Source organism: Veillonella infantium (assembly GCF_002959895.1).
Classification (GTDB): Bacteria; Bacillota; Negativicutes; order Veillonellales; family Veillonellaceae; genus Veillonella; species Veillonella infantium.
Genome location: NZ_PPDD01000006.1, coordinates 1 through 57,671, shown reverse-complemented (window position 1 = coordinate 57,671; position 57,671 = coordinate 1). Strand labels below are relative to the sequence as shown.

Genomic DNA, 57,671 nt, shown 5'->3' with positions numbered 1-57,671 from the left:
TCATCTAAAAGCAGTATTTGAGGTTTTTGCGTTAACGCTTTCGCAATAAAAACGCGTTGCTTCTCGCCACCTGAGAGGTGATGAATTTCTTCGTCAGCTAAATGTGTAATGCCTACTTCGTTCATATAGTGCTCTGCAATTTTTACATCTTCTGCGCTATAGGTGCCAAAGTGTTGCTTATATGGATAACGTCCCATGAGGACGATGTCTTTTACGAGAAAATCATCAATCATAGAGTCCCTAGACTGTGTTAAAACTGCTACTAATTGAGCAAACTCACGACCTTTATAAGACTCTAATGGCTTTTGATTTAATGTGATTTTATCTTTTGATGGTAGTAGTCGATAAAGATGGCTCAGTAATGTAGACTTACCACATCCATTTGGCCCAATGATGGCTGTAATTTTATTATTAGGAAATGTTACAGAAATATTCTTTAACACTTCTTTCTTCTCGTAGGAGAAGGACAGCTGATTAATTTGATACATAGTATCTCCTATAGATATGATATACACTAACCATTGTGTTTGTAACGATTCATAATAATCCAAATGAAGAGTGGCGCCCCTAGTAAGGATGTAAGAACACCGATTGGGATTTCTTCCGGACTATATAGGGCTCTTGATAATACATCTGACCATATCATGACGATACTACCGATTAGAGCACTAAAAAGTAATGTGTTTCTATGCTTAGGGCCACCTACAATTCTAGCTAGGTGTGGAATTATGAGTCCTATAAAACCAACTACACCCACTTTTGATACTAATGTGGCAATGACAATAGAGGATATAATAACGATGCTTAGCTGTAACTGTTTAACTGATAAGCCCATTTGTGCTGCTTCATGATTACCCAGTAGTAGCACATCAAGATCTTGATTAAACATATAGATGTATAGCATAAACAAGGTTACAATGATAGCCGTTAATGGTAAATCACCCCATTGAATGCCTGCGAAGCTACCTAGGAGCCAGAACATAGCACTTCGAACTTGTGCCTCATGCTTGGCTCCGTAGATGATCATCATAGTTAAAGCCGAGAATATCCCCGTCATGCCCATACCGATTAGGATGAGCTTTACCGGGCTGTTGCTTTTACCAACACAGAGCAATACCAAGATAATAGAGAGCGTTGCACCTAGGGCTGCAAAAACAGGTGTATTATAGGCCCCTAGTAGTGGAATACCGCCCATGATAATAGCAAAGACGGCACCTGTACTAGCGCCCGATGAAACACCTAATACATAGGGATCTGCTAGAGCATTTCTAGTTACCGTTTGCATTAACAAACCCACAAGCGACAGGCCAATGCCTGTCAGTACCGAGTAAATAAGTCGTGGTAAGCGTATATCTGTAATGATTGTATCTGTCATAGAGGCTTTGGCGTTGGGATCAATCATCGACATAAGAGCTGAAATAATTTGATCTAAAGGGATAAAATTGGCCCCAAATTGCAAGGCTGTTACCAATGAAATACATAATATTACACATAGTATTAATGCTTTTATAGAAGTTTGCATAAAATCTCCTTATTCTGTTTTAAAGGTAATATAACCTTATCTAAGTATAGAGAACTTTCTATATATATACAATATACATACGTGTATAGGTATTGATTATAATAAGTATAATTCTATAGAAAATCTTTATAGAATTAAACTCAAAGTGAAATTTAAAATAGGGTTTCAGCATTAATAAAAATTTAGAATTAAGAATAAATATTCGTTATTTAATTTTGGGTAATCTATTAATAAAATAATAGGGAAAAGGTTAATTTTATTTATTTTTATTACCGTATTCCTATTTTGTTATATGAAAAAACTGCAAGAATAGATATAATACAAGTATATACGTGAGTAAATTTAGGAGGTGTTAGCTTGTTACAAGATTTACTATCTGAGGATAATGTATCTTTTCATTATCCCGCAGAAACGTGGGAAGAGGTAATTCGTCATGGTGGTCAACTTATGGTTGATGCAGGTTTTACTACCCCATCTTATACAGAGGCTATGGTAGAGGTTGTACGTGAAATGGGTCCATATATTGTATTGGCACCAGGTCTTGCTATGCCACATGCTCGCCCAGAAAATGGGGCAAAACGTGTAGGTACTGCTTTAGTAACCTTAGAAAAACCATTAAACTTTGGTAGCCCTGATAACGATCCGGTTTCTGTTGCATTATTCTTATGTGCTCCTAACAAGGATGAACATATTCAATTGTTGACTGATATTGCTACATTATTTGAAGATGACGAATTTTTAGATGCGGCAGCTGATTTTGAATGTATTGAAGATGTACAAGAATTCTTGGCAGAGCATTTAGAAGATCAAGAATACGTTTAGGAGGAGGCAAGTATGATTTCTGTATTAACTGTATGCGGCAATGGTATTGGTTCTAGCTTGATGCTAAAAATGAAAATTGAAGAGATTTGTGCTGAAAATGGTATTGATGCACAAGTTGAATCTATTGATTTTAATGCCGCACAAGGCCGCAAAGCAGACCTTATTGTAACCGTAAAAGAGTTAGCTGAACAATTTGAAGATAAGAATGTTGCTGTTGTTCGTAGCTACATCAATAAAAAGAAAATCAAAGAAGATATTCTTGAAGCATTGAAACAAGCTGCTCAATAAAATGTAACAACTATATATAGGAGGTAGTGCCATGGAAATGGTATTAGAGTTCTTACGTGACGTGCTGTCTCAACCAGCACTTTTAATTGGTATTATGTCATGTGTAGGCTTAGTTGCTTTGAAGCGTCCGTTTCATAAGGTAATGACAGGTACGTTGAAACCGATTCTTGGCTATTTAATGCTCGCAGCAGGCGCTGGCGTTATCGTTAGCAATCTTGATCCACTAGGCAAGATGATTGAACATGGCTTCCATATTACTGGCGTTGTACCAAACAATGAAGCTATCGTGGCTGTTGCACAAAAAGTTCTTGGCGTTGAAACGATGTCTATTCTCGTAGTAGGCTTATTAATGAACTTATGTATTGCTCGTTTCACCAAGTTTAAATATGTGTTCTTAACAGGTCATCATAGCTTGTTTATGGCATGTCTCATGTCTGCCGTACTTGGTACTGCAGGTTTGTCCGGTATGGAGCTCATCCTTATAGGTGGTTTCTTAATGGGCGCATGGTCTGCAATTTCTCCAGCCATTGGTCAAAGCTATACTTCTAAAGTTACTGATGGTGATGAAATTGCACTTGGCCACTTTGGTAGCTTAGGTTATTACCTATCAGCATGGGTAGCAAAGTATGTAGGTAAGGCAGAAGATAGCACGGAAGATATTGAAATTCCTGAAAAATGGGGTTTCTTACGTGACTCTACATTATCTACTGCATTGACTATGATTGTATTCTATTTGATTGCTGCTTTAGCTGCCGGTTCTGAATTTGTAGCAACATTATCTGGGTCCATGAGCCCATATTTATTCGCAGTTATGAGTGCTATGAACTTTGCTGTAGGTGTAGCTATCGTATATTCTGGTGTTCGTATGATCTTAGGTGACTTGATTCCAGCATTCCAAGGTATTGCTACAAAAATTATTCCTAATGCCATCCCAGCAGTAGACTGTGCCGTATTCTTTACATATGCGCCAACTGCGGTAGTATTAGGTTTCATAAGTTCCTTTATCGGTGGTATCATCGGTATGCTCATCCTTGGTGCTGTAGGTGGTGTATTGATTATTCCTGGTCTAGTACCTCATTTCTTCTGCGGTGCAACAGCTGGCATTTATGGTAATGCTACAGGCGGCCGCCGTGGTGCAGCAGTAGGTGCTTTCCTTAATGGTTTGGCTATTACTTTCTTACCAGCATTGGCATTGCCAGTTCTTGGTCAATTAGGTTTCCAAAATACAACATTTGGTGATGCGGACTTTGCAGTAATGGGTCTTGTATTAGGTCATGCATTCGAATGGATCGGAATGGCTGGTATCTATGGTATCGTAGCCATTGCAGCTCTTGTACTTATTATTCCAAACTTTATTAAAACAAAAGGTAAAGTTATTAATTATGTAGAAGAGGAGTAATGAAAACAACTGAGCAACATAGTAATGTTGTAATACGATATATATTCCTCACCGTAGGGGCCGTAAGTTTTGCTCTCGGTACAGCAGGTATCGTATTACCAATGTTGCCAACAGTACCTTTTTATATGCTTACCTTGTTTTGTTTAGCTCGAGGTTCTGAACGTTTTCATAGAATATTTTTAGAATCTAGTTTATATCAAAAGACTGTTGGTGCTTATGAACGCGATAAAGCGTTGACGTTGCGGACAAAGTTGTCCATTCTCTTATCGGTTAGTACAATAATGGCAATTGGTGCCTATTTTAGTCAAGATATGTCCATTGCACTTATCGTTATGGCCTTTGTATGGATTGGTCATGTTATAGCATTAGTCTTTATTGTAAAAACAAAAAAATAAAGAATTATCTCTGATAATTCTAAATATAGCCTTGTAAGTTAGACTGCATTCGTTTAACTTGCAAGGCTTATTTTATTGTAAAATCAAAAACTTATATTTTTAAAGAAAAAATGAATTATTACTAATTTGAATTTGACAGTGAATATCAATAAATATACTATGATAAATGTGTATATAATAATTTTTATAGTATTTGTGTATATGGTGATCGTATGAATTCACATAATCATGCAGTTTCATATGCAGGAACTTCTATGTCGAGACATACAGTGTTTGACGGTATTGATTTGATGTTCCTTGATGTGAAGCAAGAAACGATTCAATTTTATGCTAAATCACATACAAAGACGTTTGCCATAAATCATTGTGAAGAGGGGCGCATAGAGTGCAAGTTTACATCTGGTGAATATTTATATATGGGGCCAGGGGATATGTCCTTAGGATGGCATACTCATGCTGATTATCAACATGAGAACTACTTCCCTACAAAACTCTTTAAGGGGATTGTATTACTTGTAGATGTTGAAAAGGCTCAACCCGTATTAGATGGACTTGTTACTGAAGCGCGCATCGATTTGACTCAATTAGCAAATCGATTTTGTGAGCATTCTGACTTTGGTATGATGATGGAAGAAACGGAATCTGTTCGTCAGATTTTTTCTAGTTTATATAAAGTGCCTAATCAAATTAAGGGGCACTATTTTAAATTAAAAGTCATTGAAATCTTCTTACTGTTATCTGTTATTTCGACAGCTAATCATGAAAAGAGAAGCTCTTATCGTAAACAACAAGTAGATATTGTAAAAGCTGTTAATAAATATATATCTACACAGTTTATGAAACGGATTACTATAGACTCTTTATCTGAGCAATTTGATATTCCTACATCAACATTAAAGCGTTGTTTTAAAGGGGTATATGGTACGACAATCCATCAATATTTAAAGGAATGTCGTATTAATGCAGCTAAGCACTTGCTTCAAGAGTCAGATCAATCTATTTTAGAAATTGCTAATGCCGTAGGCTACGAGAATGGTAGTAAATTTACTAGTGCATTCAAAGAGGCCACAGGTGTAACGCCTAGTGCTTATCGTAAAGTATAAATACCTTCAAACTAAACCAAGACATGGATTATAGTATTAGTAATATTTAAAATATAAGTGTTTAAGGTTTAGAACTAGTAGGTTATAAAAACTTAATATTGTCCGAAATGTATATTTTTGGTCTTTTCGGAGTAGATATGCAAGATACACTTTGCTAACATTAAAATGTAAATGATTTTCAATGTCATTATATGTTGGTAAAGTGTATCTTTTTATTTTGTGTGGGAGATACAAAACATATGGTTAGTTAGAAATTGAGGAGGGCACAATGAACCGGTGGGGACATGCAAAACGCAGTATTATTCTGTCCAGTGCAGTTGCCTTGTGGCTTAGTGCACCGCTTGTAGTATGGGCGGAGAATGCGACTGTTACGACAGATGTAGTTCATGTTAAAGGAACATGGGCTGAAGAAGAAGCAAAATTGAACTCACAGCAAGTGCAAATCATTACCAAGAAAGAGATTGAAAAGAAACAGGCGAAGTCCGTCGAAGATATTATATTTACTCAAACAGGTGTATCTAGAACCGTTGATGCTATGGGCCGTGTTGGTGTATCTATCCGCGGTGCCGAAGTGCGTCACACACTGATTCTCGTAGATGGTCAACCCGTTCTCGGCGATTTTGATAAGTACTCTGGTGCAGCAGACGAAGTACAACGGCTAGGTACAGAAAACGTTGAACGTATAGAGGTTATTCAAGGTGCGGCCAGTGCTAAATACGGCTCTGATGCTATAGGTGGTGTAGTTAATATCATCACTAAAAAGGCACAAAAGAAACCAACCTTGCAATTAAATACAGAAGGTATGCGCCGTAAGAGCGATGGCGATACGTTCCCATTCCAGAACTTCTTCATTCGTGCCGACTCCGGTCAAATGGGGAAATTGAAGGTCGGTTTATCTGGTAGTAAACGTGATCTCATGCCTGTCTTAGCATCCGTTAGCCGCCGTGCATCCGGTATGGCTTATGACTATGCAAAACATAATTTTAAGCCCAATGTACTTCGTTACTACGGTGATGCGGCCGATATCGGTCTTGTAGCAACTTACGAGGCAAATGATAAAAATAAATTTGAAATGCGTCTCAACCGCTATACAGAAGATCTTGTACGCGATGTTAAACACTCTGACTCCGACTTAGAGCCACAACAACATTTCAAACGTACTGCGGACCGTAATACAGCAAACTTACAATGGTCCTCTCGAGCTGGTAAAAGCGACTGGACGGTTGAAACTAACTACTCCCGCATCAAAGAAAATGACGTAGCCCTCATTAGTTATACTGGTCGTTCTGCTTATGAAGGCTCCAATGAGTTGCGCTATATCGATAATATCGATCATCGTCAATTAGACATTCGAGCTAATGCGAATACACAACTCAATAAAAATCACTTGCTTAGCTACGGCGTCAGCTATGCTCGTGAAGAAGGTTCTGGTAGCCGATTGAAGAGCTCTCCTAATACAAGCACAATGTACATCGATCCATGGGATTACGATAAAAGCTTGCTAGTGGATAAACTCGATCGTCTTGTAAGACGTAAAGGTGATAATAGTATTAAAGTTTACTCTCATATCCACGACTACAAATTCATCAATTCCGGTGGTGGTATGCCCCAATGGGATATGGATTACGAATACTATGGTGCCGCTACAGATGCACAAAAGCCAGGCATTACATATGATGATTATGTAAACTATGGTTTGTCTGAAAGCCGATTAAGTGATTGGTCTAGTACATCCCCAAATAATCAACCTGTAACGGATGAGTTTAAAGCTCGCTATAAAGCCTTAGAGGATCGTTTAAAAGCAGAAAATCCCGTATTATCTGCCACACGTGCCAATATCGTAGGTGACTATTTTAAATATGGCGAGTCCAATGACCCAGAAATGCGTAAAAAGGCGCCTAAATTAAATGGCAAAGCCTTCTTGGAAGAGTACCGTAATCGGGATCAACGATTGACCACTGGTAGCGGTACAATCCGCAAGTTAAACGCGTATATTTCTGATACTTGGCAAGTGAATAAGAATTTAACATTGTCTCCAATTTTACGTTTTGACAATAGTAGCTTGTTTGGTTCTAATCTCTCTGCTTCCTTAGGTATGACCTATAACGTAAAGGGCAATACACATCGTAGGTTTAAAGCCAATGTAGGCACGGGTTATACTGAACCTGGCATGGGCGAATTATGGTACAACTGGGAAATGTACGCTTCCAATCCTGTAGGGATTGGGGTGGCAAAACTCGGTTGGTACTGGGCTGGTAATCCTAATTTAAAACCAGAAAAATCTGTCAACTTTGATATGAGTTTAGAAGGGGAAAATAAAAATACCTATGCCCGCGTAGGTGTATTCCACAACCGCATCAAGAACTATATGTCCGTGTACTTCACAGGGGACTTCATGGACTTTGCGCCATACCTCAAAGGCGATGCGAAGTACCAACGGGCACCAGACATGATTTACAGCTTTAAAAATATTGGTAAAGCAGAGATTACCGGTGTTCAAGCGGAAGTACAGCAAAAGTTCGGCAAATATTGGTCTGGTAAGTTAGGTTATACATACTTACATGCCATCAATAAGAGCGATCCTTCAATGCCTCGTCAATTGCTTGATAAACCAATGCACAAGATTGACATCGGCATTACTTATGATAATCCTAAATCCGGTTGGAATGGTTCTATTTGGGGTGATTACTATATCAACATGCTTGATAGTAATACCCTTAACAATGGCGGTAACTACTGGCCAGATATCTTGTCCGGTGATGCAGGCGTTTATAATAAGCAAACTTATGAAAAGAAAACATTTGGCATTTGGAACGTAATGGTTCAAAAACGATTCAATAAAAATGCCATGATGTACTTTGGTATTAACAATATCTTTAACCATCGCGATGATGACCGTGCTACACAAGAACGGGTATACCGCGTGGGTGTTAACCTTAAATTCGGTGGTGGCGATGGTACAAAAACTACGGCTATCGGTAAGACCAAAGATGGTGGAAAGGCTGGCGTAGCAGGTGCAAATGCAAATGCAAATGCAAATGGTGATGTTGGTAGTGCTGAATCTGGCGTACAAAATGTAGCTGATGTAGTTCGCTTAACTGACTTTATTCATTCTGATTTTGATACCACTAAAGAGCGTGGTGTTACATTAGTCGGCGATTATAGAGCACGCTGGATGGCACATGATGGATCTAATAGACCTCAATCTCCATTTAGAGCTAACTCCGCTATCGGTTCTGCAAAAGCGAATATGTACGATGCTAATCGTCATAGCTTTGAACAACGATTGCGTCTTGGCTTTGATGCACGCCTTAATGAGTTTACAAATCTTAAGGTTATCGGCAGTGCGACTGGCATGAGTGGTGTCGATACAAGCTGGACTCAATCTGATTCTAAAGGCTTTAACCATCAACGACTCGATACGGTGGATCTCACAAGACGGGTTAAAAAATGGGATGTATCAGTGGGCCGCTTAACAGAGCCAATGGGGGCTAGTGGTTACTGGTTTGGTCAATCCTATGATGGTGTTCGTGCCGTTTGGAACGGTCATGACTCTCAAGTTCGTATCGGTGTTGGTACTTTCAAACATAGTACAGGTATCACTGATTCTGCCTACACTCATGCAGTACATGAAGTTATCTACAGACCACCAACAGCGGCTGAATTGATTGGTATTAACCGAGATGAGTTCCCATACGATATAAGTAGTGCTACAAAAACAGGTTCTGATGGTGAGAAAAAATCTGATGAAGATGCAGCTGCACCAGATAGCCCTAATGGTATTTATGATTCTACTTACAAAGGTAAGACCGATAGTCTTTACTTCTATCAACAGCTAAAAGGATTACAAGATGAATATGATGCGTATAAAGCTACATTGAATCTAAGTTGGAGTAATCCAAATCGAGATCAAGAAATTGAAAAGGCTAATGCTAAGCTTGCAGAAACACAACAAAAACAAGCTCAAATTATGAGCCGCTTACAAGATATTCTTACAAAGGCATATCCTACAGATATGGCGGAGAAAAAATTCTCCCTCGATATTCCATCTGGTGGTTATGCAATGTACGAAATCACTAATAAGAATACAGGGGAAAAACTATATAAGACTAGTGACATTATGTATAATGTGAACTCTTCTTTATACCCTGAATACTTAAAAGAAAAAGCTAAAGGTCTTATCGTATCTACTGATAATAAAGATGCTTTAGTAAATCCTAAAGCCTATGTTGAAAAACATGGTGACGACATCAATCAATCGGTAGCAGAAATTGCTAACTATAATGCTACAGATAACTGGAGTAACTATAACAATAGTGAGCTTGATGTAGTTTGGGTTAAACAGCCAGATGGGACGTTCAAACAATCTTATGATTACTATGGACAACCATCTAGTGATTATGAGTTCACTGGTTATGTAGGTGCTAAAACGTATAAATACGATAGTGGTAGTTATGTATTTAGCGATTTTGATGCTAAAGATGCCATTTATAAAAAGAACTTTACCATGTCCTCCAATGATTGGGGTGAAGGTAGCTCTTATTATGGTTGGGGCATGCCAAATGCAATGTTTAACTATATGTATAATCTTGAAAAAGTTGTACATGATGCAGAGTCTGAAAACAAATTGCCTCGTGAAGCGATTGGTAAGATCATTGGCAACTTGATTCGCACAGAAGGGGTAGTTCTTGAAAAAGATACTGTGCCAGCTATCGATAAAGCCGCCTTTGTTCAATATAAGAAACAAATTGGCTCTCGTCTTGGTTTACAAGCCTGGTATTTACGCTCCTTTGGTGGTAAAACGCATACATACCTCAATGCAAATGGCAACGGTAATGATGAATACAGTTTCTCCAATGTAGCTCATGTATTCGGTATCGGCGCTAAATATCAACTGGGTGCTAATGCATCTGTTACTGTTGACTACGGACAAAACCGTTCTAACCTTGGCCGTTACTTAAATGGTAATACTGTTTATGAACATGAACGAGGTACAGCAGACTTTGCCCTTAAAGGTCATCAAATGGGTGGTACACCACACTTCTGGATGGCTCGTCTAGATATTGGCCGTGCTGACCTAGATATTCCAAAATCTTGGAATGCCTTCATCGATTACAAACATTTCGAACATGGCTCCTTCTTTGGTGGCAATGGTACTGGCGCAGTGCCGGATCGTTATCTCGATGGTATTCGCAGCTTTACATTTGGTGCCGGCTATGTACCTCGCAAGGACTTGCTCCTTGAGGCATTCTATACATTCGATGCGAAGGGTACTAATAAACGAGATACTTTGTATGGTAGTGAAAGCTTTAAGTTAGGCGATTATACAAGAATTCAAGGGACTTACAGGTTCTAATGTTCAGTCTGTAAACAGGCAGAAAGGTTACTAATATGGAAAACTTAAATTATGTCATTCACTTGTTTCATAGTGGTGGGTATGTAATGTATCCATTATTGTTTTTGTCTCTTATGATTATCGCTATCGCTGTAGAACGAGCTTTCTACTATCGCAAATATGCTGGTAAAACATTCGTTGTTACTCATGCAGTCAATGAACTAGCAAAGTTACAAAATTGGGCAGAAATTGATAAAGTAATCAAAGAAAACCCATCTATTGCTAGCCGCATTGCAGAAGCAGGTTTACATAATGCTTCTAGCGAAGAAGCGATGAAAACAGCCTTTACGGACCAAATGGGGGTAGATGTAGTAGGTTTCCGTAAATATATGGACTACCTCAGTGCAACAGTAACAATCTCTCCATTGTTAGGGTTGCTTGGTACTGTAACAGGTATGATTGGTTCTTTCAGCATCCTCGACTCTGGTGCTGGTGCATCTGCCATTACTGGTGGTGTCGGTGAAGCCCTCATCGCCACAGCATCTGGTTTGTGCGTAGCTATCATGGCATTTATTGTGTATACAATCTTTAGTCATCGTTTAGATTCTATTATTAACCAAATTGAAAATATGTGTGTAAGCCTTGTGACTGCTAAACGAGAAGGGTGGAAATAATTATGAATTTACAAAGCTTTCGTATGAAAAGTAAGCCGGAATTCATGATTATCCCAATGATTGATATCATCTTCTTCTTGTTGGTATTCTTCATGATGAACAGCTTACAAACAGTGGCTCAAAAAGCCTTGTCTGTACAATTACCACAGGCGACTAGCGCTTCGGCACCAGCTCAATTGCCTATAGTACTCACATTAGATGCAGAAGGTCATATTACGATTGATAACAATCCTATGAGCATTGATGATGCTGAGGCAATGGTTAAACAACGTATTCAAGAAAATCCGAATGCCAGTGTTATCTTGCAAGCCGATAAACGGGCTGCCCATGGTCAAGTAGTAGCGATTATGGATATGTTAAAACAATCTGGCGTTAAACGCTTGGCGATTGCAGCTGAACAGAAAGGATAATTATGGGACTAGGCATATCATGGAAAAAAGCAGCCATTATATCCGCCGTAGTTCATCTCATTGCTCTCTTTATTGCGGTCATCTTTTTTGTGGTCGTTCCAGCTATTCAAGATATGGATACCTATGAAGTGGATCTTACACAAAGTGTACTCGATGATGGCGGCAGTGGTCATGCCGGCGGTGGTGGCGGTAATAGGTCAGACCTATTCCCTAAACCACTATCGGCTGATGAAGTGGCGGCAAGAACAAAGGCTGTTGTAGCGAATATAGATCCATCTACTGCAACAGATATTCCTGATGCAGTAGATGTATCCCAAAAAGGCGGCGAACATAAAGGTAATACCTCTGGTGATAATTCCGCAGGTGGTTCCGGCCCCGGACATGGTGGCGGCTCTGGCGGTGGTAACGGTACAGGTGTTGGCCCTGGTGATGGGGATGGTCAAGGTCAAGGTAATGGCAATGGCAATGGAAACGGCAATGGTAACAACCATGGTACAGTGAAAGCTGCATTTGATGCGGAAGGGTTCCGTGCAAGAGTGCAAGACAATGCACAAATGCCTTCCATGGCTTTAAAAAGAAAATTACAAGGCGATGTGACTGTACAAGTAACACTTGATACAAATGGTAGTCTTATTGGACAAAGTATCGTATCTTCTACAAATGAAATATTCAATGATGCGGCAATGTCTGCCGTAGTGGCCGCAACACCATATCGAAATCCAACAGGCGAAGATATCGATGTCAAAGTACCAGTTGAGTTTAGAGGTCACGAATCCTCTGATGATGAGGACGAATAAAAGTATCTATGTAATAGATCTATTTTAGTAATATACTCATCCAAGAATTAAAGGAGCTAATTATGAAATCCATTATTTTATATTCTTCCCTCACGGGAAATACAAAAAGCGTAGCGGAAGCAATGGCTTCTGTAATGCCTGAAGGTACACCTTGCGTTCCTGTAAAAGAAGCGCCTGAAAATTTAGCTGATTATGACACAGTATTCGTAGGTTTCTGGGTAGACCGTGGTACAGCAAATAAAGAGGCTGCAAAATTGATTGAAACCTTAACAAATCCTAACATCGTATTCTTTGGGACATTAGGTATGTATGCAGATTCTGATCATGCTCGTGAAAGTATTGAAAAAGCATCTGAATTACTACATAATAAAGAGTCTCTTGTAGATGGTTTTGTATGCCAAGGCAAAATCGACCCTAAAGTAATCGAAATGATGTATAAAATGTTCCCACCTGGATCTGCCCACGGACAAAGCCCTGAACGGGATGCGTTACATAAGGCGGCTGAAACGCATCCAGATGAACAAGACTTTGCAAATGCAAAAGAATTCACTAAATCTGTACTTGCAAAGTTGCAAGCCTAAACTGAAAGGGGATTGGAGTATGAGTTTAGCAAGTTTCTTTGAATCCATTCCGGAGAAACAACGCAATCTACAACTAGGTTTAGAATGCGATAATCCGATGAGTGATGCATTCCCTCATAAACGGGTTGTTCATGCAGGGCTAAATGGTATCTTAGTTTCTCCAAAGGAAACACAAGCCGTTTGGGATACTGTAATGAATGGCACACCTAAAAAGGGTGAAATGCAATGCGTCTATATTCACATTCCGTTTTGTAAGACAAAATGCACATATTGTGGCTTCTTCCAAAATGGTACGAGTCAAAGCGTAGAGGACCAATATATTGATGGACTCATTAGTGAATTAAAGATGGCTAGTGAACGTCCAAGATTGAAAAATGGATTAATCCACGCCGTATTTATCGGCGGAGGTACGCCAACATCGTTGTCTCCAACAAACTCTGAACGATTGTTAAAAGCAATTAAAGAATATTTGCCACTAGCTAACGATTACGAGCTTACATTAGAAGGCCGTATTCACGATTTGATTCCTGAAAATCTCGATGTGTGGATGGCAAATGGTGTTAACCGCATGTCTATCGGCGTACAATCTTTCAATACAGAAGTACGTCAAATGGTAGGTCGTTTAGATACGAAAGAAACCGTGTTAGAACGTTTAGCTGCGCTGAAAGCGTATGGACAATGTTCTGTGGTTATCGACTTAATCTATGGCTTACCTGGTCAAACTATGGAAATTTGGGAACAAGACTTAGCCGATTTAGTAAGTTCTGGCGTAGATGGTGCTGACCTTTATCAATTGAACGTATTTGATGGCAGTGATCTTAATAAAGACATTGCAAAGGGCAAAGTGCCAGCGGCAGCGACAACTTCTATGCAAGGGGATATGTTCGAACTCGGTCGTAAGTACCTTGATGAGCGTTCCTATCGTCGATTGAGTGCAGCCCACTGGAGTGCTAACAACCGTGAACGTAGCCTTTATAATATCTTGGCTAAAGCGGGCGTGCCTATGTTCCCATTTGGTAGCGGTGCCGGTGGTAACGTTGATGGGTACGGCATGATGTTACATCGTGCATTAAAGCCATACGAAGATATGGTTAGTCGCGGTGAAAAACCATTCATGGCTCTTATGAAACAAAGTGAGTTACAACCCGTCGTAAATCAAGTGGTAAGCCAACTTGAACAAGGGTTCCTCAATATTATGAGTTTAGTAACACTAGATCCAAGACTAGAAGAATTAAACTGGCTCTATAAATTATGGGAAGAACGTGGTCTTGTAGCTTACAATGGGTTACTTTATAAATTGACTGCAGCTGGTGAATTCTGGACTGTAAATCTTACACAAAGTACCTTGGAGGCTGTGGAGTATATCATGACTGGTAAAAACTCCTTCGCTATGGAAGCGGTGGCCGCCCAAGATACGAAAACAACGTCTAAAGATAATCCTAACCAAGAGGTACGTGGTATTGGTCAAGGTAAAGCTAATATTTCCGTACCAACAGATGAAGATTCCGAAGCACAACGCAAGGAAGCCCTTATAGCTAAGGCAAAAGCAGAAATTGCGAAAAGTGGTGCATCTGGTGAGTCAGCAGAGCGAATGGTACAGGCTATGTACAATTTGAGTGCTGATGAAATTGAATATATGATGGAACGTATGATGTCTTAACCTGTTATATTACACCTTATATCTAACAACCTTTCTCACATACAACATATACTAAATAAGACAAACTACGTGACATACAGTACACTTTGTACTACAAAGTAGCCCCAGACCATGGTCTGGGGTTTACTTTTTATAAGGTGAAAGGTATTCTGTAACTATAAGAAGTAATATTGTTGTATGAATAGTTATGTTTTCGGAGTCAGGAGATTAGTATGAGTACATTTCCTCAAAAACATATAGATATTGTTGGCATAGGTGCCAGTACATTAGATCGATTTATCGTCGTCGATCATTATCCTACAGGCCGTGAGGTACAACAAGTCGTATCGTCTACTACAGATGGTGGTGGGCCAGTGGCTACAGCACTAGCGGTGGCAGGAAAATATGGTGCCCGTACCGCTATGATTGATAGCATTGGTGATGACATGGTAGGTCGTCATATATTAGATGACTTTGAAAAATACAATGTTAATACAGAGGCAATTCAAGTTGAACGCGGTGCTAAGAGCGGTGTGGCAACAATCCTCGTAAAACAGAGTACTGGTGAGCGTGCTGTATTTTTTGAATGGTCTACTGCAACTGAGCCTGAGTTTTTAGATACCCATAAGCAGCTCATAGGATCTGCCTATATTCTGCATATCAATGGTCGACATCGCCAACTCATGCGCTCTGCTATTGCCGTTGCAAAAGAGGTAGGCACTATTATTTCTTTAGATGGTGGTGCTCAGCGTTACGATGAAGACATGAAGCCTATTACAGAAGCCAGTCATATCGTTATCGTAGCTCGTGATTATGCAGAAAAATATACGGGCACAACTAATCTAGAAGATGCTTGTCGTATCATTCATGAACGAGGTGCATGTATTGCAGGTGTTACAGATGGTGCTAATGGCAGTTATTTTGTATGGCCTGATGGAACATTTTATCGATGTGAACCATTTACTCAAGCTACCGTAGTAGATACAACGGGGGCTGGGGATAGCTTCCATGGGGCTTTTTTAGCTAATTTAGTGCATACAATTAATCATATGAAGGGGCAAGACACAACTTCGACGACTAAGCATGACCGTGCATCTATACATGCTGTAGAGTTGCTAAAAGCTTGTGCGCATTCCGATTTAGAGAAGGCTGCTATTTTTGCATCTGCAGTAGCTTCTTTAAATACACAAGGCATAGGCGGGCGCAGTCCACTACCAACGTTAAAGTCAGTGCAGGAACTAATAGGATAGGACTATAGTTATGTGGAAAAATACTTCAAAAAATCAAGTTCAGCAATATATGCAACAAAATCCTTATCGCCTATTAGCCCTTAGCTTTTTGGCTACCATGACTATAGGGACGATATTACTCATGTTGCCCATATCAAATGCTCAAGGCCATAGTACAACGCTTGTAGATGCAGCTTTTACCGCAGTATCTTGTGTTTCTGTAACTGGATTGTCAACAGTAGATACCTATCATCATTGGTCCTTGTTTGGCAAAATCGTCATGGTAATCCTTATCCAATTAGGTGGTTTGGGGATTGTTTCCTTTACCACTATTATTGCTCTAGTATTAGGGCGACGGGTAGGTCTGAAAAATCGCGTGCTTTTGTCAGAGGATGTAGGGCAAGATGGTATGAAAGGGCTTCTACACATTACGAAGAAGCTAACCATTTATACCTTCTGTGTCGAAATAATTGGGGGTATTATCTATACTATTCAGCTATATCCCTATATTGGTGATGCTGCTTTATATACGGGGATTATGCAATCTATTTCCAGCTTTTGTAATGCAGGATTTATATTCTTTGATAATGATTTACCTTATGCTATGGTGGGTGATGTATTATTTAATATGAATACAATGGCCCTTATTGTAATAGGTGGTTTTGGTTATCTCCCGACTTTTGATATTTGGTCGCATCGCAAGCTACGACGATTTGTAGATTTAAAACTACATACAAAAATAATGTTAGTTGGTACAACGGCGCTCATCCTTTTAGGAACTATTATTTTCTTGGGGGTTGAGTGGGCGAATCCCAAAACGTTTGGCCCTTTACCTATATGGAACAAGGTCATGGCATCCCTGTTTCAATCGATTACACCTCGTACAGCGGGTATTGCAACTGTAGATTATAATGATTTACATCCAATTACACTGTTTATTACCATCATTTTTATGTTTATTGGGGCAGGTCCTAACTCTACAGGGGGCGGTGTTAAGATTAGTACTATTGCCGTCGCTTTTCTAGCAGCGCGTACATTATTTAATAACCGTCCTGATACAGAGGTTTTTGAACGTCGTATTTCGTTGATTACTGTACTTAAGGCAAATGGGATAATCTTTTTATCTATCCTTTTTGTTTTATTTGCTACTTGTTATTTGGCTTGGGATGAGCCATATGACTTTATTCGACTGCTTTTTGAGGTAACTTCTGCCTTTGGGACCGTAGGTCTTACAACGGGTATTACACCTGATTTATCTGAAAGTAGTAAATGGGTGTTGATGCTTGTTATGTTTGCGGGGCGTGTAGGGGTTATGACTGTTATTGGTACATGGGCGCTAAGAACGGCACCGACTAAACCAATTAGCTATGCAGAAGAGCGTGTATTGTTATAAAAATAGATTAGATTGAATATAAAAGGGAGCATATATGAAACATAAAACGATAGCAGTAATAGGTCTTGGTCAATTTGGTGGCACTGTTGCCAAGATGTTAGCTTCCATGAAGCATGAGGTATTAGGTGTAGATATTGATCCAGAAGTTGTACAGAAAATTTCGCCATTTATAACACATGCTATAGTTGCAGATACAACCGATGAAGAGGCAATCAAAGAATTGGCCCTAAGCCAGTTTGATATGGTTATTGTGGCTATAGGTGGAAATCTTCAAGCTAATTTAATGACAGCTATGCTTCTTAAAGAATTAAATGCACCTAAAATTGTGGCCAAGGCTGAAAATAATATACAAGGCAAAATGCTTCATAAAATAGGTGTAGATCAAGTGATTTACCCTGAATACGATATGGCATTACGCCTTGTACAGTTTTTAACTAGAGACCATGTGATGGATTATTTACAACTATCTAAAAACATTAGTCTCATAGAAATTAAGGTGCCAACATTCTTGGTAGGGTCTAACTTAAAGGATTCTAATTTGCGTGAGAAATATAATCTTAATGCAGTAGGCATAAGACGTGGTGAAGATTTAGAAGTTCCACCAAACCCAACTACCATTCTCGGTGAAGATGATAAATTATTAGTAATTGGGAATAATTCTGATTTAGATGCATTAACGGTGTAGTAAGTATACGAAAGAGATATAATTATATCGAAAAAATGTGATACAATAAAAATAGAATTCAGTATAGGCCATACGTATTCGTATGGCCTTTTTAGATAGAAATGAAGGTTAGTATGACAGAAGAACAATACATAACGGCGCTGACCAATAACCCCCATGGAATTCGGAATATTCCAAACCCTACAGAAGCAATGCAACTTACCTGCGTAGCTCAAAATGGCATGTTGTTGCAATACATTAAAGAACCTACCGAAAAGGTTATTGAAACGGCGCTTTCACAATCACCACGAGCCATACAATTCGTGGAACATCCTACAGAAGAACTATTACAGGCCTTGGTGGAAAAAGATTGGGCTGTTTTAGAATATATCGACAACCCATCTGATGCAGTTGTTCAATGTGCACTCGATCAATCTGGGTGGGCTATTCGCTATATTGCAAATCCATCTGAAGCACTGCAGTTAGAAGCTGTAAAGTCTAACTACGATGCTTTGCAATATATTAAGGAGCCTAGTGAAGCCGTACAATTGCAAGCGGTTAAAGAGAATTACTTGGCATTACGTTATATTGATGAGCCTAGCGTAGCCGTATTAGAAGCAGCAGTTAAACAAGACTCTCAAGCGATGCGACAAATTACAAAGCTTACAAAGGATTTGGCATTGCACCTATTTGGTGTAAGTGCTGCCACACTAGGGTATATACCAAATAATTTAGGTGTCACTGTGGACGAAATTAAATCGATCATCATTAGTGCCATCTCTAGTGATACAGCTGATGAAGACTATATTCGTGAATTGATTAACAACCAAGCTATCGGTGGTCGCCAATCTAAATGGCATATCGACTTATTGTCACTTATAGACGCTTATGGAACTAGGGCTGTTAAGAAAATTGCAGTCAGTGAATATTTGAAGTATTAGAAATGGAGACACAATGAACTTTATAGATACAATGACAAGTGTAGAATTAGTGCTTGCCGCTAATCAAGTGCCTTTGCTCGTTGGTGAAACGGGCATTGGTAAAACATCTCTTGCGGCACGCGTAGCTACTGTGCATGACTGGGAATTGGTAACCATTGATGGAAATCTTTTAAAAGAAGGTGAAATTGGTGGTTTACCAACTGTAGAATCTGTAACACATACAGATGGTCGTGGTAACACACATTCTGTAAAGACTACAGTGTATGCTGTACATCATACGTTGGAACATGTGGCTCAAGCTGTGGATAAAGGTCGTCAAGTATTACTATTTATCGATGAAATTAACCGTGCTGAACATGCAGTACAACAGGAGTTAATGAATCTTATCTTGAATCGTGAAATCAATGGCTTCTCTTTAAGTGATCAAGTGCGTATCATCGCCGCTATGAACCCTGAGGATTCTTTTGACTACCAAACTATCGACATGGACCCGGCACAACAAAACCGTTTTGTATGGCTCTATATGAATGCTGATTATATGCAATGGATTGATTGGGCTATAAGTGCTGGTATTGAGGAAAAAGTTATCGAATTCATTTCTTCCTATCCAGAGTATTTAAATCAACGACATGAAGATGATATTGATGCTACACCACGCTCCTTTGAACGCGTATCTGGCCTGTATACGATTTATAAAAACCAAGAAGATTCAGCCTATAGTCGCGATGTATTTATGAATGTTATCCGCGGTAACGTAGGTAAACTCATTGCTGAGGCGTTTGTAAACTTTATCGAGTCAGACCAAGAACCACTTATTACATTTGATGATGTATTGGCGGCGGTTCAAAAGCCAGGGGCCATTATGTCTATGGCTGAACAGGTTAAAAGTGAAAGTCCAACACGCTTATACGTAGCGGCTAAAAATATGTTGCATCGTTTAAACCGCAATAGCAATGCCGAAGAAGTTCATCACTTCATTGAATTCCTTACATTGTATCCTGGTGATCTACGCGTAGCAGTTATGAAAGATTTACGAAACACTTATGAACGGGTATACGCCTATGCGATTGAAGATGACTTGTTCATCGATACCTTCTTTGAAGCACAAAAATAGTTCTGCTCCATAGTTAATTAAATGAAGCTGTCTATATGGACAAAGAAATTTAGCGAATGATTGGGGATACAATAACCAATATATAAAACATGATATACATAAAATCTGATGTTAAACGAAAAAGGAGGTGGAATGATGCAACGAAATTTAGATAAAGATGATATTCGCGACGCCTCTGATTTACTCACTCATATAGACGGGTGGGAGAAAACAGGTTCCTATGATGAGAAGGCCATCGAGGCTCTCGATCGTTGGCATGCAAAACGGGAACGTATTCATCGTGAATCAGAGGCCTTGTACACGCAAATCTATGCTGCCTACGAAGCCTATGTAGATAGTTATGAAGCACAACATCATAGCATGGAACCAGAACGCATAGCGGCGGACTTGATGAATCACAATATGTCAGACAGTCATATAGGGACCATAGGACGTGCCTTAGATGAGATACAAATTGAAGGCACCGATTTTGCGATAATGCAACAAGCCGTGATGACACCTGCCTTTGAGCAACGATTATGGAATATTTTGCATGATGTAAATAGCTTACTCCTTGAAGAGGACCAATTCTTTGGTTATTTCTATTTACAAATGGCTCATCGTATTCGTTTTGATATGACCAGTGCCTTCGGTATTAACTTAAAACAAGGTGGCTATGTATTATATGTAAATCCTTTTATCTTACTACGCCAGCCACCAGATGTTATGAAAGATGGCATTAAGCGTGAAATTCTTCATATTATTTCTGCACATTTGATGCGCGTAAAAACATTGAGTCAAAGCTTTAATAAAACGGCCGTACATATGGCGATGGATATGGTTGTAAATGACTACTTAGAACATGTTGATCGTGATGCGGTTACTGTAGCCAATGTTAATGAACGTTTTGGATTGATGCTCAAACGATTCCGTACCATTGAGTATTACGCCAAGGCCATCGATAAGGCGATGAAGGAAAAGCCTGAACTCTTTGTACCTGTAGATAATTCTGATACAGCTGTAGCTATGGAGTTTGACCCTCAAACTAGCCATGATATTTGGGATGAATCTGATTCCATTGATACAGATACGATGGACCAAATTACGGAGCGCTATATCAACGAAGCCTCAAAAGGTGATATGGAAGGGTATGTGAAGAGTCTCATCGATACCTTCCAAAAGACACGTCGTGCTCTTCCGTGGTATTTCTACCTTAAAAAGCTCATGGGCAAGGTAGCAAGTGGGTACAAAAAAACGACGATGCGGCGCAATCGTCGTCAACCTGAGCGCTTGGAGTTGTCTGGTACCTTGCGTCAACATAAGGCTAATGTATGGGTTGCTCTCGATATGAGTGGTAGTATTACCGATGCAGAGTTTACGAACGCCTTAGAACAAGTACTGCAAATTGTACATGCCTATAACCATCGCATTACCGTTGTAGAATGTGATAATGAGGTGCGCCGTACGTATACGATGGAATCAGTAAAAGATGTAAAGCCTCGCCTTGATGTGCGCGGTGCCACAGCTTTCGGGCCTGTGTTTTCTTTAGCTAATCAAAATCGTGTAGATTTACTAGTATACTTTACGGATGGTAAAGGCGAGGAGCGCCTCCGGGAAGCTCCAAAAGGCTATAAAGTACTTTGGGTATTGACCGGTGAAAACCCTCAATTATCCTTGCATAATCCATACGGTATGGTTCGCGAGCTAGGTTATGTAGGTGTAGATGAAACACAAGATATAGATGAATTTGTACGTATGTCTAGTCGTAGTGGCTTTTCTATGGCTAACCAAGAGGTTTAGGCTGCTTTATAAAGGTGCGCAGTGATATATTTTGGTTTAACCTAGAGAAGCGTTTATAAAAGAATATAAAAATGACGCAATTCCTTAGAATTGCGTCATTTCTACGTAGATGTTATTTTTTATTTTAGCTATTGAGCTCGATAGAGGAACCTGGATCGATAATGAGGGCTGTTTGATTGTATTTGCCTTCAACTAAGCTTGTAAATACACCTGGTTCACGGTCGATAACAGGCCATGTTTTGTAGTGAATTGGAATGGAGATACGCGCTTTTACATAAGAAGCAGCAAGAGCTGCATCTTCAACGCCCATCGTGAAGTTATCGCCGATAGGAAGTAAAGCGTAGTCAATATCGCCAAAGCGATTCAACAATTTCATATCGCTAAAGAGTGCTGTATCACCTGCGAAGTATACAATATCTCCATAGAAATCTACGATACAACCTGCTGCATGGCCACCAGGCACACCAGCACCATGGAAGGCAGGTACTATGCGAACAGAACCGAATTCAAAGTCAAATTTACCGCCTAAATGCATTGCATGAGTACGACATCCTGCAGCGGCTGCTTTGCCAGCTACCTCAGCTGTAGAGATGACGAGAGCATCGTTTGCTTTAGCGATGAAATCTGTATCGCCATAATGGTCATCGTGACCGTGGCTAACAAAGATATATTGGCATTTGATATCTTCTTTTTTTGCGATATCCCATGTATTACCCGTTAAGAATGGGTCGAAAATCATGGATACATCACCGCGAGTGAGCATAAAGCAAGCGTGGCCGAAATAAGTTAATTTTGTTTTCATAGGAACACTTCCTTCCTTATACATATAAATCTTAATTCTATTGTATAATATAACTAATGAAAATAAAACTATTGATGATAATTTATGCATAATTAGTAAGGATATAGTATGGATTTAACACATTTTGACCAAGATGGTAATGCTTGGATGGTAGACGTATCCGATAAGGATGTCACATCCCGCACAGCTATCGCAGAAGGATTCATAGCAATCAATGATGCAATTTATGAGCGCATTGCTGCAGGTACTATAAAAAAGGGCGATGTCCTTAGTGTAGCTCAATTAGCAGCTATTATGGGGGCTAAGCAAACGAGTAATCTCATTCCCCTATGCCATCCGCTGGCATTGACTAAGGTTGAGGTTCACTGCACTTTAGTAGATGGTGAAAGCCCTGCTTGCACTGATGAAAATCATAACAAGGCCGTCAAGGTACGTGCCATCGTTAAGACTACGGGAAAAACGGGCGTTGAAATGGAGGCCCTTACAGCTGTACAAGTGGGATTGCTCACCGTATACGATATGTGTAAGGCCATTGATAAAGGCATGATTATGGGCCCTACATACCTCGTAGAAAAAGAAGGCGGGAAAAGTGGACATTTTGTGCGTTCCTTTGTAGAATAATATAGATATAAAGAATAGGGGAACGAAAATGGAAATAGTACTTTATGAGCCAGAAATCCCTGGCAATACAGGAAATATAGCGCGTTTATGCGCAGCTAATCACATGACCCTACATCTTATCAAACCACTTGGTTTTTCTATCGACGATAAGCACGTGAAACGAGCTGGTCTCGATTATTGGCATTTGGTAGATGTGCAGGTACATGAAAATATTCAAGAGTTGTATGCGAAATATCCTGATCGCAGATATTTCTACGCTACTACAAAAGCAAAGCATACCCACTCCGAGGTAAAGTATGAAATCGGAGATATGCTCGTATTTGGCCCTGAATCAAGAGGCTTGCCTGAAAGCTTATTAGAAGGTGTTGAAGAAACATGCATTCGCATACCAATGGTAGATGAGGCGCGTTCTTTAAACTTATCTAATGCGGTAGCCATTATTGCCTATGAAGCTATGCGCCAACTTGATTATCCAGATCTTAAAGCCGAAGGCAACTGGATTCAACCTAAATAAATATACTTTCACCATTGAGATATATACAATAAATATATGTTAGAAATCCTACCCAATCTACATGAGAGGTAGTATTTTGACAGGTGTTGTTAGAGGAGGATATTATGAACTACGATAAAGCTCATGATTTAGCTCACGCTATGCGTGAATCCGAAGAGTACAAAGAGTTAATGGCAGCTCAAGAAGCTTTGAAAGCTGACGCAGTAGCAGCGGCGTTGGTACGCACATTTATGGCACAACAAATGCAATGGGAATACGCGAAGTTGTCTGGTGCACCAGAAGCTGATGAATTGCAAAAGAAACAAGAGGAAATGATGCCTCAAATTCAAGAAAATGCTGCAGCGGCTGCTTATTTACAAGCACAAATGCGTTGGAGCCAAATCTCTAATGATATTTATAAAATCATTAGCGAACCAATCACTGAGGGGATGAAAGTGTTAGATCATGGCGAACAACAACAACCAAAACATTAAGGCCTTAAAAGAAGCCTTATTAGAGAAATTACCTAGTACACGTGTACGAGAACAGGAACTGCTTTGTCATCATACGACATTTAAAATTGGTGGTCCTGCTGACTTATTTATTGAACCTACAACGATGGATGAGTTGAGCTTTACGCTACGCACCATTCATGAACTCAAAGTGCCTGTAACTGTTATCGGTTGCGGCTCCAATATTTTGGTGAAGGATGGTGGTATTCGCGGTGCTGTCGTATCGGTTCGACATATGACACAAATCATGGATTGCAATGATAATGTATTATGCATTGGTTCTGGTTATATGTTAAAAGATGCTTCTGAATTTGCTTGGGAAAACGGACTATCTGGCCTTGAATTTGCCATTGGTATTCCAGGTACACTTGGTGGTGCTGTATTTATGAATGCAGGTGCTTATGACGGGGAAATGAGCCATGTGGTCACTTCAGTACTAGCTGTAGACTTCGAGGGCAATATTAAGGAGTACGATGCATCTCACTTAGATTTTGGATATCGTCATAGCGTATTCCACGATAACCATGAGGTTATTGGAGAGGTTATTATGACGTTACAACCTGGTGATAAGGATGCTATTAAGGCTCGCATGGATGAGCTCACAGAAAAGCGCGAATCTAAACAACCTTTAGAGTATGCTAGCGCAGGTTCAACCTTTAAGCGCCCACCAGGGTATTTTGCAGGTACTTTGATTGAACAAACAGGTCTTAAAGGATTATCTGTTGGTGATGCACAAGTATCTCATAAGCATGCTGGCTTTGTTATCAACACTGGTAATGCTAAAGCTAAAGATGTACTTGATCTTATCAAAGAGGTACAAAAACGCGTATATGATCAACATGGTGTACATCTGGAGCCAGAAGTACGTATGATTGGTGAAGACTAATACAAACTAAATATTAATACAAGATTTCTTATGTGACGTTCCTCTTATCTTATTTGAGGCAAGGTATCATAAGAAATCTTTTTTAATACCATATGCTTATGTAGCTAATTTAGCCTTAAGATGACTCAAAAGTATAATCAAATGTAGAAATTGCCATGATTAGAAATTCTGTACTTCTTTGACTTTTTTCTATAGACTACGTTATAATTAAGTGTTGCCAATTTTGGGAATATACCTATATAGCGACTTTCACAAGCGTTATATGATATAGAATATACTAAAGGAATTAAAGGGAGGATCTTATGATTCGCGAAAATCTTCGTAATGTAGCGATTATCGCCCACGTTGACCATGGTAAAACTACTTTGGTGGACGCGTTATTAAAACAAAGCCATGTGTTCCGTGAAAATGAAAAAGTAGCAGAACGCGTAATGGACTCCAACGACTTGGAACGTGAACGCGGTATTACTATTTTGTCTAAAAACACTGCTGTTATGCATGATGGCATTAAAATCAACATCGTTGATACTCCAGGCCATGCTGACTTCGGCGGCGAAGTAGAACGTGTACTTAACATGGTTGACGGCGTATTGCTTCTCGTAGATGCTTATGAAGGTCCAATGCCTCAAACTAAATACGTTTTACGTAAAGCTTTAGAACAAAAATTGAAACCAATCGTAGTTATCAACAAAATCGACCGTCCTGACCAACGCGTTAAAGAGGTTGAAGATGAAGTTCTTGAATTGTTCATGGAACTTGAAGCTGATGATGACCAACTAGATTTCCCTGTAGTATACGCATCTGCTCGTGCTGGTGTGGCTAAAACTAACTGGGATGACGAAGCTGTAAATATGGAACCATTGTTTGAAACATTGATCGAAGAAATTCCTGCACCACAAGGTGATTTGGAAGGTCCTCTTCAATTCATGGTTACTACACTTGATTACGATAACTTCATCGGTAAAATCGCAGTAGGCCGTATCGTTCGCGGTAAAATGAAACCTAACCAACAAGTGGCTATCATGACTGGTGAAAGCACTCGTAAAGCGAAAATCGGTCGTGTATATACATACAATGGTTTGAACCGTGTTGAAACTGACGAAGCTGAAATGGGTGATATCATTGCGTTCGCTGGTATCGACGATATCAATATCGGCGAAACTGTAGCAGATGCTGAAAATCCTGAAGCATTACCATCCATCTCCATCGACGAACCAACATTGTCCATGGTATTCTCCGTAAACAACTCTCCATTCGCAGGTCGCGAAGGTGAATTCGTTACATCCCGTCACTTACGTGATCGTTTGTTCCGCGAAGTAGAAACTAACGTTTCTATGAAGGTAGAAGAAACTGATTCTGCAGATGCTTTCAAAGTATCTGGCCGTGGCGAATTGCATTTGGCTGTATTGATCGAAACTATGCGTCGTGAAGGCTATGAATTACAAGTAGGTAAACCTCGCGTAATTTTCAAAACTATTAACGACAAATTGTGCGAACCATTAGAAGCATTGACTATCGATGTACCTCAAGAATTCATGGGTACTGTAATGGAAAATCTTGGTCAACGTAAAGCTGAATTGACTAACATGGTTGAGTTAGCTGGTTACCTTCGCATGGAATTCGTAATTCCTGCACGTGGTTTGATCGGTTTCCGTGCACAATTCTTAACAGCTACAAAAGGTAATGGTATCATGAACCATGTATTCCATGGTTATGCACCATACAAAGGCGAAATTCCTTCCCGTACACGCGGTGCCTTGGTAGCATTCGAAAATGGCGAAACTACTCCATATGGTTTGAACTCTGTTCAAGACCGTGGTACATTGTTCGTTGGTCCTAACCAAGACGTGTACGCAGGCCAAGTTATCGGTGAAAACACTCGTGAACTTGATATGGATGTTAACCCATGTAAGAAAAAACACGTTACTAACATGCGTTCTAGCTCCTCTGATGAAGCAGTTCGCTTGACTCCACCTCGTATCTTCTCCTTGGAACAAGCTCTTGAGTGGATCAACGATGACGAACTTGTTGAAGTAACACCTGAAAGTATTCGTATGCGTAAAACAATCCTTGATCGTAACGCACGTGCGAAAGCTGCTAAAAACAAAAAATAATATCCTTAGTGATATAAAACGACGCTCCTATGGGGGCGTCGTTTTTATTATATATAACAAAGAAGATATTCCTATTTATTATATTCATATGAAAAATTGGTGATAATTTTATCATTTATGATTAATAGGAATATAGAACCTTGTATATATGGAGTTTGCATAATATCTTGCTGATACGGGTATCGGTATATACGGAATATCCATATCGATGTATAATAATAGCAAGTTTGTTGAAATCAATTATTGATTATGGAGGTTCTTATGAATAAGAAAATTTTAGCATCTTTATTTGCTGTAGGTTTAGCTGCAGGTAGTGTATGCTCTTCTGTTGATGCACATGGTGTGTTTTTCGCTAACCGTACAGATGAAAAAGTACTTGTATTAGGTGAGGGTCCTGTAGATAATGCTTATAGTGCAGATATGGTAAAAAATATTACTGGATATGATGTACAAGGCAAACAAATTCCTGTACAAGTTGTGAAGCATGAAAAAAATGTAGCTATTATTCCACCAACAGACCTTGGTGTAACTGTAACTAATTTTGATTATGGCTACTGGACTAAGACTAAAGATGGTAAAACAATTCATAAACCAATCACCGAAGTTCCTGGTGCGGTTAAAAGTACACATGCTATCAAATATGATGTTCATTACTGGAATGCACAAGCAAAACCATTTGTAGATAAGAATGCATTTATTCAAATTGTACCTTCTGTTAATCCATTGACATTAAGAAAAGGTGATACATATGAAATCCAAGTGTTTAAAGATGGTAAACCATATGCGAATGCACCTCTTATCAAAGATTTAGTAAATGATTTAACTGGTGAAGCTAAAGCAGATGAAAATGGTAAAGCTACTGTAGCTGTTACAGCAGATGGCTTAAATGTAGTAGGTGTTGAAGTTGCATTCCCTACACAAAATAAAGGGGAACAAAATAAATACTTTAGTGCATTGTCCTTCCTTATTTCTCCTGAAGAATAATAATTAGTAATTTTAGTACTTACCGAGTGTGTGAGTTAATAGAAGACCTCCTTAGTTGGACTAAGGGGGTCTTTTTGTGCTTTTTAGGTGTTATAAATTTTATGTGATTTAGTGAGAACATTATAAGCATGATATAAGAAGGAGAGAATTATGAAGATTAGACGTCATGTATCAGCCGTGATGACTGCACTAGTATTAACAGGTATATCTTATTCTGCAATGGCTACAGAAATTAATGTTTCTAGCGATAAAGCAGAGGAGTTACTGGGTTTAACAATGGGCTCACCAGTACAAACGCAACCTGAGGTTAAACACATAGAGGATACATTAACAGTTAATGTACATGGTAAAAGTTTAACAGAGGCTGGTAAAAGTAAGAATGTTACAGGTATTTATAATGGATTTGGTTCACAACTAACGGTAGATAAAGACCTTATTGTACGATTAAAGAATGATGCACCAGCATCGAAGCGAGAATTAGGTCATTATTATATGAGTGCTGTTTATGCTGGTTACGGTGGGAAGGTGCCACGTCTAAGTAAAGATAACCCTGATCGAGACTATGGTGATACTAATATTCATGTAAAAGGTAATGTGGATATCGATGCTATCGGCTCTGGTTTACAAGTCAATCAACGAGGTCATATCCTTGTTGATGGAGGCGGTAAGATTATCACTCATCCTGTAGAAACATCTGATACCTATTCTGTAGTAGCAGAAGAAGGGGATGTATATGTTAATGCAGGCGCTGATGGCAAACATCCAGGCACTCATGACTTAGTTGCTGTTGGTAATGTGGGCCTTATCAACAAGGATTATGGCCGAGATCCAAATCACAATGTAGAACCAACTAATATAGCACTAGCTTTCACAACACCTAACTCTAGCCTTACCGGTGCTGTTTTGAATGAATATGCTGAAAGCAATAAAAACCCTCATAATTCTGGTGCAGATATTTATCTACAAAATGGTGCTACTTGGAATAATGAGTGGATTGGTATGGAGCGCCCTACACCTAAAAAAGAACGTCCATCAGGGGATAATGCAGCGTACCTATACAAGGGCAGTAAGATTCGCAATCTTGTAGGTGGTGTTAACCCAACTGCAGCAGGTAACATTCATCCTATCGATGCGCGGCCTATAACAATTCAGAACTATAGCGGTTATGTGAATGCTATTTATAAATCTGGTGTGCCGGCTAGTGATACAGGAAAAGGGCAAATCATCGTTGAACATGCGGCGGATAATAGCCATATTACAATGCAAGGCGACCATTCCGGTAATACCATCGACGATGCAAGCTACAAAAAGGATATTCAAGCATTAGCTGAGAAATTACAATACACAGGCAATGATAAGAAGCTTAGCACAAGAGTTCAAATCAATGAAGGCGTTACTACACCTGGTGCTGTTGCAGATCTAGGGGCAGATCATTTTGATTCTCAAGGCCATCTCATTGTAGATGATACAACAAAAGTTATTCGTGCTAGCGAATCATCACTCGTAAGTGGCACAAAATCTGCCCTTACTTCAACAGTTATGGCCTGGAAAAATAATACGAATGATTTACAACGTCGTTTAGGTGATCTTCGTCTAGCTAATACAGATAAAGGAATATGGGCTAAATATATAGGCGGTAAATCTAAGATTACAGATGGTGCTGATGCACATATGACGTACAATGGCGTACAAATCGGATATGATCATAAAGCCTCCAATGGCTGGATTTTCGGCGGTGCCCTAGATTACAGTACATCTAGTAACTCTTATGCCAACGGCAGTGGCGACGGTAAGCTTGGCGGTATAGCCTTATATGGTACAAAACAACATGACGATGGTCGGTATATTGATATCATCGCTCGTGGTAATAGATTATCCAACGACTATAGCCTTAACTCAATTAGTGGCCAACGTTTGAATGGTAACTACCATACATTTGGTACATCTTTGAGTGCTGAATATGGCAAACGCATTAAAAAACAAAATGGTTTCTATATCGACCCTAGTGTAGAATTTATTCTAGGTCGTTTAAATGGTGTATCCTATGATGCAACTATTGCAGGCGGCGGATCTATGCATGTTAAATCTGATGCTGTGAACTCTGCTGTAGGTAGAATCGGCATTGGTATTGGTAAAGAAACAGAAAAATCCAATATCTTTGCTAAATTAGCACTAGCTCATGAATTCTCTGGTAAGGTAAATACTACATATTCTGCACCAGGTAACCCAACAGTTCAAACCACAGTTGACTTGAAGGATACTTGGCTTGATGCGGAAATCGGCGGTTCTTGGAGTGTTCGTCCTAGCACATATCTATATGGCACACTCACTAAAAACTTTGGTGCTACTATAGATAATACATGGCGTATCGATGCTGGCGTTAGACATAACTTTTAATTAGGCATATCAAAACTCTGTAGTAGCTTTAAATCGAGCTGCTACAGAGTTTTTTGTAAAAGTGTTTATTTGAATTATTCTATAGCGGCAAATAGGCAAATATTAACTGGCTTGCTGTGATGGACAGACTTTAACAATTTTGTATTTCTGTGATAGTATATAAAGGCTAGTTAATATGTAACTTCTTAAGTAAGAGTTTGGAGGATATAATATGAAAGTTCTAATCGTAAATGGTAGTAGCCATGTAAATGGCACAACAATGCAAGCTATACAAGAGGTGCAAAAGGTATTTAGTGAAGCCAATGTAGATACAGAGGTCATTCAGCTAGGCAATAAACCTATCCGTGATTGTATTCAATGCGGCTATTGTTCTGAACATGGTGAATGTGTATTCAAGGATGATGATGTAAATGCCTTCATAGAAAAAGCGAAAGATGCAGATGGTTTTATCTTTGCAACACCTGTATACTACGCACATCCGAGTGGACGTATTTTATCCTTCTTAGATCGCGTATTCTATAGTGCAGAAAGCGTAAAGCCAAATCCATTTGCCTTTAAACCCGGTGCATCTATTGCCGTAGCTCGTCGCGGCGGTACAACTGCATCCTTTGATGTACTCAATAAATACTTTGGTATTTCTCAAATGCCAATTGCAGGCTCTACGTATTGGAATATTAGCCATGGTCTAGTAGCCGACGATGCTAAGCAAGATGAAGAAGGTATGCAAACCATGCGCAACTTGGCGAGAAATATGGTTTGGATGATGCGTAGCTTTGCTGTAGCTAAGGAGCAAGGTGTGCCATATCCAGATACAGATAAAGAGAAAAAAGTATCTACGAACTTTGTACGTTAATACCTTAGCCCTTGGTGAGGTACTATAGGAGTTATGATGGTTAAAATTTTATTCATTTGTCATGGTAATATTTGTCGTTCAACGATGGCTGAGTTTTATATGAGGCATATCGTTGCGAAAGCTGGACTTAGCGATTCTATTTACGTTGAGTCTGCCGCCACATCTCGTGAGGAGATAGGTAACGATACTCATTATGGGACTAAGCAAAAGCTAGATGAAATGGGTATTCCTTACACTCGTCGCAAGGCTCGTCAAGTGACCGTTGATGACTATCATAATTTTGATTACCTCATTATCATGGATGAGAATAATGGACGTAATTTAAAACGTATCATTGGCGATGATGTAGACTCTAAGGTGTACAAGGCTATGTCCTTTGTTAGTGAAAGCCGTGATGTAAAGGATCCTTGGTATACGGGAAACTTTGACGAAACCTATGATGATGTCAGTCGTAGCTGTGATGCTCTATTAGCGTTGATTAAAGAAAAAATATAAATATAAAGACCTTACTATTAGATGATGTAGCAATAGTGATTGAGTTTAACTATAGTTATTCCAATCTTGAATTGATTTAATAGTAAGGTCTTTTCTATATACAGACTATCTTGCTTTATACTTTATACTATCGAACCATAACGTAATATGGTATAATTTTTAGGTATTCATGCGCCTATAGCTCAGGGGATAGAGCGCCGGTCTCCGGAACCGGGTGCGCAGGTTCGAATCCTGCTAGGCGCACCAAATAAAAGGCTTCTCGAAATTTCGAGAAGCCTTTTTATGTGTCTTTATTCTTTAGGTTGATGTATAGTTCAGAAAATTATATGTTAGCATCTATATTTATTACAATGAATACCTCTTGATTGGAATTCATTCATCAGTAAGTCTATTGATTTATCAATGACTTCTTCATTAGTTATATATACCATCTTTTTGTAATAGACAGTACCATCAAATTCTATCCAACGGCTTGTTTTACCATTTAGTTTACAAATTTGTATTCTGCCGGCCCAACTGCCCATACTACGGAATTGTTTTCCTTTAGAAAAACGTACCTCACGAATATCGCTTAATTTAAATGTTCTTCTTACTAAGCCAATGCCTATAGAGACTTGATCATCCTTAAAGTAAAGAAGTTTATAACGCTCTTCAGGAGGCATAGATCTAATGATAGATAAGTTATAAGTAGCAAAAACTACAGCGATAGCAATCAATAGAAATATAAGGATTATCATATATTTTCCCATACAATTAAGTCCTCCTTATCTCTATTATAATAAATATAAGTAATGTATGAAATCATTTTATATCACTTCATGAATGAAATTTCATATTGGTTATATCTTACATATGTATAATATTCTCAAAATTGCATGGTTATTTGTAATCGAAATGGAGAGAGTTCTATGTTTTCTACGCTTATATTTTTTATAATTATATTCTTAATTTTCTTTTTTGTTAAGCAATACAATTTACTACAAAAATTGACTGTAGAGATTAAAGAGGCACGTGCCAATATTATCGTTGCTTACGAGAAAAAAGTAGCTATTGTTAATCAGTTTACAGGTCTTGTAAATGAGTATGATGATTATGAAAAATTAATTCAATTAAAAGTGTCTGATAACTTTGTAGATATGGCTCGTGAAACAGCAAAAGCAGTTCAAAATATTACAGCTTTAGCTAATCAATTTCCAGAGTTAAAAGCCAATACTCAATATAGTAAATTCTTAGAAGCGATTAGTGAAAATGAAACGTTCATTTCTAATAAACGTGAGACTTATAACTTCCAAGTAAAAGAGTATAATAGTGAGATTGCCCAAATTCCAATGGTATTTGTGGCATCCTTATTGGGATTTAAACAGGCCCCATTCTTTGATCCAAATAATGAAGAGGCTTTAGCTGAATTTAGTGGTGCTGATCCAGAAGCAATTAAAGATCTTGCTATAAAGGGCACAGACAAGTTGAAGGATACAACAGATAAAATTAGAGAATCCTTTGAAAAACGCGAGCAAGAAGCACAAGCGAAGAGAGAAGCACGTCTTAAACAAGAGCGTGAATCTTCTTCTAATAATGAGAGTGTAAAGACTGAAGAGAAAACTGAAACAGAAGCTCCTAAAATTGAAGAGGCGTCTGCTTCAGTAGAGAAACAAGAAGAGAAGTAATCATATATTCAATTGATGTATATGAGCAGATAGTATATAAATCTATTTGTAAAATGAGAGATAAAAGACTCCACTCGTTGAGTGGAGTTTTTTGTTTTTGTACGCCGAATAGGCATGACTAAACCCCCAGTTAAACTGGGGGTCGGTAAAAATTCTTAGAGAAAAGGAAAGAACCTCCTAGTGATAAAATGGAGTTGGTCTGGCAACCACAACATTTAAATATAGGAGGTTCAATGTCAATGAATGACGTAAAAAGCTTATCACATAGTAAATGGAGATGTAAATATCATATTGTTTTTGCTCCGAAGTATAGAAGACAAATAATTTATGGTCGGATAAAAGCTGATGTAGGTAAAATTTTAAGAGATTTATGTAAGAGAAAAAATGTAGAGATTATAGAGGCGGAATGCTGTCCGGATCATATTCATATGTTAGTAACGATACCACCACATTTAAGCGTATCGAGTTTTATGGGATATTTAAAAAGTAAAAGTAGCCTCATGATATTCGATAAACACGCAAATTTAAAATATAAGTATGGAAATAGACATTTCTGGTGTAGAGGATATTATGTGGATACGGTAGGACGATATGAAGGAGCGATAAAAGAGTATATTCGCAATCAACTACAAGAGGATATAGCGCAAGATACATTAAACTTTAAAGAATATACCGACCCGTTTACAGGTGAGCCAGTAAAATAGGCAAAATAAAAGCCCCCGAGTAGGGGGCAGCCAGTGGTAATAGAGTGGTTGTCAGATCATTCAATGCCCTCTTTAGAGGGCCACCACTAGAGAAAGACCCTTATAGGGTCAGAGCAAACCACCCGTTCTACGGGTGGTTATGATTGAAAATACCATCTAATATAGCATTTATGTAAAAATATATATTTAATAATATCAAGATAACGTGTAAATGTGATTTGAGTAACACATTTTATTTTGAGAATGATGTACAATAAAAATGTCCTTGTGAAAATCTGAACATCTTAGCTGGAACACTAGGCATATAGGACGTGATGAATAATATATAGATTATCTAATTAAGATTAATAAAGTACTAAATTGTATCATTGCATAGTTTTGATGTAGTGATATAGAGGAGATAGAATGACAAATAGAATACAAGAACTCACCGTCGATGAAACTTGGCGTAATGAGCAAGATGCGTGGAATAATCGATCTAATTACTTTGTAGAAATGCACAATCGGGACGATCGTAAGGCGCAGGTTACAAAGTTTTTATCCTTCTTGAAGGATGAAAATCTTTTGCCCCCTAAAGGCGGTTGTACCCTTGATATTGGTTGTGGTGTATGTGACTATGCGTTAGGATTGGCTCGTGAAGGCCATAAGGCAACCGGTATAGATCTATCTGATGGTATGATTCGTGGTGCTAAACAATTAGCAGAGGCAGAAGGTTTAGATCTTAGCTTATATATTGCACCGTGGTCTGATGAAACTCGCCGTGAACTAAAATGGGATAAAACCTTTGATTTAACATATAGTATTTTTTGCCCTATCATGTTTGATGTAGAAAACATTCGCGCCATGCATGAATCAAGTAAGGACAAATGCTTGTGGATCGCTTTTAGTGAACGCAGTGATGAAACAGTAGATATGTTATCTGAACATTTCTTTGGTCGCGATTCATTCCCTTGGGATGGTAAGATGAAAGCATGTTTAGATGTTATTCATGAAATAGGGCATAATGTAAAAGTAACCTATAAGACAGTGCCTGAAACAGAGGTTATGAGCCTTGATAAAGCGGTTAATTACTTTGCTATGCGACTTCATAATAATACATGGGGCGATATAGAAGATATGAAGGTAGAAATTAGAAATCTCATTGAACCATTAGCCATTAATGGAGAAATTCATAATAAAACAGTTGATAAAGTGGCTTGGGTATCATGGTCTGTGAAATAGGAGAACAGTATGACAGTTGATGAAAAACGTAAGTTAGAACTAAAAACTATGTACCAAATCATTGGCATCTATTGTCATAATAAGCACCATACTCCTAAGGGTCAGCTATGTGAGGATTGCGAGCAGGTTTGGGAATATGCAGAGCATCGCATTGATGCATGTCCGCATATGGATAGTAAAACATTCTGTAGTGTATGTAAAACCCATTGCTATGCACCTAATTATCGTGAAAAAATCCGTGAAATTATGCGTTATGGTGGACCAAGGATGTTATTTGTATCACCAATCCAAGTTATTAGACATATGTATCTTGAATGGAAAGACAAAAAAAGAGGCTAGCATTTGCTAGCCTCTTTCTTAATGGATTTATCACGTTTTCATGTAATAATCTTATGCGATTGCTTTGTCCAATACAGCTTTGATTAATGCTTTTGTTTGGTCATAGCTTTCACCAGGTTGAGCCTCATATTGTTTGTCGAGGTCGAACCATAAGTTTGGATAGTACTCATAAGGGTGAGTTTTGAAGAGCTCATGAGCGTCTTGATCTTCAACCCAGTTGATATGAATGTCTGCATATGCAGGGTTTTCTGCAACAAGTTCATCGATAGCACGGAATGCATTTGCACAATAAGGGCAACCGTTTAAGTGGAAACCTAAGATTTCTTTCATGGTTTTACAGTCCTTTCCAGACAAAATTAATATATATTTCTATAATTTGAGATTTATTACATACTCATGTACCACAACATGTGGTACACTACTGAGTATAACACATCTATATAAGATATTCAATTTTTTAGATATATCGAATGAGAATATTGAGAATGCGATATGCATTTTTTACATAGTTAAGGAGGCACCTATGATTTCAGGCGCAGCATATGTGGTGAAGGCCCTTCAAGAGGAGCAGGTAGATATACTATTTAACTATCCTGGGGCAGCAACCATTGATATCATGGATGAATTATATAAACAAGATAAGGTAAAAGTGATTTTGCCACGTCATGAGCAAGCATTGGCTCATGCAGCAGATGGTTATGCTCGCAGTACAGGTAAAGTAGGGGTGTGCATGGTAACCTCTGGACCAGGTGCTACAAACCTTGTGACAGGTATTGCTACAGCATACGCTGATAGTGTTCCCCTTGTTTGTATTACAGGTCAAGTAGACTTGGGCCTCATGGGTAATGACGCATTCCAAGAGGTGGATACAGTCGGTATTGTGCGCAATATCTGTAAATATGCTGTTACCGTTCGTGATCGTAAAGAGCTAGGGCGTATTTTGAAAGAAGCATTTTATATTGCCCGTACTGGTCGTCCTGGTCCTGTAGTGGTGGATGTTCCTAAAAACATTCAAAAGGCTATGGGCTCTGATGAGTATCCTACAGAAGTCAATATTCGTGGCTATAAACCAAATACAACAGTTCACGTAGGACAAGTAAAAAAAGCATGTTCTATTATCAGCAAGGCTAAACGACCACTATTCTTATTAGGCGGTGGCGTTAGCATTAGTGGTGCTAACGACCTCATGATGAAGCTAGTAGAAAAAACAGGCATTCCTGTTGTAACTACATTGATGGGTAAAGGTGCTATCGATAGTCGACATCCTTTATATCTCGGCAATATTGGTATTCATGGTGGCTATGCACCGAATGTGGCACTCACTGATTGTGATGTAATGATTTCTATTGGTACACGCTTTAACGACCGTATTACAGGCAAGTTAAGTACCTTTGCACAAAATTGTAAGATTATCCATATTGATGTGGATGCAGCATCTATTTCTAAAAATATTAAGGTAGATATTCCGATTGTAGCAGATGCTAAATTAGCTATTGAAAAATTATTAGAATATATTGAACCTCATGATCTTGGTGAATGGCCTGCACAATTACAACAACTTAAGGCTGACCGCCCTGTTACACAAGCTGGTGAAGAAGGCTTAACACCTCAAATTGTTATTGATTATATTAATAACCACTATGCACGACCTATTGTTGCTACTGATGTAGGACAAAATCAATTGTGGACTACTCAGTTCCTCGAAATTAAAGGACAACACCAAATGTTGACATCTGGTGGCCTTGGCACGATGGGCTATGGGTTCCCAGCGGCGTTAGGGGCTCAAATTGGCAACCCTGATAAACGAGTATTTGCTATCTGTGGTGATGGTGGTGTACAAATGAATATCCAAGAATTTGCCACAGCTATGCATTACCGTTTACCTGTAACTCTCATCATTTTGAATAATGGCTTCCTTGGTAATGTACGGCAATGGCAACAATTGTTCTACGATAAACGATATGCTTGTACTAATTTGTTGATGGATGAAAGCTCTATTGTAACGCGTGATATGATCGATAATGATGAGTTTGAATATGTTCCAAACTTTGTACAATTGGCAGAAGCTTATGGTGCTAAAGCTATGCGTATCACGAAGGCAGAGGATATCGAAAAAGGGTTCCAATTGGCAGATACTTTCAAAGATGGTCCTACATTACTTGAGTTCATCATTCCAACAGAGCTCAATGTATTGCCAATGGTACCAGCTGGCAAATCTTTAAGCGATATGTTATTAAAGGATAAAAAATAGGAGGGGCTATGGAATTACATATGGAAAAACGCTGTATTTCAGCGTATGTAGAAAACCAAATCGGCGTATTGGCTAAAATTTCTGGCCTCTTCGCAGGTAAAAACTATAACCTTGATACATTGACAGTAGGGGAAACTGAAGATCCTACCATGTCTCGTATGACCATTGAGCTCACATGCGATGATTTGACATACGAACAAATCATTAAACAGCTTAATCGCAGTGTAGAGGTGATTAAGGTTATCGACTTTACAGATATGCGGATTACAAAGAAAGAACTATTGTTTATTAAGGTCAACAGTTGCAAAGAAGCAGATAAACAAGAAATCTTCCGCATTGCTCAAACCTTTGACTTGTTGGTAGTTGATTATAACCGCAAATCTGTTCTCGTACAATGTGTAAAAACAGTATCCAAAAATAACGATATGATTGCTCTATTTAAAGATATGTTTGTCAATCGCATTGAAGTTGTACGCGGTGGTAGCGTAGCTATTGAAGCACTATCTACACCTGATAGATAAGTCTTAACTTAATTATTCTAAATCTATTTCTGGAGGATAATGATCTAAGACTGGTAGTGATTTAGAATGGGTACAACTGAATATGATATAATATTTATATCGACCATTATTGATATAGAGACCTTGGTTGTATGCCAAGGTCTTTTTATATAGGAGGTACTATGAGTTTATTAGATGATATTTTAGCCCATAATAGAGAATATGTAGAAGATCAAAATACAGGTTATGTAGAAACAGATACTAAATGCAGTAAGATGCCTAGTCGAGAAATGGCAATCGTTACATGCATGGATACACGTCTTGTTAATTTCTTAGAAGATTCCATGGATATTGGACGCGGTGAAGCGAAAATCGTAAAGACTGCAGGGAACTGTATTACAGGTCCCTTTGATGGCGTTGTACGTAGCTTACTTGTATGTATCTATGAGCTAGGCGTTAACGAAATCTTTATCATTGGTCATCATGAATGTGGTATGGCAAAAACTACAGCAAAAGATCTAACAGAAAAAATGTTGGCTCGTGGTATTGCACCAGAAGCGATTCATATGGTCCGTAAAGAAATGGAACGCTGGGCAGATGGATTTACACATCCTGTAGAAAATGTAGAAGACACAGTAGACGAATTGCGTATGAATCCTTTGATTCCGAAAGACGTACCTATTCACGGTCTTATCTTCCATCCTAGAACAGGTGAAATTGAAGTCATCGTTAATGGCTATACACAAATGAAGCAATATTACGAAAAATAGTAGGTAAATCTTGTTTGACTTAAAGTTAAGTTTAAGTTTTATAATGTGTTCATATTAGTACTTAATACATATTTACATAAAGGAACTATATGAATAAAAGTAAACTATTAAAAACAATTATAGCTATTGCAGCATTGGTTGTATTAGTCATAGGTGGCTATGTATATAAAGATGCTATACAGAGTCGTATAGCTAGAACAGCGGCTGTAGTGAGTGGCCAAGAGATAAAACCACTACTCGATTCTGAAAGTCGTTATATTCGGCAAATTGTAGCTCAAGATAATAGCACAAGCCGTACCATTATGTGGCAGTCTGATAGTAGTGAATCTGATGCTATCATAGAATATCGCCAAGATGGGACCGATACTATACAAACCATAAATGCTACAGATAAAGCTTTTACCGATGATGGCAGTACTACCTATATTCATGAGGGCACTTTGACAGGGTTAACACCTGAAACAAAGTATGAGTATCGTGTTGGGTATGGCAGTGATCGCCGTAGTGATTGGTACTCCCTGGAAACGGCTGGCGCTAGTGTCTATGATGTTCTTATCTATCCAGACTCTCAGTCGGGGGATTATTCTCAATGGGAAGAGATTGTAAAGGACTCAGCACATCGCAATCCAAGGACAGCCCTGTATATTAGTATGGGGGACCTTGTAGATAATGGGGAACAAGACTATCAATGGCGCACTTGGTTAAATTCCATTAGACCGTTGAGTGCTAATGTGCCGTTAGCAACGACATTAGGCAATCACGAGATGTATACATTAGATTGGAAAATGCGCGAGCCTTATGCGTATTTGAATTATTTCGCAGTACCGCCTAATGGGAATGAAACTTTTAATCGTCGTTATTATTCCTATGACTTCGGTGATGTTCATTACGTTGTATTAGATACGCAACTTTATGAAAGCAATCATGAGGATAATCATGATACGCATCATCCTGATTTATACGATGTACAGATTCAGTGGCTACGCCAAGATTTGACAGCAAATACTAAAAAGTGGACCGTAGTTCTCATGCATCGGGATCCATTCCAATATGCCATTGACCGCCCTGGCGCAAGTCGTGATGTAGGATTCAACGAAGAGGGCGTATTGTTTATGCCTATCTTTGATGAGTTTAATGTAGATTTAGTGTTGTCAGCTCATTTACATTCTTATCGTAATAGAGGGCATGTACGTAACTTTAATCGAGATGCTTCGGGACCATTATATATTCTGACTGGTATTGCCGGAGATACTCGTCGCCCTAAGTGGAAAGAACATCCTTTAGATGTATATGTGGCACCAGATCGAGATAAGAATAACTATATGGCGATGACTGTTACACCTAATAAATTGATTGTAAAAGCTTTCTTACCTGATGGTACACAGCTAGATGAGTCGGTTATAGAGAAATAAAAGCACAAGAGTACAAAAGCATAAGAATATAAAAGTAAAAGACACCTTCTTTGGAAGGTGTCTTTTTTGTGTGTTTATACAAATTGTTTTCTAAAATGTATCCATAAAATAGGTTAACATATAAAAGATAATTATATATTTATTAGGTATTTTATATGCTAAATAAAGTTCATGTAAATTACAGTTTTAAGGACTATGATAAAAATTAATCCATAGCATGACAAATAAAAATACAATAATTATGTATAAAACTTGAATAATACGAGCAATAGTATTATAATACGTACATGAGTTATAAAAATACACAAAATATGTATAAAATATGCATACAGTGTATAAAGGAGATAGAGTAATGAGCACATTACAAGATTTGATTAAGAAGTATGCCGCACAATATAAAGAACAAGTTGTAGCCTGGCGTCGACATATCCATAGTCATCCAGAATTATCTGGTGAAGAAAAAAATACATCCTTATTTATTCAAAAGGTTCTTGGTGAATTAGGTATTCCTTTTGTAAATGATGTTTCTGACTATGCAGTTATCGGTAAAATCGAAGGAGCTCAACCCGGGCCAGTCATTGCCTTGCGTGCTGATATAGATGCATTGCCAATTCATGAAACTACAGGCTTGCCATTCGCATCACAAAACGATGGTGTTATGCATGCATGTGGTCATGATAGCCATATAGCAATTTTGCTTGGTGCTGCAGCGATTTTACAATCTATTAAGGATCAATTGCACGGTACTGTAAAGCTTGTGTTCCAACCTTCTGAAGAGGAAGCGTTATTCCCCGGTGCACAAGGCATTGTAGATAGCGGTATCCTCGATGATGTAGATGAAATATATGGTCTTCATGTATGGCCTCAACTTCCAGTTGGTACTGTAGGCTTAAAAAAAGGTAATTTGATGGCTGCATCGGATCACTTCCTTGTTCATATTAAGGGGAAATCAACTCATGGTGCGGAGCCTCATAATGGGGTAGATGCCATCGTAGCAGCCGCAAACTGGATTGTAAACGTAGAATCTATTGTGGCTCGTGAAACAAATCCAATGGAAAATCTCGTGTGTACCATCGGTGTTATCAAGGGTGGCGACAGATACAATATAGGCTGTGGCGATGTATACCTTGAAGGAACATGCCGTACCTATGAACCAGCAAAACGGGATTATATAGAACGACGTCTTGGTGAAAGTTTACAAGCTCTCGATATGTTATTAAAAACAAAGAGTACCTTAGATTATAAACGTGGTCATGGTGCTACTATCAACAATCCAGACGCCATTGATTATGCCACATCTATTGTAGAGAAATATCTTGGTAAAGAAGCTGTGGTACATCCTGAATTCCCGTCTATGGCTGCAGAGGACTTCTCCGCGTATCTTCATAAAATAAAAGGTGCTTTCCTTTGGTTAGGTACTGGATTTGAAGGTAATCCGGCCTTGCATAATGAGGCTTTCACCATTGATGAAAGCATCCTGGAAACTGGTATAACAATGATGGCTGCTATTGCCGCCGAATTTTTACAAGAAAAGTAGTTAAATAAGTAGTTTGAAATAAGAGGTTATTATGAAGAGTTTACAACATACATCATTTAAAACAATGCTTCAATACACACCAGAAGAAATTAAATACTTCTTGGACTTGGCTGCAAAGTTAAAAGCCGATAAAAAAGCTGGCAAAGAAATCAAAACATTAGTAGGTAAAAACTTTGCATTAATTTTTGAAAAAGACTCTACACGGACACGTTGTGCCTTTGAAGTAGGTGCTGCGGACCAAGGTGCTCATACAACATATCTTGGCCCTACAGGTTCCCAAATGAATAAAAAAGAATCCTTAAAAGATACAGCTCGTGTTCTAGGATCTATGTATGATGCCATCGAGTTTAGAGGTTTTGATCAAGCCGATGTAGATACATTAGCTGATTATTCTGGCGTACCTGTTTGGAATGGCCTTACCGATATGGACCACCCAACACAAACATTAGCAAACTTTTTGACACTTCAAGAAAATATCGACAAACCATTGAATGAAATCTCCTATGCTTATGTAGGTCACGGTCAATCTAATATGTGTAATGCCTTAATGAGTGGCGCCGCTAAAATGGGTATGGACTTTAGACTTATCGGTCCTAAACAATACTGGCCAGCCGGTCCATTCTATGAAGAATGTTTGAAAGTTGCGAAAGAAACAGGTGCTACCATTACATGTACAGACGATGTAGCGGAAGGTGTTAAAGGCTTAGATGTAATCTATACAGGTGTATGGGTAACTATGGGTGATACATACGATATGTGGGAAGAACGTATCAATACGTTTAAACCATTCCAAGTTAACGCTGAAATGATGGCATTAACTGGTAATCCAAATACAAAATTCTGTCACTGCTTGCCAGCATTCCACAATACGGAAACTCAAGTAGGTAAAGATATCTTTGAACGGTTCGGCATGAATGGTATTGAGGTAACGGAAGAGGTATTTGAAGGTCCAAACTCCTTAGCATTCCAAGAAGCAGAAAATCGTCTCCATACTATCAAAGCTGTTATGGTTGCTACCTTTAGTGACTATCCTTTGAAATAATTTCATCTCCCTAGAAGGTGATGTATGGTATAGTTTGTTTCCTATTTATAATCGATGAAAGTAATAACTGAGAGCTGTATATATAGGTATGAGTCACCAATAGGTGAGAATTGAGGTTTACTATGGCACCGTATAAAGTATTTATTGTCGGGCATGAAGGTACGACAGGTTTAAGAATTCATGAACGGTTATCTGATAGAAAAGATATAGAATTATTAGCTACAGCTGATGAGGATCGTAAAAATGTAGAGGCCATTAAAGAGGTAGCTAAAGAGGCTGATATTGTATTCCTCTGCTTGCCTGATGCTGCATCTAAAGAAATCATGGCCGCTATCGGTGAATTACCATGTAAGGTAATTGATACATCGACTGCCTTTAGAACGGCTGCTGATTGGTCCTATGGTTTCCCAGAGCTCGGTGCGGATTATAAAACAGCCATCGCTACTGAAAAACATATTGCTAACCCTGGTTGTCATGCGAGTGGGATGATTGCTTGTATTGCACCTCTTGTAAAAGCTGGTCTTGTGCCAACAGATTATCCTTTCACTATCACATCCTTAACAGGCTATAGCGGTGGTGGTAAAAAGATGATTGGCCAATATGAAAGTGAACCAAAGGATTATTTTCTCTATGCACCGCGTCAATATGGTCTTAGTCAACAACATAAGCATTTGCCAGAGGTTCAACATGTTTGTGGACTTAGTGAAGCACCTATTTTTATTCCTATTGTTGACGATTATTATTCCGGCATGGAAGTAACTGTGGGCATCCATAGTCGTTTATGTCAAAAGTCAGTTAGCATCGATAAAGTGCAACAAACATTGGAAGACTTTTACAAAGATAGCACAGTCGTTACTGTCGTACCATTTACTGAGAACAGCAATACTGGTATGTTAAATGCCAATCAAATGAGCAATACAGATAGCATGAAAATCTATGTAACTGGTAACAATGAACGAATTATGGTTAATGCCATTTTCGATAATTTAGGCAAAGGTGCATCTGGTGCCGCTGTTCAATGCATGAACATTGCTTTAGGTTTGCCTGAGGATACAGGCCTAGCACTAGGTTAGAGAGGGAACTATGAAGGACGTAACAAATGCAATGCGGGCGCATATCTTAACTGCGGCCGTTCCATATATTAAACAATATACAGATCAATACGTTGTCGTTAAATATGGCGGCAATGCTATGATTGATGAAGAATTAAAAAAATCTGTTATGAAGGATTTAATGCTACTTCAATTAGTAGGGGTAAAAGTTGTACTCGTTCATGGCGGTGGACCAGCTATTAATAACACACTAGATGCCATGAAAATTGAATCCCGTTTTGCAAATGGCTTGCGTGTCACAGATGAAGCGACAATGGATGTAGTACAAATGGTATTAGCCGGTAAGGTTAATAAAGGCCTTGTAGCAGACTTAACAGACCTTGGTGGTAAGGCTGTTGGTCTCTGTGGTGTGGATGGTAATATGATTCAAGTTCATAAACAAAATGATGAGCTTGGTTATGTAGGCTCTATCGATACGATTGATACAAGTATTATCGACGATGTTATCAGTAGAGGTTATATTCCTGTCATTTCTTCCATTGGTATGGGGGCTGATGGTAAGACATATAATATCAATGCTGATACGGTAGCCGCAAAAATTGCCGGTGCCCTTAAGGCGGAAACAATGGTGGCTATGACTAACATTGATGGTGTGCTACGTGATGTACATGATCCTAGTTCTCTAATCTCTAAAATCACTATGGCAGAGGCGGATCAATTAAAAGCAGATGGTATTATTGCAGGCGGTATGATTCCTAAAGTAGATTGCTGCTTAGAGGCTATTAAATCTGGTGCCCAAAAGGTATTTATCATCAATGGTGAAATCCCACATGCTATTCTTATCGAGCTATTGACCGATGAAGGTCTTGGCACGATGTTTGTAAAGTAATATAGTAGGTATAGCGATGGTAATCATTTATTACCATCGTTACCTTTCATATAGATAGACGACGGCATGGCCGTACGTTTGGAGGATGTAATGAGTAATACAATCGATTTTGAACAACAAGATAAAGAATATATAGCCAATACGTATGGCCGTTTTAACGTATGTTTTGAAAAAGGTAAAGGTTCTCTTTTATGGGACGTAGATGGCAAAGAATACATTGATCTTGGATCCGGTATTGGTGTAACCGCATTTGGTGTAGATGACGATGAATGGACAGAGGCGGTAACAAAGCAATCTCATGCTTTGAACCATATCTCTAATTTGTACTATTCTTTACCACAAATTGAATTGGCAAAACAACTATGCGCTAAGACAGGTATGAAGAAGGTATTCTTCTCTAACTCTGGTGCAGAGTCTAATGAATGTGCCATCAAAGCAGCTCGTAAATATAGCCATGACAAATACGGTGAAGGTCGTCATGTCATCGTCACCTTGGTTAATAGTTTCCATGGTCGTACTATTACTACCTTGTCTGCTACAGGCCAAGATGTATTCCATCAACATTTCTTCCCATTTACAGAAGGTTTTATTCATACACCTGCTAATGATATTGATGCGGCCTTACAAGCTCTTGATAATCCAGCAGTTTGTGCCATCATGATGGAACCTATTCAAGGTGAAGGTGGTGTTATGCCACTAGATAAAGAGTTCATACAAGCAGTAACAAAATATGCTCATGAACACGATCAACTCGTGTTAATCGATGAAGTACAAACTGGTAATGGCCGTACTGGTAGTCTATACGCATACCAACAATTTGGCATTGACCCAGATGTAGTATCTACTGCAAAAGGTTTAGCAGGTGGCCTTCCTATGGGGGCTACATTATTCAATGAAAAGATGCAATATGTGTTAAATGCTGGTGCACATGCTACAACCTTTGGTGGCAATCCAATCTGTGCGGCAGCAGGCAATACTATCATTAATCGTTTAACACCAGAATTCTTAGATTCTGTAAAAGTAAAAGGAGACTATGTAAAAACTACCTTAGTCGGCAAACCTGGTATTCTAGGTGTGAGCGGCATGGGCCTTATGCTTGGTATTGAAACTACAGTAGATCCAAAAGCAGTCATTGCGAAATGTCTTGAAAAAGGCGTTGTATGCTTGTCTGCAAAAAATAAAGTACGTCTTTTACCAGCTCTTAATATTCCTCAAGACCAATTGGAAAAAGCGATTACCATTGTAGCTGAAGCTATTGCAGAGTTATCTGCAAAATAATTTTAAGGATAACTTTCATAAATATCATTTAAAATAGTTGCGTAACCGTATAATTATTGAAATAAATCGATGAATATATAGACTTTAGTTCTCATTCGTGTTACCCTAGAAGAAACAGTCTATATTGGAGGAGTAAATATGAATACAGAATCCTTACGTAACGAAGTGTTGGTTCCTGCTGTAGCAAAAACATTAGATATTGCTACAAAAGCAAAACCTACAAAAGAAGAGCTTTTCACAACAGCAAAAATCACTGCTGCTGTGGCAGTTGCAACAGCTGTTGTATCCTTGGCGGTACAAGCAGTATTGCGCAACCGATAAGACATAAAGAAAACGACATGGCGCTGCCTGTCGTTTTCTTTTACTTTTACCCTGTTATTCCCCTTGATTATGGGATTTTATAAGGAGGCGATACCATGCATAGTCGCGATTTAATCGAACAATATAAAGGCTACGTTCAAGATTGGCGTAGATATTTTCATAAACATCCAGAGCTGAGCAATGAAGAGTTTGAAACGACAAAGACTCTCGCTAAAGAATTAGAATCTATGGGCGTAGAGGTTCATGTAGATACAGAGCGTGGCATCGGCTTGATTGGTATCATCCACGGTGATAAACCAGGTAAGGCCATCGCATTGCGTGCTGATATTGATGCATTACCTGTTCACGAACATAATACAGTAGACTATAAATCAGAAACTGAAGGCAAAATGCACGCCTGTGGTCACGATGGTCATATGGCTATCTTGCTAGGCGCTGCCAAGATGTTAATGTCTATGAAAGACCGCATCGAAGGCGACGTATATTTAGCCTTTCAACCTGCTGAGGAGACAGGAGCGGGTGCACCAGATTTCATCAAATTTGGTGATTGGTATGATAAGATAGATTCTATCTTTGGCGGTCACGTGTGGATCGACTTACCAGCAGGACTCATATCTGTAGAAGAAGGTCCTCGTATGGCTGCAAGTAGTCAGATTACTATTAATGTAAAAGGCAAACAAGGCCATGGTGCACAGCCACATCAAGCGATTGATGCCATTGTAGTAGCTAGTGCTATCGTCATGAACTTGCAAACCGTAGTATCTCGTAATGTGAGTGCCTTAGATTCTCTTGTACTCACTATTGGTAATATTCACTCTGGATCTGAATGGAATGTTATCCCTGGTGAAGCTAAAATGGGGGGCACTATTCGATTCTTTGACCCAGACCAAGAAGAGTACTATGTTGAATCTATACGACGCGTAGTAGAACATACGGCTGAGGCTTATGGAGCAACTGCTACATTAGAATATATAAAAAAAGTACCGCCTACTATTAATGATCCTGCATCTAGCGAATTGGCGGAACGTGTCGTTATTGATACATTAGGTAAAGACAAGCTTTCTAAAATGCGTAAAGTAATGCCAGGGGAAGATTTTGCATGGTATTTACAAGATAAACCAGGGTGCTTTGCCTTTATTGGTATTCAAAACCCTGAAATAGAGGCTACCTACGATCATCATAATAATAGATTTAATATGGATGATACCGTACTATCTGCTGCATCAGCGGTATATGCTGAATATGCTATTCAGTGGTTACAAGAACATAAATAGTAAGCGTATAAAAGTGCCATATCTTACGGGATATGGTGCTTTTTCATTGTATTTTTATTTATATTTTCCGTATAGTATAGGTATAATATAGGTATAAGTTGGATGTGATGCAAGTATGATACAAGTATTATATAAGTATAATTCAAGTGTAGTACTTGTGATATAAATCCTCTGTAAGTCTAATACATTCTCTATGAGAGGTACTTATGAATATAGTTATATGTCTCATCATAATTGCTATTACAGGCTTTTTATTGATGAAGCGCTACCAGCCACAACCTATTTTGATTGGCTTAGGAATTCTTATGATGTTCATCGCTTATGAGGCGAGCTGGATTGATGCCATATTAGTTGGTGACCAATCCACAGGAGTTCTCATATTTGATGCCATGGATATTGTGCGAATTACTACGTCTGAGAATATAGTAAATTTAGGTCTCATGATTATGACCTGTGCTGGTTATGCAAAATATATGGAGCATATTGGGGCAGGGACGAGATTGGCACATACATTTATACGTCCTTTATATCGTCTAAATCGTCCATATATTGTACTGGCCCTAATGTTTCTTCTTAATATGGGACTGTCTATTTGTGTACCTAATCCGTTGAGTCTTGCACTTCTTATGATGGTTACTATGTATCCCGTATTGCTTCGCCTTGGGGTGAGCCCAGTGGGGGCTGCAGCGGTTATTGCAACGGGGCATCTTATGGACGTAGGGCCTGGTGCGGTATCTACCTTACTCATTGCAAAGACCTTGAATATGCCCGTGCCAAACTATTTTGTAGGCTACCAGTTGCGCCTTTATTTCTTAGTCGCCATTGTGACGGCTATAGCACACTTTTTCTGGCAGAAATATCGTGACCGGGTGGAGGAACCTAAGGCTATAGATGCTTGTGAAAGTATTCCAGAGGCGCCAATAGGGCCTAAGCCGTATATGATATTCCCATTATTGCCATTGTGTTTTATTTTGGGCTTTAGTCAATATGGCTTTCCTGGTGTGAAGATGAATGTTACCCTTGCTATGATGCTTGCCTTTGGTATAGCTCTATTAGCTGAATTAATTCGTCATCGAAATCTGAGAACAGTACTTAAGAGTACAACTATTTTCTTTGAAGGTATGGGGAACCAGTTCTCTTATGCAGTGACACTTATTATAGGGGGACAAATCTTTGCACAAGGACTAGTGAGTTTAGGTCTTATTGAATCCTTGCTTGGGGCACTTCAAACATTATCTCTTAACTCCATAGGACTTACCTCTGTGCTAGGGGGCGGCATGTTAGGCCTTAGCATGGTGACAGGTAGCAATGTAGCGCCATTATTTACTTTGGTTCCACTAGTACCTAATATCGTAGCTCATCTAGGCCTTGATCCGATTACTACTATGCTTGGTATGCAAAACGGTGCAAGCCTAGGCTTATTCCTTAGCCCTATTAGTCCTGTAATGGTTGGCGTAGCAGGCGTGGCACATATAAAATCAGTAGATTTACTTAAACGAACTGCTGTACCTGTTCTTGTAGCATTACTTACAAGTTGTGTGGGGATATGTCTCCTTTACTAACTGTCATCTAAAAGACTAATTAGTTATATTTAACCAGATATACTATATATCGCTTTTTAAGTTTAGTTTAAAATTAGAAAACCCTCTTTACATGTATCATAAAGAGAGTTATTATATTCCAATAATAAATCATATGTAATTAAAATGGTTTCCTGCAAGGATGCAAGTTTTAGCGCTTTGCGGATAAAAAGGGCCTTTCTTCGCCGGACGGTTCTAGAAGCCAGAAAGGATGTAATGAGCGATCAAGTTTCTATTTCAACAGCAAATATTCGTGGTGCCTTTGGAGGGTTCTTTATCCCAGGTATGTATACAGCCTTATGGGCTGGTTTTGTACCATATTTAAAGGCAAAGCTTAGCATTGGTGAAGATGTACTGGGTTCCATGATTTTAGTGCTCGGTGTAGGTTCTTGTTTGTCCATGGCCATAGCTGGTAAGCTAGTAGAGAACTTTGGATGCAAGAAAGTCGTTTTATTAGCTAGCTTTATTGGCATGTTATCTCTTGCTATTGTTACCATGTGCTCTACAATTGCTACGACTACAGCTGCTTTGTTCTTCTTTGGTATAGGTGTAGGTCTTAGTGGTGCGTCTGCCAATTTACAAGCTATCTTGACAGAAAAGGTGAGTAAGAAACACTTAATGGGTGCCTATCACGGTGGATGGAGTTTAGGCGGTTTTGCCGGCGCTGGTGTTTTGCTAGTGCTCTTAAAAATATTATCCTTACCTGTTAATGAAAGTATTTGGGGACTTCTCATCGTATTATTTATTGCCATGGTTGTGATTAGCCAATTTATGTTGACCTTTGGTAGTGATCCAAATGCAAAGGTTGTTAAAAAATCCAAAAGCCCATTATCTTTCCATCCCATTGCTATTATCTTTGGTCTCTTGTCCTTTGTATCCTACTTAGTTGAAGGTGCCGTAGGGGACTGGAGTGCATTATATCTGTTCGAAGATAAAGGTATCGTTATTGAAGAGGCCGTTATGGGCGTTATGCTCTTTAATGGTACTATGTGTATTGGCCGTTTGTTGGGGAATACAATTGGTAAACATTTAACCTCTAAACAAGTTGTCGTTGGTGGGTATTTATTAGGCGCTATTGCAATGGGCCTTATCGTATTCTTACCAGGTTATGGCTCTATGTATACGTATTTATTACTTGGTATTGCCTTAGCTATGGTAGTACCAAACTTGTTCTCTGCCATGGGGGAACAAAATGTAATTCCTATGACACAAGCTGTGGCAACATCTACCATGCTTGGCTATATGGGGATTTTGATGGGGCCAGCATTGATTGGTTTCATTGCTCATGGCACAAGTCTTACAGTAGCATTTATCGTATTGACTGCATTACTTGTAGTAAGTGCAGGTACTGGTAAATACGCTTATATGTTAATGGAAAAATCAAAAGAAGCTGAAGCTTAAATAATAGCCCCAAAGACGAAATGTCTTTGGGGCTATTTTTATTGTACGCCGAATAGGTATGACTAAACCCCCAGTTAAACTGGGGGTCGGTAAAAATTCTTAGAGAAAAGGAAAGAACCTCCTAGTGATAAAATGAAGTTGGTCTGGCAACCACAACATTTCAACATAGGAGGTTCGATGTCAATGAATGACGTAAAAAGCTTATCACATAGTAAATGGAGATGTAAATATCATATTGTTTTTGCTCCAAAGTATAGAAGACAAATAATCTATGGTCGGATAAAAGCTGATGTAGGTAAAATTTTAAGAGATTTATGTAAGAGAAAGAATGTAGAGATTATAGAGGCGGAATGCTGTCCGGATCATATTCATATGCTAGTAACGATACCACCACATTTAAGCGTATCGAGTTTTATGGGATATTTAAAAAGCAAAAGTAGCCTCATGATATTCGATAAACACGCAAATTTAAAATATAAGTATGGAAATAGACATTTCTGGTGTAGAGGATATTATGTGGATACGGTAGGACGATATGAAGGAGCGATAAAAGAGTATATTCGCAATCAACTACAAGAAGATATAGCGCAAGATACATTAAACTTTAAAGAATATACCGACCCGTTTACGGGTGAGCCAGTAAAATAGGCAAAATAAAAGCCCCCGAGTAGGGGGCAGCCAGTGGTAATAGAGTGGTTGTCAGATCATTCAATGCCCTCTTTAGAGGGCCACCACTAGAGAAAGACCCTTATAGGGTCAGAGCAAACCACCCGTTCTACGGGTGGTTATGATTTATGAAATATGGCAATATTATTACGAATATGTTGTAGATCACATTGATTACATACAAAAAAGCCACAGGATTTATCCTGTGGCTTTTACATGTAATATCGTATTAACGGTCCCCGTTGAAGATGGAGTTTTTAACAAGTACATAGTCTACTTTGCGGATTGCTTGTAGAGTAGTACCACCAGCGTAAGAAATAGCGGATTGCAAATCTTGTTCCATTTCAACTAATGTATCAAAGATAGAACCTTTGGAATCGATGAAGATTTTTTTACCTTCTACGTTTTTGCGTTCACCTTTTTGGAACTCAGAAGCAGAACCAAAGTATTCTTTTACTGCTTTGCCGTCAACGATTTTTTCTTCCCCTGGAGATTCTTCATGACCAGCGAATAGGGAACCAATCATAACCATAGTTGCGCCAAAGCGAATAGATTTAGCAATGTCGCCATGATCGCGAATACCGCCGTCAGCGATGATAGGTTTAGTAGCTGCTTTTGCGCACCAGCGAACAGCAGCCAATTGCCAACCACCAGTACCAAAGCCAGTTTTTAATTTAGTGATACAAACTTTACCAGGACCGATACCAACTTTAGTTGCATCTGCACCAGCATTTTCAAGTTCACGAACTGCTTCTGGTGTACCTACGTTACCAGCGATAACGAAAGTTCCAGGCAAGTTCTTTTTGATGTATTGAATCATATCGATTACTGCATTGGAATGACCGTGAGCAATATCGATTGTGATGTATTCAGGTGTTAAATTTGCTTTTTTGAATTCGTCAACTAAAGCAAATTCTTCTGGTTTTACACCAATGGAAATAGAAGAATATAAGTTAAGGTCGTGCATGCGTTTTACAAAGTCCATACGACGTTCTGGTTGGAAACGATGCATGATATAGAAATAACCTTCACGAGCTAATTTTTCTGCCAATTCTTCGTCGATAATAGTTTGCATATTTGCAGGAACTACCGGCAAGCGGAATGTGCGATTACCTAATTTAACGTGTGTATCACATTCGCTACGGCTAGTTACGATACATTTATTAGGAATTAATTGCACGTCTTCATAATCAAAGATGTTCGTTGTGTTAATCATATTTTCTATATCTCCTTCGAGTATTACATATTGAACCTGTACCATTATACAAGAGACGCGTAAAATTTTCAATACGTTCCGAATATTTTGTTTGGTGTCATGTGAGAACTGTAGTACAATACAAGTAGGATGTATAAATAAAACTACAGTTTTAAAAGTTATACTAAAGAGGAGGTCGATTGAAATGGACCAGTCAAAAACACGCATGCTTGCTGAAGCTGGCGTAGCAATTGCTATTGCACAAGTATTGTCATTTATCACGATTTTCCACATGCCACAAGGTGGCTCTATTAAAGCAGCAGCTTTAGTACCGCTCATGATTTATGCGTATCGATGGGGCGGAACAAGAGGTATCTTTACAGGTGTTGTATATGGTATTTTACATTTTATCTTAGGTTTTAAATCATCGATTCACTATTTAAGTATTATTTTAGATTACTTGGTAGCATATGGTGCTATCGGTGTTTGCGGTTACTTCAAGGATTCTATTTCTGGACTTATCTCAGGATCCATTGTGGCCATTGTATTCCGCTGGGCTGCTTCTGTTATGAGTGGTGTAGTTGTCTTTGCTAGTTATGCTCCGCAAGGACAAAATCCATGGATTTACTCCATGATTTATAATGCATCTTATATGGTGCCAGATGGAATTTTAAATATAGTAGTTTTATTATTCTTATACCAAGGTGTTAAACGAGGTTTAGGGCGTCGTGGATAATTTAGGTTTAATCATTTTAGCTGGTGGTCTTAGTACTAGGATGGGGGAGCCTAAGGCTTTATTGCCTTGGGTTAATGGTGAAAGTCTCATATCCCATGCCCTCCGCAAGGGGCTTGAAGCAGATGTACATGATATTTTGATTTCTGTTGGGGATGATGAACAATTAGGTCATGCCATTCAGACACATATCTTAGATACTTTATCGAACGATGAAAAAGAAAAAATTTCTATTGTTCGGGATTCTGTTGAGCGATGTGGCCCTCTAGGTGGGCTATATAGTGCCTTATCAGTAGGACAGAGTGCAGCCTACGCTGTGATGGCAGTAGATATGCCATTCATGGATATGGATCTGTATTACGACTGGTTATATCAAGTGGATTGTAATACTTGGAATGCCATTGTCCCAAGGGGAAATGCTGGTAAGCTAGAACCTATGGCAGGGATTTATAGACCACATATTGTATCGTTACTTTCATCTATTCTAGCTGGTGATGATGTTTCCTTGCATCATGCCATTGATACTATTGGTCATGTTGAAAGTATCGATGCCAGTGATTATAGCTGGGAGTTAAGTAATGTAAATCATTTTGATGATTACCAATGGGCTCGTGCTTTAGCAGAAAATGAGTTTCGTCGAGTTCCACTTATCAGTGTAGTAGCATCAAAACGTAAAACTGGTAAGACTACAGTTGTAACTCGCCTTGTATCTGAATTACAACAAGCGGGATTTTCTGTTGGCGTTGTAAAGAGTGATAAACATGGATTTCAAATGGATCATGAAGGAACCGATACAGACCTTTCCTATAAAGCTGGAGCTGATGCAGTAGCTATTGCAGGACCTAATGAAACAGCGATTCGAATTCGCACGAAGGAACAGTCAAATCTGTATGAAATATCACAGTTTATGCCTGTCGATATAGTTATACTAGAAACAAGGTCCCAAGGAATTGCGCCTATTATAGAGGTTACCCAAGAGGGACATACGGAAGAGCTTATCTCGGATGCAACGGACCGAGTAGCTACAATTGAAATTAGCAAGTTAGACCAAGACATACCTCAATTGGTATGTCACATACAGGAAATGATGAGGAGTTTACATGGCCGTCGTTACTGTTGAGGAGGCCCTTCGATTATGGGATGAGGCCTTACAAACACAAGTTCATAAAGTAGAAACCATTGATGTTAAGACTGCTAAAGGATATGTGTTAGCAGATGATATTATTGCCCCTACAGATGTACCAGCCTTCCCTAAATCTGCCATGGATGGGTATGCCATTACTTTCAAAGCAGATTGTAATGAGTATATTGTTGACGGTATTATAGGTGCTGGTGTTGTATGGGAACATCCTGTTGAATCTGGACATGCAGTACGTATTATGACTGGTGCGCCCGTACCAGATACATGTGATACCGTTATTATGCAAGAACAGGTGGTTGGTTCCGGAGAACCAGGCACAACAATTACTATTCAAGGTAACTATAAATGTGGTGATCATATCATCCCGCAAGGCGAGGAATGTAGTGCTGGAACTACTGTGATTCCACGTGGTACAGAGGTAACCTCTACAGTACAAACTATTTTGACTGGTCTAGGGTTTACTGAAATAACTGTAAATGCGATGCCTCGGGTGTTAGTTCTTACATCAGGACATGAGGTGATTGAGCCTGGTGAAAGTTTAACACCTGGCAAGATTTATAACTCTAATCGAGCTATGATATGCGGCTTGTTGGAGGATTTAGGTTTTCATAAGATAACGCATTATCATGTGAGTGATGCTCCAGAGGAACTAGAGTCTGAAATTAATCATGTGTTACAGCTCAGTGAAGATGCTGATATTATCATTAGCTCTGGCGGTGTATCCGTAGGGCTGTTTGATACAATGCCTCTTATTTATGAAAAATTAGGCGCTAAATCTATTTATGCGCGCATTCAAATGCGGCCTGGTGCAGCATCTTATGGTGCTGTAACGCCTAAAGGTCAAATTATTTTTGGCCTATCTGGTAATCCAGGGGCTGCGTTTAACGGTTGGCATCTAATCGTAGCACCGACCTTAAAACGCTATAAAGGGTTGGCAAACTGGACTACACCAGTCGTGGCCTGCGTAATGGATTCAGAGATTTTTAAGCGTAATGCCTTTGATCGGTACGTACAAGGTAAAGTCATATTTGGTGGTGGGGTCCCACGCTTTGTGGCTAACCGCCATTTTAATAGTAGCAGTATGTTAGGCCTCTATACGGTGAATGCATTGGCATGTATTCCTCGTGGTATACATGAGGTGCGCCCTGGTGATACCTTTAATGTGTATTTGTTAGGCCTATTACCAGCCATTTAAAATATATAAGATTAACAGCTTTAGATAATCAACATCTTAATAATTAAGCATATTTAATATCTGTCATATTTACCGATATTGATACATAACAAGACGAGGTCTCTGTAGAGGCCTCGTCTGTTTGTTTATATAAAATACATTCAATTCTGTTGCTGCAGTTACTGAAATTTAATCTCAGTCAAATTATAATAAAGTCAACGAAAGGATAATCCTTTTAGTTACATCAATTGAGGTTTGACAAAATTTATTTTAATCTACTTTTTAATTATCTTTGCCATTATATAGTTATATAAGGAGTGATTTTTATGAGTAAGACTTTCACAAAAAATATCCCTGTTAACGAAATTTTACATCTAGGAGATCGTTTAGAGTATAAAGAAGGGCAAGTGATTAGTATTACGATTGCCCAAAATGAACGCCTCAGTATTACCTTATTTGCGTTGCCAAAGGGAGAAGAAATCTCTACACATGTAACTGTAGGTGACGCGATTGTGCAAATCCTCGATGGGGAGGCGCACATCGTCGTTGGCGATGTTGAACATAATGTGAAAGCTGGAGAAACATTGATTATGCCATCTGAAGTGCCACATAGCCTTGATGCTCGCGAAAACTTCAAGATGCTGTTGACCGTAGTTAAATAAATATATCATAATGAATGCATCCCTTGGATTTCTAGGGGATGCATTTTTTGCTGTACGCCGAATAGGCATGACTAAACCCCCAGTTAAACTGGGGGTCGGTAAAAATTCTTAGAGAAAAGGAAAGAACCTCCTAGTGATAAAATGAAGTTGGTCTGGCAACCACAACATTTTAATATAGGAGGTTCAATGTCAATGAATGACGTAAAAAGCTTATCACATAGTAAATGGAGATGTAAATATCATATTGTTTTTGCTCCGAAGTATAGAAGACAAATAATTTATGGTCGGATAAAAGCTGATGTAGGTAAAATTTTAAGAGATTTATGTAAGAGAAAAAATGTAGAGATTATAGAGGCGGAATGCTGTCCGGATCATATTCATATGTTAGTAACGATACCACCACATTTAAGCGTATCGAGTTTTATGGGATATTTAAAAAGTAAAAGTAGCCTCATGATATTCGATAAACACGCAAATTTAAAATATAAGTATGGAAATAGACATTTCTGGTGTAGAGGATATTATGTGGATACGGTAGGACGATATGAAGGAGCGATAAAAGAGTATATTCGCAATCAACTACAAGAGGATATAGCGCAAGATACATTAAACTTTAAAGAATA

The 57,671-nt window shown here is 38.8% G+C and carries 55 protein-coding genes and 1 tRNA gene (1 of these 56 running past the window's edge); 50 read left to right on the top strand and 6 right to left on the bottom strand.

Going from position 1 to position 57,671, the window contains the following annotated elements; genetic code table 11:
• A protein-coding gene (locus VCHSUH03_RS03410) for an ABC transporter ATP-binding protein (RefSeq protein WP_105094064.1) crosses the window boundary here: on the bottom strand, positions 1–488 show its 5' portion. Its footprint begins 259 nt before the window's first position; the window shows 488 of its 747 coding nt (coding positions 1–488); its start codon is at positions 486–488; the stop codon falls past the left edge of the window.
• 26 nt (positions 489–514) lie between these two features.
• Positions 515–1,522, bottom strand: a complete 1,008-nt coding sequence (locus tag VCHSUH03_RS03405) for a FecCD family ABC transporter permease (RefSeq protein ID WP_105086464.1) — start codon at positions 1,520–1,522, stop codon at positions 515–517.
• A gap of 357 nt (positions 1,523–1,879) precedes the next feature.
• Here VCHSUH03_RS03405 and VCHSUH03_RS03400 point away from each other — a divergent pair, with 357 nt between their 5' ends.
• The 17 genes from VCHSUH03_RS03400 to VCHSUH03_RS03320 all read left to right on the top strand — a co-directional run bounded on the left by VCHSUH03_RS03400 (position 1,880) and on the right by VCHSUH03_RS03320 (position 22,085).
• On the top strand, positions 1,880–2,344 hold the full coding sequence (locus VCHSUH03_RS03400) for a PTS sugar transporter subunit IIA (RefSeq protein ID WP_105094063.1): 465 nt from the start codon (positions 1,880–1,882) through the stop codon (positions 2,342–2,344).
• A gap of 12 nt (positions 2,345–2,356) precedes the next feature.
• Positions 2,357–2,632 (top strand): PTS sugar transporter subunit IIB, encoded by a 276-nt coding sequence (locus tag VCHSUH03_RS03395; RefSeq protein WP_167388606.1) that lies wholly within the window; start codon positions 2,357–2,359, stop codon positions 2,630–2,632.
• A 31-nt stretch (positions 2,633–2,663) separates the two neighbouring features.
• The gene (locus tag VCHSUH03_RS03390; protein WP_105094062.1) at positions 2,664–4,031 is read left to right on the top strand and encodes a PTS ascorbate transporter subunit IIC; all 1,368 of its coding nucleotides are present in this window, start codon (positions 2,664–2,666) and stop codon (positions 4,029–4,031) included.
• Positions 4,031–4,426 carry a YbaN family protein gene (locus VCHSUH03_RS03385; protein WP_105094061.1) on the top strand — a complete coding sequence of 132 codons (396 nt, stop codon included), beginning with the start codon at positions 4,031–4,033 and terminating at the stop codon, positions 4,424–4,426. The genes VCHSUH03_RS03390 and VCHSUH03_RS03385 overlap by 1 nt, the downstream gene beginning before the upstream one ends.
• A gap of 212 nt (positions 4,427–4,638) precedes the next feature.
• Positions 4,639–5,529 carry a helix-turn-helix domain-containing protein gene (locus VCHSUH03_RS03380; protein ID WP_105094060.1) on the top strand — a complete coding sequence of 297 codons (891 nt, stop codon included), beginning with the start codon at positions 4,639–4,641 and terminating at the stop codon, positions 5,527–5,529.
• A 268-nt stretch (positions 5,530–5,797) separates the two neighbouring features.
• Complete coding sequence (locus tag VCHSUH03_RS03375) at positions 5,798–10,885, top strand: TonB-dependent receptor domain-containing protein (RefSeq protein ID WP_105094059.1); 5,088 nt, start codon at positions 5,798–5,800, stop codon at positions 10,883–10,885.
• Positions 10,886–10,920: 35 nt separating this feature from the next.
• Positions 10,921–11,538: a MotA/TolQ/ExbB proton channel family protein gene (locus tag VCHSUH03_RS03370; RefSeq protein WP_105094058.1), complete on the top strand. Its 618-nt coding sequence runs from the start codon at positions 10,921–10,923 to the stop codon at positions 11,536–11,538.
• 2 nt (positions 11,539–11,540) lie between these two features.
• Entirely contained in the window at positions 11,541–11,948 is a 408-nt protein-coding gene (locus VCHSUH03_RS03365; RefSeq protein WP_105086457.1) for an ExbD/TolR family protein, read from the top strand.
• Positions 11,949–11,950: 2 nt separating this feature from the next.
• Positions 11,951–12,745, top strand: coding sequence for an energy transducer TonB family protein (locus VCHSUH03_RS03360; RefSeq protein ID WP_105094057.1), 795 nt, complete (start codon positions 11,951–11,953; stop codon positions 12,743–12,745).
• Positions 12,746–12,807: 62 nt separating this feature from the next.
• On the top strand, positions 12,808–13,326 hold the full coding sequence (locus VCHSUH03_RS03355; protein ID WP_105094056.1) for a flavodoxin family protein: 519 nt from the start codon (positions 12,808–12,810) through the stop codon (positions 13,324–13,326).
• 19 nt (positions 13,327–13,345) lie between these two features.
• Entirely contained in the window at positions 13,346–14,986 is a 1,641-nt protein-coding gene (gene hutW, locus VCHSUH03_RS03350) for a heme anaerobic degradation radical SAM methyltransferase ChuW/HutW (protein ID WP_105094055.1), read from the top strand.
• A 212-nt stretch (positions 14,987–15,198) separates the two neighbouring features.
• Entirely contained in the window at positions 15,199–16,215 is a 1,017-nt protein-coding gene (locus VCHSUH03_RS03345) for a carbohydrate kinase family protein (RefSeq protein ID WP_105094054.1), read from the top strand.
• Positions 16,216–16,225: 10 nt separating this feature from the next.
• The gene (locus VCHSUH03_RS03340) at positions 16,226–17,587 is read left to right on the top strand and encodes a TrkH family potassium uptake protein (RefSeq protein WP_105094053.1); all 1,362 of its coding nucleotides are present in this window, start codon (positions 16,226–16,228) and stop codon (positions 17,585–17,587) included.
• Between the two features lie 34 nt (positions 17,588–17,621).
• On the top strand, positions 17,622–18,272 hold the full coding sequence (locus VCHSUH03_RS03335) for a potassium channel family protein (protein ID WP_105094052.1): 651 nt from the start codon (positions 17,622–17,624) through the stop codon (positions 18,270–18,272).
• Between the two features lie 113 nt (positions 18,273–18,385).
• Positions 18,386–19,192, top strand: a complete 807-nt coding sequence (locus tag VCHSUH03_RS03330; protein WP_105094051.1) for a hypothetical protein — start codon at positions 18,386–18,388, stop codon at positions 19,190–19,192.
• Between the two features lie 13 nt (positions 19,193–19,205).
• Positions 19,206–20,306 carry an AAA family ATPase gene (locus tag VCHSUH03_RS03325; protein WP_105094050.1) on the top strand — a complete coding sequence of 367 codons (1,101 nt, stop codon included), beginning with the start codon at positions 19,206–19,208 and terminating at the stop codon, positions 20,304–20,306.
• Positions 20,307–20,441: 135 nt separating this feature from the next.
• Positions 20,442–22,085, top strand: a complete 1,644-nt coding sequence (locus VCHSUH03_RS03320) for a vWA domain-containing protein (protein WP_105094077.1) — start codon at positions 20,442–20,444, stop codon at positions 22,083–22,085.
• 124 nt (positions 22,086–22,209) lie between these two features.
• Here the strand turns inward: VCHSUH03_RS03320 and VCHSUH03_RS03315 are convergent, their stop codons facing one another.
• Positions 22,210–22,887, bottom strand: a complete 678-nt coding sequence (locus VCHSUH03_RS03315) for a metal-dependent hydrolase (protein WP_105094049.1) — start codon at positions 22,885–22,887, stop codon at positions 22,210–22,212.
• A 108-nt stretch (positions 22,888–22,995) separates the two neighbouring features.
• On the opposite strand from VCHSUH03_RS03315, the gene moaC reads away from it, so the two are divergent.
• The 10 genes from moaC to VCHSUH03_RS03265 all read left to right on the top strand — a co-directional run bounded on the left by moaC (position 22,996) and on the right by VCHSUH03_RS03265 (position 32,488).
• Complete coding sequence (gene moaC / locus VCHSUH03_RS03310; protein WP_105094048.1) at positions 22,996–23,508, top strand: cyclic pyranopterin monophosphate synthase MoaC; 513 nt, start codon at positions 22,996–22,998, stop codon at positions 23,506–23,508.
• 28 nt (positions 23,509–23,536) lie between these two features.
• Positions 23,537–24,022, top strand: a complete 486-nt coding sequence (gene trmL / locus VCHSUH03_RS03305) for a tRNA (uridine(34)/cytosine(34)/5-carboxymethylaminomethyluridine(34)-2'-O)-methyltransferase TrmL (RefSeq protein ID WP_005385766.1) — start codon at positions 23,537–23,539, stop codon at positions 24,020–24,022.
• Positions 24,023–24,126: 104 nt separating this feature from the next.
• Entirely contained in the window at positions 24,127–24,495 is a 369-nt protein-coding gene (locus VCHSUH03_RS03300; protein ID WP_105089509.1) for a YlbF/YmcA family competence regulator, read from the top strand.
• Entirely contained in the window at positions 24,467–25,399 is a 933-nt protein-coding gene (gene murB, locus VCHSUH03_RS03295; RefSeq protein ID WP_105094047.1) for a UDP-N-acetylmuramate dehydrogenase, read from the top strand. Before VCHSUH03_RS03300 ends, murB begins: the two co-directional genes overlap by 29 nt.
• A gap of 302 nt (positions 25,400–25,701) precedes the next feature.
• The gene (gene typA, locus VCHSUH03_RS03290) at positions 25,702–27,513 is read left to right on the top strand and encodes a translational GTPase TypA (RefSeq protein WP_005385769.1); all 1,812 of its coding nucleotides are present in this window, start codon (positions 25,702–25,704) and stop codon (positions 27,511–27,513) included.
• 261 nt (positions 27,514–27,774) lie between these two features.
• Complete coding sequence (locus VCHSUH03_RS03285; RefSeq protein ID WP_105094046.1) at positions 27,775–28,497, top strand: DUF4198 domain-containing protein; 723 nt, start codon at positions 27,775–27,777, stop codon at positions 28,495–28,497.
• 150 nt (positions 28,498–28,647) lie between these two features.
• On the top strand, positions 28,648–30,894 hold the full coding sequence (locus tag VCHSUH03_RS03280; RefSeq protein ID WP_105094045.1) for an autotransporter family protein: 2,247 nt from the start codon (positions 28,648–28,650) through the stop codon (positions 30,892–30,894).
• Between the two features lie 211 nt (positions 30,895–31,105).
• A complete protein-coding gene (locus tag VCHSUH03_RS03275; protein WP_105094044.1) occupies positions 31,106–31,747 on the top strand; it encodes a flavodoxin family protein in 642 nt (213 codons plus the stop codon).
• Positions 31,748–31,783: 36 nt separating this feature from the next.
• Positions 31,784–32,242 carry a low molecular weight protein-tyrosine-phosphatase gene (locus tag VCHSUH03_RS03270; RefSeq protein WP_105094043.1) on the top strand — a complete coding sequence of 153 codons (459 nt, stop codon included), beginning with the start codon at positions 31,784–31,786 and terminating at the stop codon, positions 32,240–32,242.
• A 171-nt stretch (positions 32,243–32,413) separates the two neighbouring features.
• A tRNA-Arg gene (locus VCHSUH03_RS03265) sits at positions 32,414–32,488 on the top strand.
• Positions 32,489–32,571: 83 nt separating this feature from the next.
• On the opposite strand, the gene VCHSUH03_RS03260 is transcribed toward VCHSUH03_RS03265, so the two are convergent.
• A complete protein-coding gene (locus VCHSUH03_RS03260; protein WP_105086309.1) occupies positions 32,572–32,991 on the bottom strand; it encodes a hypothetical protein in 420 nt (139 codons plus the stop codon).
• Between the two features lie 159 nt (positions 32,992–33,150).
• On the opposite strand from VCHSUH03_RS03260, the gene VCHSUH03_RS03255 reads away from it, so the two are divergent.
• The 4 genes from VCHSUH03_RS03255 (at position 33,151) to VCHSUH03_RS03240 (ending at position 36,170) form a co-directional block, all read left to right on the top strand.
• Positions 33,151–33,906: a LemA family protein gene (locus tag VCHSUH03_RS03255; protein WP_105086308.1), complete on the top strand. Its 756-nt coding sequence runs from the start codon at positions 33,151–33,153 to the stop codon at positions 33,904–33,906.
• Between the two features lie 239 nt (positions 33,907–34,145).
• Positions 34,146–34,610, top strand: coding sequence for an IS200/IS605 family transposase (gene tnpA, locus VCHSUH03_RS03250; protein WP_038125930.1), 465 nt, complete (start codon positions 34,146–34,148; stop codon positions 34,608–34,610).
• A gap of 405 nt (positions 34,611–35,015) precedes the next feature.
• Positions 35,016–35,831: a class I SAM-dependent methyltransferase gene (locus tag VCHSUH03_RS03245; protein ID WP_105086307.1), complete on the top strand. Its 816-nt coding sequence runs from the start codon at positions 35,016–35,018 to the stop codon at positions 35,829–35,831.
• Positions 35,832–35,840: 9 nt separating this feature from the next.
• The gene (locus tag VCHSUH03_RS03240) at positions 35,841–36,170 is read left to right on the top strand and encodes a nitrous oxide-stimulated promoter family protein (RefSeq protein WP_105086306.1); all 330 of its coding nucleotides are present in this window, start codon (positions 35,841–35,843) and stop codon (positions 36,168–36,170) included.
• 51 nt (positions 36,171–36,221) lie between these two features.
• Here VCHSUH03_RS03240 and VCHSUH03_RS03235 read toward each other — a convergent pair whose 3' ends face one another.
• Positions 36,222–36,500 (bottom strand): hypothetical protein, encoded by a 279-nt coding sequence (locus VCHSUH03_RS03235; RefSeq protein ID WP_005385785.1) that lies wholly within the window; start codon positions 36,498–36,500, stop codon positions 36,222–36,224.
• Between the two features lie 193 nt (positions 36,501–36,693).
• On the opposite strand from VCHSUH03_RS03235, the gene ilvB reads away from it, so the two are divergent.
• The 14 genes from ilvB to tnpA (VCHSUH03_RS03165) all read left to right on the top strand — a co-directional run bounded on the left by ilvB (position 36,694) and on the right by tnpA (VCHSUH03_RS03165) (position 52,125).
• Positions 36,694–38,421: a biosynthetic-type acetolactate synthase large subunit gene (gene ilvB, locus VCHSUH03_RS03230; protein WP_105086305.1), complete on the top strand. Its 1,728-nt coding sequence runs from the start codon at positions 36,694–36,696 to the stop codon at positions 38,419–38,421.
• 8 nt (positions 38,422–38,429) lie between these two features.
• Positions 38,430–38,942 (top strand): acetolactate synthase small subunit, encoded by a 513-nt coding sequence (gene ilvN, locus VCHSUH03_RS03225; protein ID WP_024064414.1) that lies wholly within the window; start codon positions 38,430–38,432, stop codon positions 38,940–38,942.
• A 161-nt stretch (positions 38,943–39,103) separates the two neighbouring features.
• Positions 39,104–39,691, top strand: a complete 588-nt coding sequence (locus VCHSUH03_RS03220; RefSeq protein ID WP_105086304.1) for a beta-class carbonic anhydrase — start codon at positions 39,104–39,106, stop codon at positions 39,689–39,691.
• Positions 39,692–39,780: 89 nt separating this feature from the next.
• Positions 39,781–41,103 carry a fibronectin type III domain-containing protein gene (locus tag VCHSUH03_RS03215; protein WP_105086303.1) on the top strand — a complete coding sequence of 441 codons (1,323 nt, stop codon included), beginning with the start codon at positions 39,781–39,783 and terminating at the stop codon, positions 41,101–41,103.
• 352 nt (positions 41,104–41,455) lie between these two features.
• Positions 41,456–42,640 carry a M20 metallopeptidase family protein gene (locus VCHSUH03_RS03210; protein ID WP_105086302.1) on the top strand — a complete coding sequence of 395 codons (1,185 nt, stop codon included), beginning with the start codon at positions 41,456–41,458 and terminating at the stop codon, positions 42,638–42,640.
• Positions 42,641–42,671: 31 nt separating this feature from the next.
• Positions 42,672–43,682 carry an ornithine carbamoyltransferase gene (argF, locus tag VCHSUH03_RS03205; RefSeq protein ID WP_105086301.1) on the top strand — a complete coding sequence of 337 codons (1,011 nt, stop codon included), beginning with the start codon at positions 42,672–42,674 and terminating at the stop codon, positions 43,680–43,682.
• Positions 43,683–43,804: 122 nt separating this feature from the next.
• Positions 43,805–44,755 (top strand): N-acetyl-gamma-glutamyl-phosphate reductase, encoded by a 951-nt coding sequence (gene argC / locus VCHSUH03_RS03200; protein ID WP_105086300.1) that lies wholly within the window; start codon positions 43,805–43,807, stop codon positions 44,753–44,755.
• A gap of 10 nt (positions 44,756–44,765) precedes the next feature.
• Positions 44,766–45,623 (top strand): acetylglutamate kinase, encoded by an 858-nt coding sequence (gene argB, locus VCHSUH03_RS03195; RefSeq protein ID WP_105086299.1) that lies wholly within the window; start codon positions 44,766–44,768, stop codon positions 45,621–45,623.
• A 90-nt stretch (positions 45,624–45,713) separates the two neighbouring features.
• Complete coding sequence (locus VCHSUH03_RS03190; protein ID WP_105086298.1) at positions 45,714–46,901, top strand: aspartate aminotransferase family protein; 1,188 nt, start codon at positions 45,714–45,716, stop codon at positions 46,899–46,901.
• Between the two features lie 138 nt (positions 46,902–47,039).
• Positions 47,040–47,222, top strand: a complete 183-nt coding sequence (locus VCHSUH03_RS03185; protein WP_005385822.1) for a hypothetical protein — start codon at positions 47,040–47,042, stop codon at positions 47,220–47,222.
• A gap of 95 nt (positions 47,223–47,317) precedes the next feature.
• On the top strand, positions 47,318–48,496 hold the full coding sequence (locus VCHSUH03_RS03180) for a M20 metallopeptidase family protein (RefSeq protein ID WP_105086297.1): 1,179 nt from the start codon (positions 47,318–47,320) through the stop codon (positions 48,494–48,496).
• 206 nt (positions 48,497–48,702) lie between these two features.
• On the top strand, positions 48,703–50,058 hold the full coding sequence (dcuC, locus tag VCHSUH03_RS03175) for a C4-dicarboxylate transporter DcuC (protein ID WP_105086296.1): 1,356 nt from the start codon (positions 48,703–48,705) through the stop codon (positions 50,056–50,058).
• A gap of 234 nt (positions 50,059–50,292) precedes the next feature.
• Complete coding sequence (locus VCHSUH03_RS03170) at positions 50,293–51,477, top strand: MFS transporter (RefSeq protein ID WP_105086295.1); 1,185 nt, start codon at positions 50,293–50,295, stop codon at positions 51,475–51,477.
• A 183-nt stretch (positions 51,478–51,660) separates the two neighbouring features.
• Positions 51,661–52,125, top strand: a complete 465-nt coding sequence (tnpA, locus tag VCHSUH03_RS03165) for an IS200/IS605 family transposase (protein WP_038125930.1) — start codon at positions 51,661–51,663, stop codon at positions 52,123–52,125.
• 247 nt (positions 52,126–52,372) lie between these two features.
• On the opposite strand, the gene VCHSUH03_RS03160 is transcribed toward tnpA (VCHSUH03_RS03165), so the two are convergent.
• Positions 52,373–53,359, bottom strand: coding sequence for a GMP reductase (locus VCHSUH03_RS03160; RefSeq protein ID WP_039969037.1), 987 nt, complete (start codon positions 53,357–53,359; stop codon positions 52,373–52,375).
• A 184-nt stretch (positions 53,360–53,543) separates the two neighbouring features.
• Here VCHSUH03_RS03160 and thiT point away from each other — a divergent pair, with 184 nt between their 5' ends.
• The 5 genes from thiT to tnpA (VCHSUH03_RS03135) form a co-directional block, all read left to right on the top strand.
• A complete protein-coding gene (gene thiT / locus VCHSUH03_RS03155) occupies positions 53,544–54,074 on the top strand; it encodes an energy-coupled thiamine transporter ThiT (protein WP_105086294.1) in 531 nt (176 codons plus the stop codon).
• The gene (mobB, locus tag VCHSUH03_RS03150) at positions 54,067–55,191 is read left to right on the top strand and encodes a molybdopterin-guanine dinucleotide biosynthesis protein B (RefSeq protein WP_105086293.1); all 1,125 of its coding nucleotides are present in this window, start codon (positions 54,067–54,069) and stop codon (positions 55,189–55,191) included. The genes thiT and mobB overlap by 8 nt, the downstream gene beginning before the upstream one ends.
• Positions 55,172–56,407: a molybdopterin molybdotransferase MoeA gene (locus VCHSUH03_RS03145; RefSeq protein WP_105086292.1), complete on the top strand. Its 1,236-nt coding sequence runs from the start codon at positions 55,172–55,174 to the stop codon at positions 56,405–56,407. Before mobB ends, VCHSUH03_RS03145 begins: the two co-directional genes overlap by 20 nt.
• Before the next feature lie 305 nt (positions 56,408–56,712).
• Entirely contained in the window at positions 56,713–57,048 is a 336-nt protein-coding gene (locus VCHSUH03_RS03140) for a cupin domain-containing protein (RefSeq protein ID WP_105086291.1), read from the top strand.
• A 192-nt stretch (positions 57,049–57,240) separates the two neighbouring features.
• The coding region (tnpA, locus tag VCHSUH03_RS03135; RefSeq protein ID WP_105094076.1) for an IS200/IS605 family transposase at positions 57,241–57,671 on the top strand (431 nt) is incomplete at its 3' end.

Excerpts from the sequence above, each read along its gene's own strand:
- VCHSUH03_RS03380 (WP_105094060.1), top strand. The coding sequence starts at position 4,639 with ATGAATTCACATAATCATGCAGTTTCATATGCAGGAACTTCTATGTCG.
- VCHSUH03_RS03255 (WP_105086308.1), top strand. The coding sequence starts at position 33,151 with ATGTTTTCTACGCTTATATTTTTTATAATTATATTCTTAATTTTCTTT.
- VCHSUH03_RS03235 (WP_005385785.1), bottom strand. The coding sequence starts at position 36,500 with ATGAAAGAAATCTTAGGTTTCCACTTAAACGGTTGCCCTTATTGTGCA.
- moaC (WP_105094048.1), top strand. The coding sequence starts at position 22,996 with ATGGATTTAACACATTTTGACCAAGATGGTAATGCTTGGATGGTAGAC.
- VCHSUH03_RS03325 (WP_105094050.1), top strand. The coding sequence starts at position 19,206 with ATGAACTTTATAGATACAATGACAAGTGTAGAATTAGTGCTTGCCGCT.
- VCHSUH03_RS03355 (WP_105094056.1), top strand. The coding sequence starts at position 12,808 with ATGAAATCCATTATTTTATATTCTTCCCTCACGGGAAATACAAAAAGC.
- ilvN (WP_024064414.1), top strand. The coding sequence starts at position 38,430 with ATGGAATTACATATGGAAAAACGCTGTATTTCAGCGTATGTAGAAAAC.
- VCHSUH03_RS03275 (WP_105094044.1), top strand. The coding sequence starts at position 31,106 with ATGAAAGTTCTAATCGTAAATGGTAGTAGCCATGTAAATGGCACAACA.
- VCHSUH03_RS03145 (WP_105086292.1), top strand. The coding sequence starts at position 55,172 with ATGGCCGTCGTTACTGTTGAGGAGGCCCTTCGATTATGGGATGAGGCC.
- dcuC (WP_105086296.1), top strand. The coding sequence starts at position 48,703 with ATGAATATAGTTATATGTCTCATCATAATTGCTATTACAGGCTTTTTA.
- VCHSUH03_RS03375 (WP_105094059.1), top strand. The coding sequence starts at position 5,798 with ATGAACCGGTGGGGACATGCAAAACGCAGTATTATTCTGTCCAGTGCA.
- VCHSUH03_RS03365 (WP_105086457.1), top strand. The coding sequence starts at position 11,541 with ATGAATTTACAAAGCTTTCGTATGAAAAGTAAGCCGGAATTCATGATT.
- VCHSUH03_RS03320 (WP_105094077.1), top strand. The coding sequence starts at position 20,442 with ATGCAACGAAATTTAGATAAAGATGATATTCGCGACGCCTCTGATTTA.
- VCHSUH03_RS03140 (WP_105086291.1), top strand. The coding sequence starts at position 56,713 with ATGAGTAAGACTTTCACAAAAAATATCCCTGTTAACGAAATTTTACAT.
- VCHSUH03_RS03180 (WP_105086297.1), top strand. The coding sequence starts at position 47,318 with ATGCATAGTCGCGATTTAATCGAACAATATAAAGGCTACGTTCAAGAT.
- VCHSUH03_RS03385 (WP_105094061.1), top strand. The coding sequence starts at position 4,031 with ATGAAAACAACTGAGCAACATAGTAATGTTGTAATACGATATATATTC.
- VCHSUH03_RS03390 (WP_105094062.1), top strand. The coding sequence starts at position 2,664 with ATGGAAATGGTATTAGAGTTCTTACGTGACGTGCTGTCTCAACCAGCA.
- VCHSUH03_RS03315 (WP_105094049.1), bottom strand. The coding sequence starts at position 22,887 with ATGAAAACAAAATTAACTTATTTCGGCCACGCTTGCTTTATGCTCACT.
- VCHSUH03_RS03335 (WP_105094052.1), top strand. The coding sequence starts at position 17,622 with ATGAAACATAAAACGATAGCAGTAATAGGTCTTGGTCAATTTGGTGGC.
- VCHSUH03_RS03300 (WP_105089509.1), top strand. The coding sequence starts at position 24,127 with ATGAACTACGATAAAGCTCATGATTTAGCTCACGCTATGCGTGAATCC.
- VCHSUH03_RS03220 (WP_105086304.1), top strand. The coding sequence starts at position 39,104 with ATGAGTTTATTAGATGATATTTTAGCCCATAATAGAGAATATGTAGAA.
- VCHSUH03_RS03185 (WP_005385822.1), top strand. The coding sequence starts at position 47,040 with ATGAATACAGAATCCTTACGTAACGAAGTGTTGGTTCCTGCTGTAGCA.
- hutW (WP_105094055.1), top strand. The coding sequence starts at position 13,346 with ATGAGTTTAGCAAGTTTCTTTGAATCCATTCCGGAGAAACAACGCAAT.
- argF (WP_105086301.1), top strand. The coding sequence starts at position 42,672 with ATGAAGAGTTTACAACATACATCATTTAAAACAATGCTTCAATACACA.
- ilvB (WP_105086305.1), top strand. The coding sequence starts at position 36,694 with ATGATTTCAGGCGCAGCATATGTGGTGAAGGCCCTTCAAGAGGAGCAG.
- VCHSUH03_RS03245 (WP_105086307.1), top strand. The coding sequence starts at position 35,016 with ATGACAAATAGAATACAAGAACTCACCGTCGATGAAACTTGGCGTAAT.
- VCHSUH03_RS03280 (WP_105094045.1), top strand. The coding sequence starts at position 28,648 with ATGAAGATTAGACGTCATGTATCAGCCGTGATGACTGCACTAGTATTA.
- VCHSUH03_RS03345 (WP_105094054.1), top strand. The coding sequence starts at position 15,199 with ATGAGTACATTTCCTCAAAAACATATAGATATTGTTGGCATAGGTGCC.
- argC (WP_105086300.1), top strand. The coding sequence starts at position 43,805 with ATGGCACCGTATAAAGTATTTATTGTCGGGCATGAAGGTACGACAGGT.
- typA (WP_005385769.1), top strand. The coding sequence starts at position 25,702 with ATGATTCGCGAAAATCTTCGTAATGTAGCGATTATCGCCCACGTTGAC.
- trmL (WP_005385766.1), top strand. The coding sequence starts at position 23,537 with ATGGAAATAGTACTTTATGAGCCAGAAATCCCTGGCAATACAGGAAAT.
- VCHSUH03_RS03190 (WP_105086298.1), top strand. The coding sequence starts at position 45,714 with ATGAGTAATACAATCGATTTTGAACAACAAGATAAAGAATATATAGCC.
- VCHSUH03_RS03210 (WP_105086302.1), top strand. The coding sequence starts at position 41,456 with ATGAGCACATTACAAGATTTGATTAAGAAGTATGCCGCACAATATAAA.
- VCHSUH03_RS03340 (WP_105094053.1), top strand. The coding sequence starts at position 16,226 with ATGTGGAAAAATACTTCAAAAAATCAAGTTCAGCAATATATGCAACAA.
- tnpA (WP_038125930.1), top strand. The coding sequence starts at position 51,661 with ATGAATGACGTAAAAAGCTTATCACATAGTAAATGGAGATGTAAATAT.
- VCHSUH03_RS03215 (WP_105086303.1), top strand. The coding sequence starts at position 39,781 with ATGAATAAAAGTAAACTATTAAAAACAATTATAGCTATTGCAGCATTG.
- VCHSUH03_RS03170 (WP_105086295.1), top strand. The coding sequence starts at position 50,293 with ATGAGCGATCAAGTTTCTATTTCAACAGCAAATATTCGTGGTGCCTTT.
- VCHSUH03_RS03405 (WP_105086464.1), bottom strand. The coding sequence starts at position 1,522 with ATGCAAACTTCTATAAAAGCATTAATACTATGTGTAATATTATGTATT.
- VCHSUH03_RS03360 (WP_105094057.1), top strand. The coding sequence starts at position 11,951 with ATGGGACTAGGCATATCATGGAAAAAAGCAGCCATTATATCCGCCGTA.
- VCHSUH03_RS03260 (WP_105086309.1), bottom strand. The coding sequence starts at position 32,991 with ATGGGAAAATATATGATAATCCTTATATTTCTATTGATTGCTATCGCT.
- tnpA (WP_038125930.1), top strand. The coding sequence starts at position 34,146 with ATGAATGACGTAAAAAGCTTATCACATAGTAAATGGAGATGTAAATAT.
- VCHSUH03_RS03270 (WP_105094043.1), top strand. The coding sequence starts at position 31,784 with ATGGTTAAAATTTTATTCATTTGTCATGGTAATATTTGTCGTTCAACG.
- VCHSUH03_RS03240 (WP_105086306.1), top strand. The coding sequence starts at position 35,841 with ATGACAGTTGATGAAAAACGTAAGTTAGAACTAAAAACTATGTACCAA.
- VCHSUH03_RS03285 (WP_105094046.1), top strand. The coding sequence starts at position 27,775 with ATGAATAAGAAAATTTTAGCATCTTTATTTGCTGTAGGTTTAGCTGCA.
- VCHSUH03_RS03395 (WP_167388606.1), top strand. The coding sequence starts at position 2,357 with ATGATTTCTGTATTAACTGTATGCGGCAATGGTATTGGTTCTAGCTTG.
- murB (WP_105094047.1), top strand. The coding sequence starts at position 24,467 with ATGGCGAACAACAACAACCAAAACATTAAGGCCTTAAAAGAAGCCTTA.
- argB (WP_105086299.1), top strand. The coding sequence starts at position 44,766 with ATGAAGGACGTAACAAATGCAATGCGGGCGCATATCTTAACTGCGGCC.
- VCHSUH03_RS03330 (WP_105094051.1), top strand. The coding sequence starts at position 18,386 with ATGACAGAAGAACAATACATAACGGCGCTGACCAATAACCCCCATGGA.
- thiT (WP_105086294.1), top strand. The coding sequence starts at position 53,544 with ATGGACCAGTCAAAAACACGCATGCTTGCTGAAGCTGGCGTAGCAATT.
- VCHSUH03_RS03160 (WP_039969037.1), bottom strand. The coding sequence starts at position 53,359 with ATGATTAACACAACGAACATCTTTGATTATGAAGACGTGCAATTAATT.
- VCHSUH03_RS03370 (WP_105094058.1), top strand. The coding sequence starts at position 10,921 with ATGGAAAACTTAAATTATGTCATTCACTTGTTTCATAGTGGTGGGTAT.